The following is a 57671-nucleotide window of genomic DNA, read 5'->3' as shown; positions in this document are numbered from 1 at the left end:
AGGCGATTATCTATTTAACATAATTATATTTATTGTGTTACTTTTCATTTTTCTTACTTATAGTAAGATACCTTCGTGCCTATATTCCAACTTTCATAGTAGTACAATAGGGGATAATGCTTATATTAGTGCAGATTGATTATCATAACAGTAAGGATTATGAATATAAAAATACTGACAATGTTTATTTTAGCCGTAGCACCCATTTTTGTTATTGCTCAATCTCCCCGCAAGAAACCTAATATAGTTTATATTATGAGCGATGACCACGGCTATCAGGCAGTAAGTGCGTACGGCTATGGGCTCAATCATACGCCACATATTGATAGATTAGCTGACGAGGGAGCATTGTTTACACGGGCTACAGTTACCAATTCATTATGTGCTCCCAGTCGAGCAGTATTATTGACCGGAAAACACAGTTATATAAATGGCAAAATTGACAACGAAGCCACCTTCAATTGGAATCAGGATAATTTTGCTAAGATATTGAAAAAGAATGGTTACCAAACAGCACTTATAGGAAAGATTCATATGGATGGACTACCGCAGGGGTTTGATTATTCCGCTGTACTTATCGATCAGGGCGAGTACTACAATCCTAATTTCATCGTCAACGGGAAGAAGCAACAGATTACAGGGTATGTTACGGATCTAACCACGGATATGACCTTAGATTGGATCGCTAAGAGGGATACAGCTAAACCATTTTGTGTATTATATCATCAAAAGGCACCCCATCGCGAATGGCTGCCCGCCTTGCGGCACATCCAAGAATATACATCTCGAACCTATAAAGAGCCTGCCACATTGTTTGACAATTACGAAGGGAGAGGAACTGCGGCCAAAACTGCAGAGATGAATATCCTTAAACATATGAATTGGGCTGGCGACAATAAGATTCCACCTGCAATGATGGATGAATTGGGGATCAGTGAGTACCTTTCTTGGGACAAAGCTGCATTTAACAATAATCTGGGACGTATGACACCCGACGAACGTGCGAAATGGGATGCCGTATACAACCCGATTATGGCCGAATTCAGAACGAATTACAGACAGATGTCGGATAGCAGCCTAATGCGTTGGCGTTATCAGCGTTATATGCAGGACTATTTGGGTACAGTAGCTGCAGTCGATGATGGGGTAGGACGTCTTTTAGATTTCTTAAAGGAAAACGGCTTGGACGAGAATACTATTGTGGTCTATACTTCAGATCAGGGATTCTATTTGGGAGAGCACGGTTGGTACGACAAGCGTTTTATGTATGAAGAATCCTTACGCACACCGCTGATCATTCGCTATCCAGCCGAAATCAAAGCTGGACAATCTTCAGATGCATTGGTGCAAAATCTAGACTTTGCACCAACGTTGTTAGATTATGCTGGTGTACAGGCGCCTGACGATATGCAAGGAGAGTCATTTCGCGGCCTCCTTAATGGCAACACCGAGAGCTGGCGCGATGTCATTTATTACACCTATTACGAGTATCCCTCCATACACACCGTAAAGCGGCATTACGGTATACGCACGCAGCAATACAAATTGATACATTTTTATTATGATGTAGACGAATGGGAACTTTATGATTTAGAAAAAGATCCTCAGGAATTAAACAATGTATACGATCACCCGGATTATGTCCAAATACGTCAAAGAATGCATCAGAAGCTAGAAGAAACTCGATTGAAGTATAAAGATTCAACCACAAACGACAAACAGTTTTTACCAGTTTCTAAACCATAAAATTAACGGTCGTTTTAGGTATATTTAAGATCGGTATCCAATTGACGTCCATCCTTTAATGCCTGTTTGTCCATTTGTGTGCCTACTATCGCTCCGATAGCCAATCCTATGGGCAAACCAACCCCCAATAACCCCATATTATCAACAACTAGGCCCAATGCGACACCAAAAGGTAGCCCAAAAGCTGACATACCCAAGGGTATCCATAAATTTCGATAGTAATTTTTAGGTACGAGTTTGTGTTCCTTTTCTAGAAATTTCGTCATCTGAGCTTGCCTTTTTAGCAGTTGCTTTTTTAAACTCTTATCCGAAGAAGGAATAGTGTTAAGCTCTTCAACACGTTGATTAATAAATTCAACGGTTGTTTCAGGCAGATTTTTCTTATTTAGTTCGTAGATTAATTTCTCGAATAGACCAAATGCTTCGTGGAGCTTAGGTGTAATCTGTAGATCGTCTCTTTTCTTTGGTTCGATAATTTTCATTGTAATTTAGGATTTATCAAACCTACGTAAATTCAGTATTATACACAATACAATTGCGTTGAGATAATAAACAATTTTTTTAAACTCCTATTGCCCATTCGTCCCGTTTTATAGATTAGACCTCCATTCATAAAAATTCCAGTCTCACATAATCTAAAAACATATGGAGACTGGAGTTTGATTTGTGGTTAAGGACTGCGCCAGATTACTTGTGAACAGGCATTTTACTGTTCAAAAATTCCCACTCTCGGATATGTGCATTCTGATGTTCGTTACGTACGATTTCATCAAGTTTTCTCAGCACTTCAGGATGTTCAAGTGCTACGTCATTTTGTTCTTTCGGATCCAGCTTAAGGTCAAACAATGACCAATTAGCCTTCGGGTTGGCTTTTACGTCAGTTTTGACCCCTTTCCAATCGCCCAATCTAATAGCCAGTTGACCTCCTTTTTCAGGGTATTCAAAAAAGATAAATTCTCGGACAGACTGGTTCTTCGATTGCCCCATCAGCGTCGGCAAGAACGAAATACCATCCGTAGTTGGTACTTTTGCTCCCGTTAATTCTGCAAGAGTAGCCATAAGATCATACTGTGCACTAGGAAGGTCAGATTTAGTATCCGAAGGAATATGCTTAGGCCAGCGGGCGATAAACGGCACGCGGATTCCTCCTTCGTATACATCCATTTTTAACCCTCTCAGACCACCAGTACTATTAAACAGTTCCGCATTTACACCACCGTTAAAAGTAGGCCCATTATCGCTGGAAAACATGATGATGGTATTGTCATCTAGCCCCAGTTCTTTGATGTTAGATAGTATTATTCCCACCTGCTCATCCAGATAACTGATCATAGCAGCATACGTTGCTAAGGGGTACTTTTGTGGGTTGTAGCCCTGCCCACCCAGATACGGCTTCTCGTTTTCAAAATACGAATTATAATAAGCTATCCACCGATCAGGAGCCTGCAATGCCACATGAGGTAAGGTGTAAGGTAGGTATAGAAAGAATGGCTCGCTGTTATTAGATTTTATAAATGACACCGCTTTTTCTGTCATTTTATCGACTGCATTCTCGTTGCCCTCAAAACGCTTAAAATTCGCATCAGTAGCTTCAGCTTCTGATAATTGGACATGAATAAAAGTCTCTTTATTTTTCAGAATATCCCTTTTACCATTTTCCCACAAATGCGTAGGGTAGTAGTTGTGTGCCTGCTTTTGATCCAAATATCCGTAAGCATAGTCAAAACCCTGTTTATTAGGATCTCCACTCGTAAAGTGCATCCCAAGACCCCATTTTCCGATGACACCAGTCCTATAACCTTTATCCTTTAGCATACGGGCTATTGTGAATGTACCTTCCGGTAGTGGCATTTGACCTCCTTCATCGCGGTCACTGAATCCCCCCATTTCATAGTTCCCACGAATATAGCTATGCCCACCATGCCTTCCGGTGAGCAACATTGCTCTAGCAGGTGCACAGACAGGAGTAGAGGTATAGTGCTGTGTAAACAGCATACCCTCTTTTGCCATCCGGTCGAGATTTGGCGTTTTTATTATCTTTTGGCCATATGCTCCCAGCTCACCGTATCCAAGATCATCCGCATAGATATAAATAATATTAGGCCGATTTTGACCAAAAACATCAGCTAAAGAAAGTAAGGATATTCCGAGTACTAGCGTAATTTTACTTATCATGATTATTTTTCTTTGATACCGATTGGACGTCTTTTATTTCCTTCACGGCCAGTTAAGTAATCACCAAGATCCATTCTGGTTTTTTCCGCGATTTACAAGAGTTGTGTTCCACTTTCGGGGTAAGTTCTTCTATCTTAAGTGACCCGCACCAATAGTTAATTCAACCGCTTCTCTTGACACAAGTAAGAATAAACGATTCGGTTTATCCTTTATTTCGAAAGCTGATTAATTGGAGTTAGTAAAACCTTACGAAACTCAACTTCAGCTCCCTCAGCTTGAAGGGCAATCTGTCCACTATTTGCAGTACAGTCGTAACCTTCGTTCACGAGGTCACCATTTAACCACACTTTTATGATCCGGTCCAAGCATTCAATCTTCATGTTGTTCCATTCTCCGAGCGGCTTCTCCGAGTGATCGGTAAGATTCAATATTCTACGTTTTTTCCCTTCTGTAATCCCCCATGTAGCTTCCTCACCGCGTCGTTCCACCATATTGGGGACATTAACATCCTCTACAATACACCAAAAATCTCCCGCATTTTCATACATCATCTGTATCTCCATGGATTTTGGAAACATTCCGTAGAGCGCGCGCGGAGTAGAAGCGTGTACCAATACCCCACAGTTTCCAGGCTCGCCCGCAAAGCGATACTCTACAGTCAGGCTATAATTCTTATACGAGTTATCTGTTATGATATGACCATTTGGGGTACCCATACTTACCAACTTACCATCCCTGACAAGGAAAGGACTTTTCAAGGCCGTATTTTTGTCCATGTCCGGAACATCGATGTGCCACCCCGTTAAGTCTTTGCCATTGAACAGACTTTTTGTTTGGGCAAAAGAAGAAAATGAAACCGTTAAGCTGATTGCAAGGAAAAAAGATGAAGAACAAAAGTTCATAGATAAACTAGGTTTAAGTTATTATCGTTGCAGCAAACATACATAATAATTTTCTTTTACCTAAATTTGCTTGGTTCAGAATCTTATTTAATATTGTTCGTCTTCTACAAGGAAACCCATACCTTGGTTAGATGGGTTTAAAATAAAGAAAGCTACCGATGACAGGTAGCTTTCTAAATACACGCACTAACTAATAATTTAGTAATTCATATTTATTTCTAGCAAAGCTAGGTAAACTATTCAAGAGTGTATTACGGGTTCCCGTAATAGGCAATTTATTTTCCAGTTATTGATGAGTTTCTGGTACAGCAGGGCGACGTATCTCGATCGAATCATCCATTACTATCACTACATTTCCTTTTTTCCTCCCGTCATCGACATATCTGTGTGCAGATACGATTTCTTTGAACGCGTACATTTTGTCAATAACAGCCTTGCATTTTCTTTTCTCAAATAGTTCTTTTATAAGCTGGAGATGACCAACCGTTTCAGTTGCGATATCAAAACCATTTACGCTTAGAAAAGTCCCATTAGGGTTTAGTAATTTTTTGCACTCCCCAAAGCTCACTTTACCTACGGCATCAAAAATGAAATCGAACCTTTTTTGGCATGTAGAAAAATCCTCACGGTCGTATAAAATAACGCTTTTAACATGTAAACTTTCCATTAGCGCCTTTCCAGCACTACCGCATACTACTGTAAGGTCCGCATCCAGATGTTGCGCCAATTGTACAGCAGCGACACCTACCGAACCCGTCGATCCATAAACAAGAATAGCAGGTTTTTTACACTTTTTGATCCGTGACTTTTCAAAGAAGTATAGCGCTGTATGCCATCCAAAAGGCAGGGCAGCCGCTTCTTCAAAAGTGGCATTGGCAGGCATTATATCAACAACACTTTTATCTTTTACGCTGACATACTCCGCGTAAGTACCAAACTTAAAACCAGTGATTCCGAAAACACGATCCCCTTTTTTAAAACGATTCGTATTTTTTCCCGTTTGTTCAATTACCCCCGCGTATACGGTTCCCAATATAGGTTTCCGAGGTTTGGAAAAGCCTAAAGCCAATCTCATGATCAATTGGAGCAAGACGTTTCCTACCAGTCCGCGAATCTTAACATCACCCGAATTGACAGAGGTTGCCATAACTCTGACTAGAACCTCATTATCTCTACAAAGAGGTTTATCTACCTGCACAATCTGCAACACCTCCGGAGGGCCATATTGCCGGCATACTACGGCTTTCATCTTTTGCATATATAAATAATATAAAATTGCTCACCGAAAAGAGTCCTGCTTCTTGAAAAAAGAATCAAATACTATTTAAGGTTTTTTACAATATTACGAATCGGGCAATGGGCAATGCGTTCACTAAAGTTAAGAAATGACAGAAGTATCATTTTTTCTAGCTTCATAGCGATCTACTTAGATATGCTGATACAATTCATAGGCAGCTTCTTGGCCCGTGTTGAGCTCCCGGTATCAAAAGGTCAAGACTATTTTTGATCAAAGAATATATCGTCCTTTAAAAGTAAGATTTTGAAGTTATCCAATTCAATCCCGGTTTTGTTTGTTAATCCCTCTGAAAAAAACGATAAGCATCTGTTTGTTAGATTTTTGATAAAATATCACAACCTTTCAGCAAGTCAGCCCTGCTAGGAGTAACACATAACGAGTTAAAAAATAACCTATCTCATTTTTTATATGGTTTTTGCTTTTTTTAATAACTTTATATGCACTAAATAATAGCATATGAACTTCTTGAAAGTAAAAACCACCTGGTCAAACAGCGAGTTTATCCCTTTTAAACTCTGTATCGCAAGTATCTATATTATTTTGGGAAGCTACTTCCATTATTTTTTTTTAAACTATTACATCCCACTTTTTATTATCTTCGGTATTACCGTCATATGGACAGTGGTTTTATGGCTCAAGAAAATGAGAGCAGGAGCACAGAAGAGCTAAAGCCCCGAAAAAGAAATTCTTTTCAGGGCTTCTTTTCCCATTAAACATTTACGCCAAAAAAATAACCTACCAAAGCGGTAAGTACCATCGCGATCGTCCCCCAAAGGGTAATTCTAATCGTCGCTTTTACAATACTTGAACCGCCTACACGGGCAGCAAATGCACCTAATATGGCTAGAAATACAATAGCGAAAACATAGAGTATATACTCCATATTATTTACCGGAACCAATAAGGTTATAGCAAGTGGCAGAACACCACCGGCTGTAAATGCTGCTCCAGAGGCCAAGGCAGCCTGTATGGGGTTCGCCTGGGTGATTTCATTCATACCAAGTTCATCCCTAAGATGCGCTTCAAGCGCATTATGTTCAGTCAATTCTATTGCGACAAGTTGGGCTGTTTCCTTTTTAAGGCCACGCTTTTCATAGATCTCTGCCAATCTCTGCAACTCAACTTCCGGCATTTCATCCAGCTCCTGTTGTTCTCTTGCTATATCAGCTTTCTCTAAGTCAGTCTGAGAGCTTACCGATACATATTCGCCTGCCGCCATAGACAAAGCTCCAGCAACAAGGCCCGCAAGTGCGGCAAGGATAATTGGCTCTCTGCTGTTGCTGGCCGTTGCCACGCCGATTGCAATACTAGCGACAGACAGTATGCCGTCATTAGCTCCCAATACGGCTGCGCGCAGCCAGTTGCTTTTGTGCATATAATGGTTGTCCAAATAATTGTCTAGCGAGCTTGATTGTTTATTCGTTGCCATTTGAGTTTGATTTAATTTCTTGCTTGACCAGGTTCACCCAAGCTTCGATTTCCTTTCTATCGTTGTTGGACAATTTAGCATTTCCGTGAATCAGTGTATAGGAATTTAGAGGCATTTCCCCCTTGCTAACAGTTTCCGCGACTTCATCCAGTTTATGTAACATTTTGTCTGAAGAATAAGCGTTAAACTCGTCAAAATTAAGGTGTTTTTTACCGTCGTTGATGTGGCTGGCCAACCACCATTTTACCGGCTGTATATTATTATACCAAGGATAGACAGTGTTATTTGAATGACAGTCATAACAACTCGTTTTTAAAAGACCCAGGACTTTAGGGGGCACAGTGTAATGCTTTTCAATCGCATTTTCTGAAGGAACAGAACTGCTGTTTTTTTTCGTTCCCCAAAATTGGATAACGATAAGTAGAGCTATTGTGGCTAACGCGATTTTTTTAAAAAGTGATTTTCTCATAATGGTTTGTCAAAGATTTATTTAAAGTTAATATTTATGGAGAAAATATCGGATACCATACCGACCGATTTTGTATAATGACCATATCGCAGCTCTAGCATACTTATCCGCCTAACCCCAAAAAGCCCGTTTTGCAAGTTGTATCGGATACCTGCACCAAAAAAATCACTCTTGAATTCCGAGAGATCATAATTATTGGTATAAAATACATTCGAAGCGGTATGCTGCTGGTAAGGAGCAAAATATTTTGCTGCCGTCTGCCGGTAAAAGCGGTAGAAAGGGCTTACCGAGACAAATGGGGATAGTTTGATAGGCGTTTCGAGGCTAATGGTATGCGATTTTATCCCCCAATCATCCGTATAGTAGCGGTAGTAGCTCCGTAAAATAAATTTATCCCCTAGAAAATAGTTAGCGCGAATTCCCAAAGGGATTTTAAAACGTTTGTCCGGCAGGGCTTCCTGATGTACAGTTCCGTCCGTGAAGTATACCCGGTGAAAGGGAAGGCTCAGATAGCCATTCTGCTGAACCAGATCTGCTAGCAATTCCATCTGAAAGTTGTGATTGATGATCTGCGAGTACGCCAATGAAAGCGCAAACGTATTTCTTCCACTACTGCCATACCGATCGTGCTCGCTTTCCGTATCCCCAGGTATATAATTCGGCCGCAGTTCGATCGGTGCGATCAATAAAACTCGATCGATGTACGTCTGAAACTTTGCTGTAAATTCTCCCATCCTGTTGGCCGTTTTTTGCGCCAGGCCCACATTGGCCCCTATGGACTGATAATCAAATTCGCCGGAATAGGAGAGCCCCCCCATCAAGGTGCTGCCTTTTTTTTCATTTTCGCGTGTCCAACCGATAGACGGATAAAATCGAGTATCAGCATAAGAAGCCGAAGAATTAGCCTTCAGGTCGATCCTGTCTGAAGAGGCAGAAGTATAGTGGTCGACCCCTATATCTACCATAAATCTATTTTTTCTATTTTTCTTATCGTATTTAACGAGTGTAATGTCAATAACATTAGAGATATCCATCAATCTTTCCGAACCGATACCACCCGTTACAGCAGAGTTGTTGCCGTTCTGTTGGTAGTAACTGGATACCAGATTGATCTCATCAACCTTTAATTTCCTGGATACATGGCTTGTATCAGTAGGAGCTGTCTGTGCGTATGTGTGCAGCAGAGTGACAATGCCCGCTGCTGTTAAAAATATCCTTTTCATTACGTTTCCGGTTTAGTTAATTACAGCCACAGCCACCACCCGATTTTCCGGCATTTGCTCCCGAAGCTCCTTCGCGGTAAGACTGGAAATTTAGTTCCGTTTTTTCAATCGTTCTATTGTGTAGCACCATTTCCCCGTCGTTCAGTTTATTCTTCTGGTATTCCTTTACCGATGTACAAGAGGAAACAAAGAAAATTGCTGCAAAAGCAAGTACTATTCCCCATATTCTATCTACTGCAGTTTTCATTTCAAATTAATTTTTTTTGATGTATATATGCTGTTATTATCATCAATGATGATACATTCTACCTGAGCGATCTGGTTAATAAGATCCATCGCTGCATCAATGCCCATAATGGCTACCGGAGTAGTCATTGCATCAGCAATTTCCGCATTCGGGCAAATAATGGTGACACTTTTGATGCCGGATACCGGCACCCCGGTTTTGGGGTCGATCGTGTGCGAATAGCGTTTTCCACCGATCAGGACATACTTTTCATAATTGCCCGAAGTGGCAATCGCCATATCGCTCATGCTGAGGTACGAAAAAGGCAGATTTGCACAGTCTGGATTAGCGATACCGATCGTCCATGGTTTGCCATCTGCCTGGCACCCCCATACAGTAAGGTCGCCTGAAGCATTCACAACACCAGATCGTACTCCACGTTGTTGCAATAGTCTTTTCCCCATTTCGGCAGCATAGCCTTTTCCGATTCCTCCAAAGCCAATACGCATTCCTTTTTCCTTCAGAAATACGGTCTTTTTTTTCGGATCCAACACGATGTTTCTGTAATTGACGAGTTTTAGGTTTTCTTTGATAACCGCGGGATCAGGAAGCGCATTCATTTCTTTGTCAAAGTTCCATAGTCGTTTGTCTATCCCCCCATAAGAAATATCAAAATAACCATCTGTAATCTGGCTGATACGTAGGCTACGATCAATAAGGTTGTATACCTCCGCATCCACGACGACAGGCCGTAAGCCGGCATCACGATTTATCATACTGGTTTGGCTGTCCTCCTTATACGTGGACAGCAATTGTTCGATCCGCTGGATTTCGGCAATCGTGGCATCAATATGTTCAGATGCACACTTTTCACTTGTATCGACAACGGTGATCTCAAAGCTATTGCCCATCAGCTTTTGCGATCTGCGAAATTCCGTTAACATCGTCATTGTCCTTTATTGTACAAACGCTGTATCTGACTGGCGAAGGCTTCCGCATTTTCAGCCGGCAGGCCTTCCCAGGTCTTTATGATTTTGCCATCGGCATCCAACACGAGCGTATACGGAAATATACCTTTAGGGTTATAAAGGTCTGCCAGTTCGGCATTTTCCTTTTTAATGGCCTCTAGGGGTTGGTTTTTCTTACTCCGGGGGAAATCAACATTGAGATAAATAGCCGTATTTCCCGAGATCAATTTTTGGAATACGTCCGTTTCAATAATATTCTTATGGAATTTAATGCAGGGTATGCACCAGTCAGAGCCTGAAAAATTGAGAACGATCAATTCCCTTTTTTCAGCAGCTTCTTTTTTTGCCTTTTCAAAGCGTGTCTGTGAGTAGGCCAGGTTTGACAATATCGCCAAAACAGTAGCTACAAAAATAGTTTTCATATGTTTTAATTCTTTAAGTCCTCATTTTATTTATCACAGCAGTTATTCCTCATCTGCTGCATTTTTCAATTTCATCAATAAGGTATAGGCATTCTTTACCACGATAGCTTTACCTGCCAGCTCACTACTGTTCAGTATCTGTATATAACCGTTTTCCTGTGTACCCGTAGTTACCGGCAATAGGGTATATTGTTGTCTTCCAGTTTGCGCAAATACATAACTTTGACCTTCAAAATCCACAATACTTTCTTCGGGCAAAGCCTGCGAGAAGAGGGACTCAAGTTCTATGATTGCATTCATGTACATGCCGGGCAACAATCCTTTTACATCCTGACCAAAGCGGCAGCGTACTTCAGTTGTACCATCCGTCCCGATATCCTTGCCGATCAGACTGATTTCTGCTGGCACTTTTTTATCAGGATCGTTATTCGTGAAGGCTGTCACCTGTAGTCCGTTCATCAAAAAAGTAATATCTTTTTCATATACCTTCAAGCTCAGGTATATAGCGTTAGGGTCGATCAGTTCAAACAATACTTCCGAAGGAGATACATACCTTCCCTTATTAACGTTTACCTTGCTTACGAAACCCGTGATCGCACTGTATATATAGATCCCCTTGGCTATGGAACCCGTTGTCAGCCTATCGGGGTCGATATTAACGAGATGCAGCTGCTGAGCCAATGCATCGAGCTTTATCTGCTGATCGCTCATTTCGGCCTGAGCCTCCTGCATCACTTTATCACTCGCAGCCCTGTTCAGGTTCAGTTCCTTCTGACGGTCATAATCCAACCGGGCAAAGTGTAGTTTTGATTTTGCCTGAAGATAATCCTGTTGCAGTCGAATATATTGCGGGTCTTCCAGTTCGGCAATTACTTCGCCTTTTTTTACCTGCATTCCCGGTAGCAACTTTGTGTTTTTTAGATAGCCGCCCAGCGGCACGCTTACCGAAATCAAACTTTGCGGCGGTATGTCAACCTTGCCGTTCAGCTTTAATTGAGAAGCGATCTTCCTGTCGGATAGCATGGTGGTGGTTATCGGCGCATTTTTTAACTGTGCATCGGTAAGAATTACCACATTATTTTCATCTGCGGTAGTGGTTTTCTCTGTATCTGCAGTTTTATTTTTGCATTGGGAAAATACCAGAACACTTAGCAGCAATAGCTGCCTTATCGTGGTTAGTGTTTTAATATTTAGTGCTGATAAAAACATAATTATAGATTTGAAGTGAGGTAATTGATAGATATAATACATTGGCTGAGCATATGTACTGCATCAGCATAGTTGCTCCTTATGGCTATGGCCTGGTTCATGAGTACCACCCAATCCAGGTAATTCACTTCACCGGCCAGGAACTGCTGTTGCGCCGTGGCTACGATTGCATCTGCATTTTTCAGCTCTGCCTGTTCGTACTGTTTAACAATATCGAGGTTGGTTCTATACGTGATCCACAGTTCTTCATTCCTGCTATTTAGTGCAGCATTTTCGGCTTCTAAACGACCTTTTGCAATATTTTCCGCAACACGCGAAGCCTTTATGCGCGCTTTTTGCGCCTGCGCAAAGACAGGAATATTTATTCCCACCTGCACAGAATGGAACCTTTTAGATCGGTCATAATATTTATCATCGGGACCGACACCATAAAAACTGTTATTACTATATCCCAGCATGAGATCTGGCAGAAGTTTTGACTTTTCCGCTTTGGTCTGGGCACGCGCAATCACCTCCTGTTGTTTCAATACCTGCAGTGATGGATTTTCCGTTATGGAATCCGTAAAGAGGACAGGAGTAGCCATGACTTCTACCGGTTGAAAGTGCTTGTCTGTATTCAATAAAAATCTGAAACGGACACCCATCACATGAAGTTCCTGATGCACCTGTTGCAACTGCATTGCTATGGCTGCTTTTTGACTTTCCGCCATTGCCTTTTCCAGTACATTGCTCTCGCCCTTCTGTAAACGTAGTTTTGTCTTTTCGTAGAATCCACTGTACAGACTGTCTGCTTCGATCAATAATGCAGCTTTCTTTTTCCAATAAAGGATAGAATAGAAAGTCTGCGAGACCGCTTTTTTCAGCTCATATAACTTAAGTGACACCTGCAACAGACTCTGTCTGTATTCTTCTGTCAGCACCCTGTTCTGGCTCTTGTAAACAGACGGAAAAGCAAAGCTTTGCGAAAGACCGAAGCGCATATCATTATAAACACTGTTTATCTGACCAAAATCAGCAGCAACGGCTGTCAGTGGTATTGCTGTGCCCGATTTTACCAACGCCTTGTTATATTCAGATACCGTTTTTTCATTTTTTATCTGATGATTATTCGCTACAGCAATATGGATAGCCTCATCCAATGTGATCGGCACCTGGGCCTGTGCCGTCATGATAAATAGCAAGCCGACAAATACTACAGCGAGCGGTCTTTTTTTTACTTTAAAGCCTTTTTCAAAAAGTATATATAACAAAGGCAGGACAAACAGCGTAAGCAGCGTCGCTATCAATAATCCACCGATTACAACGGTCGCCAATGGACGTTGTACTTCAGCCCCTGCTCCATTGCTCAACGCCATCGGCAAAAAGCCCAATGATGCGACACTTGCTGTCATCAGGATGGGGCGCAGCCGAACCCTGGTTCCATGAACTACGATGCTGCAAATATTATTTGCCCCCGTACTTTTAAGCCGCTTGAACTCCGAAATGAGTACAATTCCATTCAATACTGCCACGCCGAATAGCGCAATAAAGCCGACACCTGCGCTGATACTAAAAGGCATACCACGGGCAGCCAATAGCAGTACGCCACCGATAATAGACAAGGGGATGGCCGTATAAATCAGGAGGCTTTCCTTGACCGATCCGAAAGCAAAGAAAAGCAGTATAAATATCAGGGCCAATGCTAAAGGTACGGCGATCATCAATCGTGCCTTAGCCTGGTTCAGGTTCTCAAAAGAGCCTCCATAGGTAATGTAATAACCTGCTGGAAGCGCTATCTGGGTATTTATTTTTTGCTGCAGTTCTTCCACAATACCCTGTACATCCCGTCCCTTTACATTAAATCCGACGATAGTGCGCCGTTGTGCATTCTCACGCTGTATCTGGTTCGGACCATCTTTGATCTGCACGTCAGCTAGCTGCGATAGCGGTAACTGGGTTCCCTTAGGAGTGGCTATTAGCAAGCGCTTTATATCTTCCAAGCGGTCGCGGTTCTCTGCATCCAGACGGACCACAAGGTCAAAGCGCTTTTCCCCTTCATACACCACTCCGCTACTTTGTCCCGCAAATGCAGTGTTCACGATATTGTTTATATCGGCAATAGACAAGTGATATTGAGCGATAAGCGGCCTATTATACGTTATGACCACCTGCGGCATACCTGTAGTGGGTTCAATGTAGAGGTTTTCTGCTCCCTGCACCGTATTTACCACTTTCCCTACCAGTGTTGCTGTCTTCGCCAGAGTATCAAGGTTTTCGCCATATATTTTCAAGACCACATCCTGTCTGGCGCCCGTCATCAGTTCATTAAACCGCATTTGTACGGGGTATTGAAAACCTGCAGTAATACCGGGAATCTCTTGCAAAGCCAAACTCATTTTTTCCGCTAGTTCGGGAAATGTCTTTGCGGATATCCATTCCTTTTTGTCTTTAAGAATGACCATCATATCGCTGGCCTCCATAGGCATAGGATCGGTAGGTACTTCGCCACTACCGATTTTGGTAACCACCTTGATGACCTCTGGAAATCTTGTTTTCAAAAGGTGTGCTGCTTTCTGTGTATGTTCGATGGTTGTGTTCAGGTTACTTCCGGTAAGCACACGAGTATCGACTGCAAAATCCCCTTCTTCCAGAGACGGGATAAATTCACCACCAAGACGAGAAAGCGTAAAAATTGCTATAACGAAAAGTACTACAACCGATGATAGGATAAGTTTTGGCCACCGCAATGCGCGTATCAACGTTTTTTGATAAACGGCTTCCAGGACCGCCATCATCTGGTCCGAATAATTCCTTTTTGTGCTACCTTTTCTGTTCAATATCCACGCACTCATCATCGGAATATAGGTAAGTGACAATAAAAAGGCGCCTAGTAGAGCGAAAGCAACGGTTTGTGCCATGGGCTTGAACATCTTGCCCTCTATACCTTGGAGAGACAGAATAGGTAGATACACGATCAGGATGATGATCTGTCCGAAAACTGCGCTATTCATCATTTTGCCAGCCGCAGTCGTGACAGTTCCATTCATTTGTTCCTTAGAGATGCCGTTGAGTTGTCTGAACTGTCTATTATGCATCATTTGGTGCATCACAGCTTCTACAATAATTACTGCACCGTCTATGATCAGCCCAAAATCCAGTGCCCCCAGACTCATCAGATTGCCGCTTACCCCGAATAAGTTCATCATACAAATAGCGAACAGCATAGCTAGCGGAATAACCGAAGCCACTAACAGACCTGCCCGTATATTGCCCAGAAATATGACCAGGACAAATACGACAATAAGTGCACCCTCCAAAAGGTTTTTCTCTACGGTTCCGATCGCATTGTTTACCATCTTCGTGCGGTCGAGGAACGGCTCGATTACCACCCCCTCTGGCAAGGTTTTCTGTATCTGCGCGATACGCTCTTTTACATTTTTTATAACCTGACTGCTGTTTTCACCTTTTAGCATCATGACTACAGCACCAGCTACTTCACCTTCATCATTGTAGCAGACTGCGCCATATCGGGTGGCAAATCCCATTTTCACATCCGCGACATCGCGCAGAAAAAGGGGAGGTTGGTCCGGCTTGTTGATGATGGCAATGTTCTGGATATCTTCGATAGTGCCGATGAGCCCTTCACTTCGGATGTACAGAACTGTAGGGCCTTTCTCGATATAAGCACCTCCAGTGTTCTGATTGTTGGCCTCCAGGGAGTTAAAGACATCTTTGATGCTGATGCTCTGCGCATGCAGTTTATCGGCATTTACCGCTATTTCATATTGTTTCAATTTGCCGCCGAAACTGCTTACTTCAGCGACGCCCTTCACGCCCAACAGTTGGCGTCGTACGATCCAGTCCTGAATGGTACGCAATTCGGTGATGTCATATTTTTTTTCAAAGCCTTTTTCCGGACGTACCACATATTGATATATTTCGCCTAGTCCCGTTGAGATAGGGCCCAATACCGGGGTACCTATTCCTTTTGGAATTTCTCCCTGTACCTGTTGCAGTCGCTCCGCTACTTGTTGTCTTGCCCAATATATATCTATACCATCATCAAATACAATAGTTACCAGCGAAAGTCCGAAACGTGAAAAGCTACGGATCTCCTTAAGACCGGAGATATTACTGGTCGCCTGCTCAATAGGAAAAGTCACCAGTCTTTCAATATCTGTGGCTCCAAATGAAGGGGCGATAGTGATGACCTGAACCTGATTATTCGTGATATCAGGGACAGCGTCGATCGGTAGTCGGGTAGTTTGATAAACCCCTACGACGATCAGGGCTAGTACCATTAACCCTACCACGAGCTTATTCCTCACGGAAAACTCAATTATTCTGTTCAACATAAATTTTTCTGAAACTCGTTAACAATAAAACTTTACGCACAGCAGGACATCAGTGTAAGAAATTAACTACGGAACCATAAGAAACATCCGGGTACCCTTAAATAAGATTACGCTAGCGTATAGTACAGTAATGCCGTTAGTTCAAGACGAAATCGATATGTCCTGCAAAAAGGAAATATTAACAGCTTTTTGGGGGTTGCCAGATTGAACGGTGAAAATTGAAAGAATAAGCTGCTACGTCGTATAGAATAGGTTTCTCCTCTTGATTATATAAAGGAGGAGCAGCTTGGAAAAAAATATACGAAGGGGGGATCGCAACGGAGATTACTGCAGCATGCGAAATCACCTTAAAAGGCAATTGCATGTCCCGCTCATAATCGGCATCACGCGGATTGCCCTGCATGTAGTGCATATCCAAAAAAGCCGAAATTGAAATCGAGGGATCTTCTGCGCGGTGCTCCATAAAATGCTCGATCAGTATAGGGAGCTTCCACACCTCCTTGAAAGGAGTGAAAGTGGTCAGATATACTGATAAAAACAATATGGTTACCATTTTTCTCACTATGTAAATATAGTGAGAAATTTAATTATGTTTAATTGAATGTGTAATTTGAAATTGTTAAAAATAAACTTAATAACTACTTTCTGAGCCAAAGAGATATAGGGACCACAATGGAGTCATAAAAAGCCGTATATTAACATCCTATACCTTTCAAATTATATCTCGGCACAGTGTTATGAAACGTAAAAAGAATACCGTATTAGAGCCGTTAGCAATTGTGCTTGTCAAGTCCAAGTCCAAATACACAGCCATTTATAGTTTTGTAACAAAAACGGCTACTTCATATAAAGATCAGAAGCAGCCGTTTATATTTTCTAAAAAAGTTTTAACCTTGATTTTTAACCCGACTAGTCTGGTAGACTAACCTTACCTATAAACGCATAGTCATCAATAGTTTTTAGCGCTTCCGAAATTGAGTAGCCAAGCTGATATGTGGCATTGAGCTTCTTTGAAAGGTGTTTTAACTCAGCTTCCTTTACTTTTTCAAAGATCCAAATAGGATCCAAGGGGTTGGAGTCTTGTTTTGTAATAATTGCAGTATACCCATGGTTCTGAGCATCCAAAAGCCTTTGCTTTGTAATGTTTTCTAATCCCATATAGCCTAATGTACAAAAAATACCCTTAATGGGCAACTTGTTAACCGATTTTATCCCGATTCCGATTAACTTCTATATCTGACATCTACAAATCCGATGCTATTCCAATTCGTTTTTATTATTCAATACACTTTTCATTATATTTATAAATTTTAATGCATTACAGTCATTATTGGGTAAGACAAATTACATGTACAGGTTCGAAACATAAGATCGTATGGTTTGTTGTTCATTCTAAAGCAGCATATGAAATACCCATTTGGCATAAAACCGCACATACCTATTGAGACAGTAGCAGAGAAATCATGAAATAAAAGCAAAGCATTCATGAGTTCTGTGGAGAAGTTAATAAATACACGAATAAATATCATCGTATGAAAGAGGTTATTGTTGAACTACGGAACGTTAATAAAATATACAAGACAGGTGATACAAAGATTACGGCTCTGGCTTCTACCGATATTCGGTTTGAGACCAACAGCTTGACCCTAATAATGGGCCCTTCCGGAAGTGGAAAAACCACCTTACTTTCAATATTAGGTTGTGTTATTTATCCTACTGAGGGCGAGGTGTATTACAAAAATCAAAATATTACAAACTTTAAAGAAAGAGAACTTGCCAAAATCAGGCTTCAAGAAATAGGATTTGTGTTTCAACACTTCAATTTGATAGAGCCACTTACCGCCTTGGAGAATGTTATGCAACCCTTACTCTTACAAGGATTGGCACTACCTGTAGTTAGACAAAAGGCCAAAGAAGCATTGGTAAACATCGGTCTCGGAGATCGTTTAGAGAACCTACCTAAGAAACTTAGCGGAGGCCAGAAACAACGAGTAGCCATAACGAGAGCGTTGGTAACAAACCCTTCTATGATCCTTTGCGACGAGCCCACGGCATCACTAGACGCCAAAAGTGCCGAAGTCATTATGCGTAAACTACAGGAATTAGCCACTGCTGGCAAAGCAGTAGTCATTGTGACCCATGATCTGCGGTTACGGAAATTTGCCGACAGAGTTGTATACGTCGAAGAAGGGGTGGTATCTAATACACTTAAAAATGAAGAAGATTATAAATAACTCTGCCCTGGTATGCTTATACCTGGGATTTTCCATTTTACAGTCCTGTAGTTCATCAAAAAAAGAATCACAGGATGATAAACGAGCGCAAACCATACTCAATGAAGTTACCGAGACCAGAGCTATTGGAAAGGTCACCTCAGTTCAAGGAGATGTACTGATATCAAGTCCATCCGCAGGAATTATTAAAGAAATATTTGTTCAAGAGGGCGACTCCGTGCATGCAGGTCAAACACTGATCACTTTGAAGTACGATAATACGGATCTCGAGCTCGAGCAAACCAGAGCACAGTTACAGCAACTACAATCTAACGAAAAAGTGACTCTTGAAAACATAAAGAATGCGGAGATCAAGCTTCGTGAACTGGAGGGAAAATACCAGACTTCCAAAAGACTGTTTTCCCAAAACGCGGAAACACGAGAGAATCTAGAAGGTGACTTATCCAATTGGCAACAACAAAGGTCCAATCTGCAGGGCCTTTATCAACAGTTAGAAGTCCATCGCGCCCAAGAAAAAGAACAACGCATAAAAATTGAAAAGGCAGATAGGCGCTTACATGATCTGCAAATCAAAGCCGCCGTTTCGGGCACCATCAGTGATTTTCCGGCACGTATCGGGCAAAGTATCAGCAGTACCGAAAAATTAGGTACCATTATTCAAATCGAAAATCCGATAATACAAGCCGAAGTCGATGAGTTGTTCGCTAATGATATTCGAGTCGGACAACACGTAGAAATATTCCCTGTAGGTAGATTAGATAAAGTTTCTAGCGGTAAAATATTTTACATCAGTCCGATACTATCCAACAAGTCCATATTGTACGAAACGGCTAACGAAGCCGTGGACCGCAGGGTACGTCAGGTTAAAATAGAGATTACCGGACCCAACAATCTGGTTATCAACAGCAAGGTAGACTGCATAATAAAGATTAAGTAATGTTAAGAATAGCCTTCAAATTCATCAAATTTGACAAAGCCAAAAGCATTGGTGTGATTACAGCTATTGTGATCAGCATTTTCTTGATTGGTCAACAGCTTAGTTTACTGATTTTTTTAATGGGGTTAATGGGCAACCTTATCGGCAACGCTCCTGTAAAAGACAATCAGCTTTGGATCATCGAAGGACAGAGTAAGAATATTAATATCGTAAATAGCATAGACCAAAGGTTGGTATACCAGATCGGCAGTCTTCCTGATGTCAAAGCCGCTTACCCGGTTGTACTCGCTTCCGCTCGTGTTTCCTTCTTAGACGGCAAGACTGCTACCGTTACCTTGGTAGGCGCCGACGCAACTCAGTTTATCATGGGACCCGTTCCCGAAAAAATAGTCGAAGGCAACCTCAGTTCGTTGACAAATCCGAATACACTTTCGGCAGAGATTTATAGTGCAAAAAGCTGGGATACCCAACTGTCTCTTGACAAAGCCGTAGAAATCAACGGAAAGGCCGCTCGTATTGGACTATTGACAAAAAATGCCCAGGCATTTGGCGCCAGTCTGATGTATACCAGTCTAGAAAATGTCCGGACACTTGGCAACGTATCGCCCTACGAGGTGAGTGTGATAATCGTTGATCTAAAGCCCACCACTGACAAGGAGCAGGCTATATCCGCTATACACAGATTGTTTCCGCACTTGAGAGCCTGGGATGCACGTGCACTCCAGAAGTCCACCGTAAAAGAGATTTTGATCACATCCAACATGGGCATGAGTTTTGGTACCCTTGTGATCTTTGCCATCGTAAGCGGATTTTTTATTATAGGGCTCACATTGTACTCCTCCGCATTGGACCGTCTCAAAGATTACGGCACATTAAAAGCCATTGGAGCAACAAGCAGCTACGTTAACAAGTTAATCATTATGCAAGCATTTCTTTATGCACTCTTCGGATACGCTATCGCTATGCTATTTCTATTTGGATTTAAGCTGGGCGTTAAAAATGCAGGGTTAATCATAGATTTGTCCATTACCTTCTGCCTATTTTTATTAGCTGTTACTTTATTCATCTCTATCGGTGGCTCTCTATTTGCGGTGCGTAAAATTTCCAAACTTGAACCTGCTTCAGTATTTTAACATGACTCGACTATTACACCTATATTTATTACTGGCGCCATTCTTAACTTTTGGTCAAAGTTTAACGATCCAAGATCTTTGGAACCAATCGGATAAGGACTTAGTTGTGCAGCAGCGCAACCTACAGAAAAAAGTAAAGCAAGAGGAGTTGAACGAACTGAAGACCAATCGGATTCCAGTATTTTATATAGATGCCAACTTGCAGCGTAACCTTATTATTCCCACTACACCTGTGCCGGCAATAGCCTTTGATCCATCCGCAAAGGACGGCGCAGTCGTCCCTCTAAAATTTGCAACAAAATGGTCTTCCAAAGCCGGAGTACAGTTGGAATGGGTTATATTTGATCCTAAGCAAAACCTTGAATATCAACAGAAAGATCTCGCCATACAAAAGGCAAACTTAAATATAGAAGCTTACAAGCAAGAATGGAAGGAGAAAGCTACCTTGGCCTATGCCGCTGTTGTATTAGCGACCAAACAGTATATCGTTGCCCAACAGGATTCTATTCAGTACGATAATATACTCAAGATTTCCAAAATACGTTACGAGGAAGGGCGGGAAACCGACATCAATTACCGGGGTGCACAACAGGAGTTCGAACGTAAACGCATACAACTGGGCGAAGCATGGGCTGTCTTGCTCGACGCCGATCTTGAACTCAGGAAATACATTGACCTAGACAGCATCCCTTATCTGAGCTCCAGCATAGCCGATATGATAGCACTTCTTGAGGCTTATCAAAGCCAAAATTACAACCTATCCACCTTGCAGGTTGATTTAAAAGATTATACATTACAACAGAAAGCGATAAAGAGGCAACTATACCCCGCATTAAAAATAAATGCATACTTTGGCGAACAGTATTTCAGCAATGAGTTTCGTTTGGATAGAGGCTCAGAGTGGTATGGCAACAGCTACGTGAATCTGACGATGCGGATCCCTTTATCTTCTTTTTTTACGGCCAAACCCACATTAAACAAGATTTTGTGGCAAGCAAATGCCACAGGGCTAAATATTCAGCAGGAGCAAAAAGTTGATCATATTCGATTACAGCAAAAACAGGCCAAAATTAATGCAGCTAAACAAAAGCTCGATCGCTTAAATGTCATCGTAGACCTGACGCAATCATCTAAGCAGTCCCAACAGGCGTTGTACAACGAAGGCCGTGCCTTATTATCCGACCTGAATCAATCGATTATTCAAGTACACCAAGCGCAGCGCGCAGTATGGCAGCAATCTTTTGAGCTTATCAAATTAATGATGGAGTAAGTTGCCGTTACTCCATCATGCTTACCAATAGGTCGTTTTTTTTTCTACTTCTTAGAAGGGGGCATTTTCATTTCTTTTGGTTTCATCATCTGATGGATTGCACCGGTATGGTCGAGATACTGGTCCGCTTTCAGCTGCACGACTTTCTTATCTTTCATCACCACCTCCCCGTTGGGGCGTATCCAAACATCGCCAACTTTGGTTTCTTTGGTCAATTGCATCGATTTACCATCTTTCATCTCCATTATTTTTCCATCTTTCCAGCACCAATGTTGCATACTGTGTTCCTTTTGCATGTGGTGTTTCTCCTTGTTGTGTTCCTTTTTTTGTTCTTGAGCCGAAGCACTAAATCCGATCCAGGAAATCAATGCTACTGATAAAACTAACTTTTTCATGTTTTAAAACACTATTAAACCCTAAGGATGAATTCCTTAGGACTGTAATAACAAGCCGTGAACCATAAAGTTTTCATAATAGAACGCTTTTTTCTAGCATCTGTTAGTACTTGCCGTGGCATAGGTCACGGGGCAGTCCGGCCATTTGTTTTGTCTTCCTAATACGTCTTATCGATTCAGTAAAAGCGATTCCAAGACCAGAGAGCTCGAAATTCAGCCTTATAGAGTCAAAGAGGAAGGATAAAGTAATCTTTCTATTAAGGAGAAACCTTAGTTTTTATAGTTTAAATGAGAAATTCACCGTGATCGAAACCGTACTTTCGAGCTTAAGATAGTTCCAAAAAGCCAGTTGGTTATTGCTATGAGACTTTAATATAAGCTTATTGGGAGGGGAGGCAGGATCTCGAGTGCAGGGTACGTTTCATTTTTAATCGAAAAATCATCATTCCTGCTGTAGGAAATCTATTATTTTAATGTTTATATTTGACCCTCCACAAACTTTGGGTTTTAAGTCGTGTTTTTTTACCCCAGGTTTTGTACGGTGAATACAATTATGAAACCCAATGATCATCAAGAACGGTTGTTACTTTTAGCGTTGAATGCTGGAAGTGAGAGTGCTTTAGATTATTTTTTTTATAAATTTTATCCATTATTGTTTCTTTTTGCCAAAAGACTGATGAACGATGAAGCTGCTTCTGATGAAATAGTTCAAGATGTATTTGTAAAGCTGTGGCAGGGCAAACATAGTTTCCAAACTGTCGCATCTTTAAAAGCATTCCTATATATATCGACAAAAAATGGTTGTTTAAATTATATAAAGAAAAGCCAGAATAGAGAAAAATATGAAGAGTACTATGTCAAATTAAGTGAGGGTGACGAACAGCCCGTTCTGAACCAGATTATTCGCTCCGAAGTCTGGTCAAACCTTTCATGCGCCATAGATAAACTACCAGATCAATGCGGCAAAATTATTAGAATGTTGTTTGAGGAAGACCTGAAGCCTAAAGAAATCGCCGAGAAGTTAAATCTAAACATCAGCACCGTAAATAGTCAAAAAGCGAGAGGGCTTAGCTTGTTAAAAAAGAGCTTATCGAAAAACGACTTTGACCTTTTGCTTATCATCCTTATTGCAAATCAAGCCGTAAATTTATAAGTCTCCATATTATTATTTCGAATCTATCATCCTATAGCACCAAATTTTTAAAAAAAAAGTGATTTTGGTTTGGACAAAAGTCCGATCATAGTTGTTTTTAGAGTAAAAGCCCCGATCTGCAACCGTAAATGAACTTGTATCGGGCTAGACCTAAATGTTAAAAATGGAAAGAAAAGATATTAAACAAGCATATTTTGTAAGCGAGTTGATTGTCGGCTACTTATGTGAAAGTTTAAGCGAAGAGCAATCTCAATCACTTGATGCTTGGTTAAATGAATCCCCAAGTAACAGACGGGTTTTTGAAGAATTAACCAATCCTGAGTTTTTTCAATCGTATAGAGAAGCGTTTAAGTCGGTAGATACACTTGTTGCACATCAAAAGTTTAAAGAAAAGTTAATATTAGAGGCCAATGTCGTAAACACAGAAGAAAATAAAAAAGAAGATGTAACGGTGTTAATGGCGATTAGGTATAAATTCCAAGCTTGGTTACAATTACCGCAAATGCGTTTGGCAGCAATACTGTGCGTTCTTTTTATTGGGTTAGGATTCTATTTTATAAGTAAACACAGCATACCTAGTGTCGATAATTTGTTGGTTAATTCTACTCCGGTAAAATCTGTATCGGATTTAAATTCGGGCGTACCGTTACTAACTCTAGAAGATGGAAGTGTGGTTGAATTGAGTCGTGATCACGAAGGTTTAGCAATTGATTCTGGAATGATCACTTATAGTGATGGAACAGCTATTGCAATGTCTTCACAGGGGACAGAAAGGAAGCTTGTGTTGTCGATTCCCCGAGGTGCAAAGTATCAAGTGTTGCTCGCTGACGGAACCAAAGTCTGGCTAAATTCAGAATCAACGCTGACGTATCCAAGTTCGTTCAAAGGGTATGAAAGGCGGGTAATGTTGGAAGGAGAAGCCTATTTTGAAGTCGCACCTTTAGCCCTTACCAAAGATGGACAGGCAAAAGGTCGCAAGCAATTTATCGTTGAAACGAAGGGACAAGAGACTGTCGTATTGGGAACACATTTTAATATTAAAGCCTATCCTAGCTATAATAGTACGCAGACTACATTACTAGAGGGATCAGTACGCTTAAAGGTTATTGAAGAAGGAAAAGGGACACCGGAAAATCCTGTTGAAATAAGACCTGGACAGCAAGCGACATTGCTTTGTGGGCGTATAACAGTGAAAGAAGTAGAAGTAGCTACCGCCGTATCATGGCGGGATGGTATCTTACATTTTGATAACGAAAGCGTGGAGCAGGTGCTAGATCAGATAAAACGACGTTACGACGTCGAGATAGAATATCAAGGGGAGAGACCGACAAAACGGATCAGTGGTTTTACGTCTAAAGACGGGGGACTAGATGAAACACTATCTGTAATTGAAAAAGCTAGTGCGGTCAAATTTAAAGTCGAGGGAAGGAGGGTCATCGTGATGAAGTAAGAAAGAAAAAAGCCACCCCTAAAAAGAGATGGCTAAGTCTATCAAAAAGCTAACTAATTAACTTTGATGTGCTTTCTCACGGCAAATGGTCGGCACATCATACATTTCAAGACCTAACAAAAATAAGGAAATTGCTGGTAATTCAAATGCACTGGCAGTCTGTTTATTTCTGTTGCAATACTAATTTATGAATATTCTTTATACACAAAGACGGGGTGTCCCAAATTCGTATATAAAAAAACTATGGCTCATTATGAGGTTGACTACCGTTATCCTATTGTGTTCACTTATGTATGTGAGTGCGGAGACATTTGCACAAAAAATCAATATTTCAAAGAAAAAAACGACATTAGAGTCACTGTTTTTAGAAATTGGAAAGCAAACCGGTTATGGTTTTATTTATTCAGCAGACGCGTTAAAGAATACACATCTGGTTGATATTGACATTAAAAACGCTTCATTAGCTGAAGCATTAAAGCTTATCTGCAATGACCAACCAATTTTATTAGAGATTCAAAACAAAACTGTTTTTGTTAAAGATAAGCCTATACATTCGATTATAAGTTCGAACAAATCAGAAGAAGATGGAGAGTTGTCGGAAAATATAGCGATAGATATCAAAGGCATCGTTATCGATGCAAATAACAAGTCCATAAAAGGAGTGACCGTAAGACTGAAGGGGACACGGAGCTTTATATTAACCAAAGACGATGGAAGCTTTCTATTTCGAAATGTAAGCGAGGGACAGATTTTGGTCATATCCTGTGTTGGCTATGTACCTCGAGAAATAAAAGCAAAAGCTAACATCGGAAAAATAGTGCTTGAGCGTAAAAATAATCAAATTGAGCAGGCCGAGGTTAGGGCGAGAAGGTCGGCAGGAACCCAATTGGATTTGAAAGATAAATTACACCAAAACTTAGGACAGATATTAGAGGGGGGGGTACCAGGGTTAACTATGCAGCCATTGGTTACTTCTACCCCAGGTGAAATTATTACAGGAAGTAAAGGTTTGACAATTAAGCAATTATACGAGGGTGCTATAAGTAATTCTAACAATGGTGCCGAAAATCTCCAAAGGTTTCCCACATATGAAGATTTTCTTCGTGGTTATAACTGGTTTAGTAACGCCTCGACTAAGCAATTGATGCAGACAAACAGTAACGCTGGATTAATTCCTCAAATGTTAGGTGCTAGTAGCTTTGGAGCAGAAACCTCGGGTATGTTGGTCGTAATTGATGGTTTTCCACAAGAAGGTTTTCCTAGTGATTTTCCAATGAATAATGTAGAGTCTATAGAGATCGTTACTGATCCCGAAGAGTGCTTGAAATGGGGCCCCAAGGCTTCGGGAGGTATTATTTTCATCACAACTAAAAGAGGAGAACCTGGTAAAGTCAGGATTAATTATCGTTCAAATATTTATTTTTCTCGTCCTTCTGACAATAGTTTGGAAGCGATGCAACTGGCAAGTTCGGTAGATGTATTGGATTACTATAAGGAGGCTTTTGATCGTAAGTTAGTAGCATATTACCCGAAGAATGCTTCGGCCGTTAATCCAGGGACTTTGAGTCCTGCTGAAACTTTCCTTTTTGAATTAGGTAAAGGCACCTTAAGTCAAGAACAATTTCAAGTAAAATGGGATTCTTTAAGCTTATTGAATAACAGAGATCAATTGCGGTCACTGGAACAAAATATTTTTAATCAAAATCATTCTCTTCAATTATCAGGAGGGAGCAAGATATATCAGTACGCATTTAACGGTTTATATCGTAAAAATATATCCCGAAGTATTGGTTCACATGACGAAGGCTATGGTTTGGGAATGCATAACAACTTAAGATTACTAAATGGAAAATTGACTGCCTCCTTGTTGGTGAACTTGAACAATACAAATGGACGTATCACTGGAAGTCAGTATGTTGATTATGACCCTTATCAGATGCTGTTCGATGAACGGGGAAATTATGCATACTATCAGGTAGATGCTCAGCTAAATGACAGAATGATGGCCGCTGGATATTTTAATAGTGGGGTTAACTTATACGAAGATGCTTTATCCAATTATACCAAAACTAGTCGTAATACCCTGAATTCAGACCTCAAAATCAATTATTCAATTTTCAAGGGATTGAATTGGGTTAATTCTTTCCGGATCTCTCGCTCTACAGGTACCAATAATAGTATTGTAGGTGCAAATTCTAGTGAGGCAAGGCTATTATTTAATGACTATGGGGTCATTGTGCCTAATACGACGACAAATAATGATAAGCCATCAGAAGTAATATATTATGTGCCTGTCGGCGATATGCTTAGGAAAACAAATACTTCGGGTTTTGAATATCGGTTAAATTCTGGATTATCTTTTAGTCAAACAATCAATCAATCTCATCAGATTACCTCAAGTATTAATTTTGGACTGGCTAGTAATAGCAGGAAAAATAATCCTTTTAAAACGCTGTATGGATATAATGATCAGCTGGAGGCAGGGTATCCATTCTTAGAAGCCGAAAATGACCTTTTGACAAATTTTCAAGGAGATCAACTGGATTTTGCCAAGTTAAATAGGCCAGCAGCGGTAACGGATAATATTACACGTAACATTAATTTTAACGGTGATTTCCGATATAGTTTCAATAATAGGTATGAGTTTAATCTCCAATATCTTTCTAATTATCAACCTAACTTTGGACGTATTCCAGTATACTCGGGCACGGTGAGTAAGCGGGGTGGAGTTGCATGGAATTTGGGTAATGAACAGTTTTTTGTGGATAATATTAAATTTATGAATAAACTTAAGCTTCATTCATCCATAAGTTCAATGTCTGTTCCAGACTTACCTCGCAGTTCAATTTCTGCAAATCGTTTTGATCAGACAAGTTGGGGAAATTCAGCTATAATTATCAACAGTTTTAACTATGCCGAACAAAGTGGGCAATCGAATAATTCAATAACTGCAGGTATAGATGCCGGATTTTTTAAAAATTCTCTTTTAATAAATTGGAAGTATGATAAAAATTCCAAAGGGAATAATGCATGGAATGGAAGGCTTAAATACGATATTGCTAGTTCAAAGTATTTTAACTCATCTCTAATTAGTCAATTGAACGTTGGATTGACAGTTCAGAACATAAATCCTTTTGCTGGAATGCAGATCATGATGGAGTCAAATTCTGTGACTGGAGGAGGGGGGACAAGCACACCTATTGAGAGTACATCGGGTTTATTGCCCCCTAGCAAGTTGAATAAGGAAGTTGTAGTAAATTTAGGAATCTTAAGCAATCGATATACTTTTTCAGGAAGATTGTATGACAATAACACCTCTGGGTTGGCGCAAGGCAGTATTCCAGCAGACCCTTCTTCGGGGCTATCTTCTAAGGTAAATTACAGTAGAATCACAAATAGAGGTATAGCGTTTTCATTTTCCGCAAATTTTATTCGTAAACCGGAAATACAATGGCGGGTTATATTAAATGCAGCTTATAATGAAAATCGAGTATTAGAAATTCCCGAACAGTCATTTTCTCTAAGGGCGAACTATTTGAGTGCTTTACGAACCGGTTATACGACGGACAACTTATGGAGTTATAACTGGGCTGGTTTAGACACTTTGGGGAATCCACAGTTTTTTAATGGTCAAGGGGATGTTATTAGTTTGCCAGACGGAACATCGGTTATCTATAGCGGTCGAAAGCGAGCACCTTATTCAGGAGGATTATCAACTAATTTAGACTATAAAGGTCTTTTTGTGTCTGTTCGTTCTGTGTTTAATTGGGGGCATGTGATGAGAAGATATATACCACAGATGACTGCGAGTTTAGACAGGAGTAATGTTATTAAAGATCGTTGGCGAAAACCAGGTGATGAAAATATCACCGATGTGCCGGCTATGGCAATGTATGACAGCGATCGTATACTTTCTATCCAAAATGCGAGCAATACGGTGTTGACAGCGGATCATATACGTATTACAGAGATACAACTTGGCTATCGAGTTCCGCGTAACCTTTTAAAAGGCCTGTTTGTAAAAGGGATAACTATTTCCGGACAGGTGGAAAATCCCTTTTTATGGGTTCGTAATGATCTAGGTGTCGATCCAGAGGCAGTAAGTACGAATGGAACAATTGGTTTATCACGACCTAAAAACTATGTAATGAGTATCAGTTTAGAAATGTAAACTAGAATTATGAGAACAAAATTAAAAAATGCGATTTATTGCATATCACTATTATTAACATTCGGCAGCTGCAATTCATTTTTAGATGTTCGACCTAGCAACAATGGTAAGATAGAGCCTAGGACAGTAGAGGACTTTGAAGAAATATTGAACAATGTTTTCTTCTCAGAACAGACATATCTGGTAGCTGATTTAATCTCGGATGACTTCCATGTAAAGGATCAAATTTTGGAGAGTAGCGGGACAGGCTCAGCCTATATAAATACCTACTTGTGGAATGATAATGTATTTGGCAATTCTGAAGAAGATGTAATGTACAACGATACTTATAAAGCTATATTACAGTTAAATATAATCTTGGATAATATTGATCTGGCACCTGGGGGCAATGCTGAAAGAAAGTCTATAGTTCGAGCTCAGGCAAAACTGCATCGGGCATTCTATTATACGCAATTAGTTGGTATTTATGGATGGGACTATCAGTCAACGACAGCTAACTCAGATTTAGCAGTTCCGCTAGTATTGAAACCTAGTACAAATGATGCCCCTCCACGTGCTACTGTTAAAGAGGTTTATGATTTTATCTTACAGGACTTGCAAGATGTTATTAATGAAGATAAATTACCCCCATTCGGAAGTGATGTACTTCATCCAGGTAAGGCTGCGGCAAATGCATTATTGGCAAGGGTAAATTTGATGTTAACAAAGTATGACGATGCATTGAAATATGCAGAAGCCGCTCTTTCCTTTAAAAGTACATTGCTTGACTATCGAAAGATGTCTTATAAAAATCCAAGTTTGCCTTTTATGGGTGTTAATGGTAAGTTAATTTCGATAGTTGATCAGAAAGGAAATCCTGAAATTTATTTAGCTAAGGTAGGATATGAAACTGGATTTTATTATAAATATAAAGCCATTTTAGAACCTAGCCATAGTTTAGTTGAGCTCTTTAATAAGCAGCCTAAAGATTTGCGCTTAGCTTACAACTTTATCTATTTGCCTAACTCAACAAAACCTCTCTTAACTTCATATACTGTCGGAGGACTTTCATCTATGCCTTTTAACTATAGTTTGGGAGTTCCTGAGATGATGTTGATTAAAGCAGAGTGTCTTGCTAGGTCGGGCAAAAATCAGGAAGCAATTGACGCATTAAATATGTTGCGCTCCTATCGGTTTAAAGTAACTGATTATGTAGCGGAAATTGTTGAAGGGGATGTACTGGCCCGTATATTGGAGGAACGTAGACGAGAGTTATATGGTAAAGGTGGTTTACGTCTTTTTGATTTGAAGCGATTAAATAGAGAGGGAGTTTATGTAACAAATGTAGAGAGGTATAATGATGCAAAAACTGAAGTTATTGGCACATTGCCGCCCAAATCTCCAAGATACCTCATGCCGTTTTCACCTGTTGTAATTGCTAATAATGAATTAATTATTCAAAATGAACGTTAAAATGAAAAGATTCTTGTCAAATATTATTGTTATATATTTCTTGATAGGTATATACAGCTGTGAAAAGGATCAAGTTGATAATGAATTATTGGCTTATGTGACTAAGAATTTAGCAGGTTACGAATCTGTTCCTGTTAATGGTACTGATTACGTAGTTGTTAATATGGGGAATATTCAAGCTAGTAATAAGCGTGCTCAGTTTCAGGTTATGTTAGAAGATTCGTTATCTCAAGATGTTGCTGTTGAAGCAAAGATTGTTCCTGACGCTAATTGGATTAAGACTTTTGATCAAATTTATAACTTGAATTCTCCTGAATTGGCTGGAGATCTATTTGAGATAGAGGAATCGGAAATTATTATTAAAGCCGGTGAATTGGCCTCATCAGATAAAATTAAGTTACGTCTGAATAATATTTCTAAATTATCCGAAGGGAAGTTTAAGTTTGTCATACCTATTCAGATGAAGGTTAAAACGCCGGGGGCAAAATTAAAAAGTGAGTTGATGTTTGTTCGATATAATGTCGATGCAACAAATCTAAAACTTTCTATTGAGGGGGCTCCTTCGATTAAGGATGTACAGGCAGTTTTTACTCCTGGTTATAAAAATGCAGATATTCCCTACCGTGTTTTATTAAATCAACGGTACGGGTTACCCGTTAGTGTTTTTGTTGACCAAGGGCAGAATGTCGATTTAGTAACACGATATAACCAAGAACATGATACAGATTACTTACCATTTCCAATCGGTTCATACAAAATTTTAGGTGCAGCAACAATTAATCCCTATCAGCTCCTAAATACCACAGGAATTAAAGTACAATTTCCAGACAATTCGTTTTTTTCCACAGACCGCTCCTATCTTCTCCCTGTACGGGTCAGTTCATCAGAACCAAAAGAAGTATTGGCTATTGAATCAGAGTCTATCTCCTATGTCTTTTTGAAACTTAACAATATCGAAGTAGGTAGCAGTCATGAACTAGAAGGGAATGTGATCGATCGTAGTAATTGGCTGGTGAAGCGTGGCTCTTCTAATATAAATGGAGCAATCGAAAACATAATTGATGGTAAAAATACTACGCATTGGGTAACATATGCCGTAAAAGGGGATGGCTGGTTCTCTTTAGATATAGCGAAGGAAACTTCTATAAAAGGATTTAAGGTTACACCTGCGGATGTATCATCTTTAAAATTAAACCCTTTGCAAACAGAAGTTTTTTCCAGTGACGACGGTGTTAGTTGGCATCTTGAGGGAGTATATTATGGCAGTGCTACACAGGCAGGCTCGGGTGTAGAATCACCTAACATTGAAGTGTACAAATTTATTACGCCAGTCACAGCTCGGTATTTCAAGTTTATTTTCAGGACTTCTCAAGCTGCACCTTTTGCCGGTCTTGCCGAAATAAATGCTATTCAATAAATAATACTTAAAGATGAAAACAATAAAAAAGTTATTTGTAGTCACTATAGTGACATTTTTAGCTAGTCATGCCATCGCTCAGACTAGCATCATAAAAGGTATAGTTGATCCTGAAGGTGCAAGTATAAAAGGGAGTGTGTCTTTAATGAAAATCGAAAATGGCGAACCTAGAGTATTAACTAGTGCAAAACTCAAAGAAGGAGGACGATTTGAGTTTTCTTATGAGCCAGGATATGAAGGGCTTTATATGGTAGGCTCTCCTAAAAGTCAAGACGGTCAATTTCCGGTTTATATAAAACCTGGTGATAAAGCAGAATTGATTATAGAGGGCGTACACGCGCGGTTTATCGGCGATAATACCGCTGAAAATAAGAAGCTAGGCAGTTGGATGGATTTGACGCAATCGCTGAAGAGAAAATCCGTACATTTTATGTATTCATATACAGTAGATGGCATTACTAATTATGAAGACTTCTTTCCAGATCTTGATGAGACAGCAAAAAAAGCAGTGAATTTTAGAAAAGGTATAAAGACAGGCAATCCAAAGTTTGATGAGTTACTGAACAAGTTAACAGCATTTGATATGGAGTTTTACGCACTGCAGTATTTGTCAACGCCACGGAACAAGCATCCTAAAAAGGAAGATTATCCGGCTCTTTACAAGGCAATGATAATTGAAAATAAATTTCCGGACGACTCGGTATTTGACCTACCTTACGGAAAGCAGTTTTTGAGATTATATCTTAATTTTGCTACAAATCATAGTCAGGATGTTGAAAGTAAAATTGCTCTCCTTAGCACTAACCGTCAGAAAGGTGAATATCTGTTAGGAGTCTTTACGCCAAAAATACAGCTCTATGATCAATTAAAAACGATGTTAGATTCTTACGGGCAATATTTTGCGACCAAAGATCAAAAGGAACAAGTAGAACGCCTAAAGAAAAAATTTCCAGAGAACAAATCCCGTATTCAGGCGGCAGATTTTGAATTTCCCAATATAGATGGTGATATGGTGTCACTATATCAACAAAAAGGCAAAGTCGTTTATGTTGATGTATGGGCAACCTGGTGCGGTCCTTGCCGTCAGCAAATTCCTCATCTTAAGGAACTGGAGAAGGCAATGCATGGCAAGGATATCGTTTTTATCAGTATTTCGACCGACAGTCAGCAGGACATAGAAAAATGGAAAAAGATGGTTAGAGAGGAAGAAATGGGAGGTATCCATCTATTTGCAGGACCGAATTCAAAAATAAAAAGAGATTATAATATTACAGGCATTCCACGCTTTATACTTTTTGACAAGGAGGGCCGTATCATTTTGGATGATGCGCCACGTCCATCTGACCCCAGCTTAAAGCAAATATTGGAAAATGAATTGTTACGATAACAAAATTAGAAAGAAAACTGTTTAAAAACCGTCTAACGGAAAATAAATAATTATGAAAGCTTTACGAATAGTAACAATAGTGTTTAGCATATTGTTTTTGTTAAAAACTACACAGGCTGGACACGATCCTCAAATGGCAATGATTCAAGGCAAAGTATCCGATTTCGATTTTAAAATTGATAAGATCACGCTCTATCAGGTTTATAACGGATCATTAAAGGAACATTCAACAACCGTGCTTAATAAAAATAGAGAATTTGGTTTTAATGTCCCTATAGCCGAATCTGGATTTTACTTTATAGACTACGGACAGTTTAACAATCGGCTAAGAGGGCAGAATATCAGATTATATTTGGAGCCGGAAATATCGCTTGATTTAACGATTAATGAAAATGACTATACTTTAGGGGGCAAAAATCTTGGCCACAATACTTTAGTACACCAAGCCAATGAAATAAACAATAAGTTTCGCGCATATAACCGTTTAGATGCCAGAAAGACATACGTTGATTTTTTTCCTTTTTTGGAGAATCAGGGAATAAAAATGGTCGACCAATTTAAGAAGTCAATCAATACAAAAGACAATACATTTAATGATTTGTTGCGTTTAGCTGTTCAGGCTGATTTTGAAAATGAAGCCTACTTTTTCTTCAGGTTACCTCGCACTGCCCATCCGGACAAATTTGATAGACCCACATTATACAGTCAATTAAAGGCTGAGGAAATTAAATTTAATGAGCCTAATATTCTTAAGCTGGATAATGGGGTAAGTTGGATGACGAGTTATTTCTCTTATTATAGAGGGAGAGATGGGGCTACGGTTAATAATGTTGATATAATAGCAAACGATACAAAGCAAATTTCTGACATAAAACTGAAGGAAGTTTATAGTTTAGCGGTTTTGAAGGAATTGAAGCTTAAGCCTGAACAATATAAAGTAGTGATACAACCCTTATATTCATATTTAACTTCTGATGAAAGTAAGACGTATATTTTGGAATACGAAAAGCAGATGCATAAGGATAAGGGACAACCGGGATTTGAATTTAGTTATCCAGATATAAACGGTAAAACGGTTTCCTTTTCTGATTTTAAAGGCAAATTCTTATATATCGATGTTTGGGCGACCTGGTGTGGGCCATGTAAGAAGGAAATTCCACATTTACAAGAATTAGAACATGATTATAAAGATAAAGATATTGTGTTTATGAGTATTTCTGTCGATAAAATGAAGGATCAGCAAAAGTGGAAAGATTTTGTAAAAAGTCAACAATTGGGAGGAGTCCAGTTGATGGCCGATAAAGATTTTAGTTCAGGAATAGTGAAGAACTACGATATTACGGGTATACCTCGTTTCTTGTTGTTTGATAAAGAAGGTAAAATTATCACGGCAAATGCCGATCGACCCTCAAATAGTATGTTACGAATACAGTTAGACAGACTCTTATCCGGATCTAATTGATTTTGATTAACTGAATACATTTAAACAAATTTTTGTATATAAAACAATATTAAGATTATGAAATTGATTTATTTTCACCTTGTAGTATCGATATTTTTAAGCTGCCAACTAGCGCGTGCAAATTCTTACGACTCAAAATCTCAAAACAAAGTTAAGGTCAATGAGAGTTCAATCGGTCATGCAGAAGTACAAAGAGATACTTCCTCCTTAAGATTATTTTTGAAAAGCATTAAGGACAACAATCTGACCGATGCTATTAAATACCAAAATCAAATTGATGACACAGATAAGCTGCGTTATTCACTGGTTGACATGGTGTTGGGTTTGGTAAACAAGCAAGAAGCTAGTTTTCGGGTTTCCTATTTGAGAGACGAAATTAAAGTGATGGAAAAGGCCCCTGCCGCAATGAAGAGATTTGCTGATCCATCCATCTTAACACTAAAAGGTGAATTAGCAAAAGCCCTTCAAGAGTTGGGGCAATGCGAAGAAGCTGTTCAGCTTGCAGGCGAGGTCTATAAAGCACAGGTGAAACCGCATGTAGCATACAATAGAATTTATGGCGAACTATTAGCCAAATGTGGGAAATACGAAAAAGCATTACCACTTCTTTCCAGTGCTGTTGCAGCTGGATTATCATCCGATGAAGTTAACAATCTTTTAGAAAAATCATATCATGCGCTCGGTAATAAAGATTTTAACGCGTATCTAAGAGGTTTGAATAAAAAATTTACGGATAGTTTGAAACAACATTTTGCAAGCACTATGATGAATAATGCAGCTCCAGATTTCTTCATCACTGACCTTAAGGGAAGAAAAGTGACAAAAGAGGACTTAAAGGGAAAAGTTCTGGTGCTTGATTTCTGGGCCACTTGGTGTGGACCTTGTAAAGGTTCTTTTCCAGCTATGCAGGCTGCCGTTAACAAATTTAAAGACGACAAGGATGTGAGGTTTTTATTCATTCACACTTTCGAGAGGGCAGCAAATGCAACCACTGCAGCAAAGAAATATCTAGACGATAATAATTACAACTTCGAGTTGTTTATGGATCTAAAAAATACAAGTACGCGCAAAAACACCGCAGCAAGCGCATTCGGGATTACCGGTATCCCGACAAAGTTCATTATCGATAAAAAAGGAAATGTTAGGTTCAAATCAGTAGGTGGAGGCGCAAGTATAGATAAAGTAGTTGCAGAGCTATCCACTATGATCGAGCTAGCAAAAAGCTAAATCCATCAGTTGGATGATATTAAATAAAACAGTACAAAAGGGTAATGTTTAGTGCTTCGGGACTAAATATTACCCTTTGCTGTTAATTCATATTTAAAAGTATTTATCCTGCAAGCCAAATGGCCATTTTGGGGTAGACAGTGAATGTTAGGGCTTAAATAGATTTAATTCAGGACACATGTTTTCATAGCAAGGCAAATTATTCGAAATTAGCAAATGCTTTCTCCAAAACTAGTCCGATATTTTAAAAAAAAATGGAAATTATTTAAAAAATATAATTATATTTGAAATGAGGTCTTTTGATTTGTGCATGTTAAAAAGGATAAACATATTGTTGATTATATGCTTGTTGGACTTTTTTCTAATCCCAACTCAATCCTGTACCTGTAAATTTCATTCCAAAGAAATTGTCACTTCCGAGAGTTTATGCTGTAGCGTCAATAAGCAGCATGATTCAGAAGATGAACGAGAGAAAGACTGTTGCAAGTCGAACGATCGCACAAGCAATGAATGTTCTGGAAAATGTGGCTCTGCGTCCTGCCACAGTTCTCTTAATAGTTTTTCTGCAACACTCCCGGTTTCCAAATACGTTCAAAATAATCTAATTTTTGAAAGTAAAAAATCTTATTCCCTATACCAGCAACACGCTTATACTTCACAAGGATCTTCCATTTGGCAGCCGCCTAAAATAGGTTAATTTAAGCCTGTATAGCCATAGGTGTGCAAAATCTGTTGATTTAGTACCTATCCGCAATACATTTCTGTTTGAAAAACCAGAGTTGGTTTTTCATTATTTCTCATTATTAATACTTAAAAAATTTCCAAATGAAATCACTATCAAAAATTCTGATGGTAATCGTTGTATTACTATCCGTAACAAAGAGTTTTGCTCAAAACCAAAACGAACAACATCACAAAGGGCAAATGCCCGCCGTTACTTCACAAAATTTAACACAATTACAGGCCATATTTGATAAGTATTTTTCAATTAAAGATGCATTGGTAAGCGCCGATACCAAGAAAGCATCTTCAAATGCTACAGCGTTGGCTGCAGCTATTAAAGCATTGGATATGGGCAAGCTTTCCGCCGAGGAACATACCGTATGGATGAAGGTAAGGAAAGAACTTTCTTTAAATACTGAAAGCATTGTAAAATCAAAAGAGCTTGTGAAGCAACGTACAGCATTAAATTCGCTTTCTAAGAATATCTATGAATTAGCAAAAGTATCAAATCTAGAAGCGACAATTTACTACCAGCAATGCTCGATGTATAATAATGGCAAAGGTGGAACTTGGTTGAGTAAAAGTCCGGCTATCAAAAATCCGTATTACGGTTCAAAAATGCTTAGCTGCGGCAGAACTATAGAAAAATTAAACTAGTCTGCCGTTATGAGGTATTTCTGGATAAGGTTTGCCCGGATAATACATCTGCTTTAGAAAGCTCGATTATGCGTACAAATGTGCAAAAAAGTATTCCAAAAGATACATCTACACGCATTGCAACAGATCCCTTTTCCAAGAAGCAAATAGATGAATCGACTGCTATAATAGTAATAAAGGCAGTCACAGCGGAGCATCATATTTTGATAACAATAAACACATATGCAAATTACATAAATCAATTCTAATCATTAAAACAAGAACCATGACAATGAAAAATTTATTTTTAGGCTTCATTGCCTTATTCGTATTCACGCTAGGAGCATGCAACGCTACTTCTGAAAAGAAAGCTGAAGACGACGTTAATGTCTCCCAAGAAGCAACTGCATCCAAAGAAAACAATGCTGTAAACGGTCAAGGAAATTTCTCAGAATTGTTTTCCCATTACCGGCACCTGACCTTCGCACTGTCTTCCGACAATGATGAGGAAGCGACAAATGCCGCCAAAGGTATGCTTGAGGCACTTTCCAAAATTAAAACCGAAGGCTTTACCACAGAACAAAAGACCAGCTTTGATCATATAGCTGCTGATATCCAGGAGCAATCCGAACACATAGCAGATAACAAAGGCGATATAGCCCATCAAAGAGCACATTTGGTCACATTAAGTAAGCGCTTTTACGATATTGCCAAAGAATTCGGTACCGAAAAGCCTATGTACAAAGTTTTCTGCTCGATGTACGATAATAACAAAGGAGCATTTTGGTTGAGCGACAGTAAAGAAATTAAAAATCCGTATTACGGTGAAGAGATGCTTTCCTGTGGAGAGGTCCAAGAAGAACTAAAGTAAAAGATGGATTAACGCTTAGAATTCCATTATCAGGTACAGGTCGGCTTCTGTTGGCTTGTGTCTGATATTTAAATGTAAACTATGTATATGTTATGCTTAATAAAGTCATCAAATATTTTCTGGAGAACAGGTTAATAACACTGTTATTACTTCTCATTGTCCTTACCTGGGGGATGATAACAGCACCATTTAATTGGCATCAAAATGCATTGCCAAGCGATCCGGTACCCGTCGATGCTATTCCAAACATTGGAGAGAACCAGCAAATCGTCGCAACAGAATGGATGGGGAGATCCCCCAAAGATATCCAAGATCAAATTACCTATCCCCTTACTACCTCTTTACTAGGAATCCCCGGCGTAAAAACTATCCGGAGCAGTTCGATGTTCGGAATGTCCTTTCTCTATGTTATTTTTGAGGAGGATGTCGAGTTTTATTGGAGCCGTTCCCGTATACTGGAAAAATTGAACTCATTGCCTGCTGGCACACTTCCATCCGGTGTAACGCCTACATTAGGACCCGATGCCACGGCTTTGGGGCAGGTCTTTTGGTACACTCTGGAAGGGCGCAACCCCGAAACGGGAGAACCCGCCGGAGGTTGGGGACCGGATGAACTGCGTACGATTCAGGATTTTTACGCAAAATATAATTTGGCAGCATCAGAAGGGGTATCCGAAGTAGCTTCTGTTGGCGGATTTGTGAAAGAATATCAGGTCGATATTAATCCTGACGCGATGCGCGCCTACAACGTATCCGTTATGGATATCATGTCGGCTATTCAAAACAGTAATCTCGATATTGGTGCAGAGACTATCGAAATAAATAAAGCGGAATATTTAGTGCGAGGCCTTGGCTATTTGAAAAGCGTCGAGGATCTAGAAAATGCGGTTGTAACAGTCCGGAACAATATTCCGGTGAAAATAAAAGATATCGCCTTTGTCAATTTAGGGCCATCTACCCGGCGTGGAGGCCTAGATAAGGAAGGCGTTGAAGCAGTTGGCGGTGTGGTAGTGGCTCGGCATGGCACAAACCCCATGGAGGTCATCAACAACGTCAAGGCAAAAATTAAAGAAATGGAAGCAGGCTTTCCTCAAAAAACATTAGCGGACGGAACCATCTCCAAAGTAACTGTTGTTCCATTTTACGACCGGTCGGGTCTAATTCAGGAAACCATCGGGACGCTGGAAAGTGCCCTTGCTCACGAAGTCCTGATTTCTATTATCGTGGTCATTGTGCTGGTGATTAATCTTCGTGCTTCCATACTCATCTCCAGCATTCTGCCTATCGGAGTACTGGCAACCTTTATCATCATGAAGCAAATGGGAGTCGAAGCGAATATCGTGGCCCTTTCCGGTATCGCCATTGCCATTGGGGTCATGGTCGATGTCGGGATTGTCTTTATAGAAAGTATCCTTCGTCATATGGACGAAGAAAAAGAAAGGGGAGGGCAGAGGAGTCGCGGGAAAGCATTTGCAAATTTGATTTCTCTAGCCGTTTCAGAAGTTTCCGGAGCTTTGTCAACAGCTATGCTTACGACCATCATAAGTTTTCTTCCAGTCTTTATGATGGAAGCACAGGAGGGAAAGCTGTTCATTCCTTTAGCTTATACCAAGACATTTGCCCTCGTATCAGCCTTTGTGCTGGGAATTATCGCGCTACCCACATTGGCCTATTATATTTTTTCGGTCCGGCTCAACGGGAATAGATTCCGAAGAATAGCCAACTATGTGCTGATAATTGCAGGCGTCGCTCTTTGGATCTACACCGGTTTTTTTGTCACATTCGCCTTAACGCTGATCGGTGTTAACAACCTTTTTGTACACCGATGGAAAGGGGCAAAAGTCGTCAATTACATCAATGTCGGTATCACACTTTTCGTTGCGATATATTACCTAACAGTCGAGTGGCTGCCATTAGGAACCCAGGCAGGCACTATACTCAACTTTGTGTTCGTGCTGCTGGCCATTGGATCTATCCTTTCCATGTTGTGGGTATTGGTGATTTATTATGAAAGAATCCTCCGATGGGCACTTTCAAATAGATGGAAATTCATGGCTATACCGATGATCACCCTGTTAATAGGATTATTGGCTTGGATTGGCATGGAGAGAAGCTTAGGTACCGTGGCAAACGGCCTAGAAAAGATAGGTTGGAAATCATTTCGCCAGACCGCTTTTTGGCAAAAATCGACAGAAACATTTCCAGGCATGGGAGAAGAGTTTATGCCCAGTCTCCATGAAGGCTCTTTCCTTTTGATGCCCACCAGTATGCCGCATACAGGAATTGAGCAAAATTTACAGCTTATCAAAACCTTGGACAAGCGCATCCAAAATATACCGGAAGTCGAGCTTATCGTGGGGAAATGGGGACGTGTAAATTCAGCATTGGATCCTGCTCCGACGCAGATGTTTGAAAACACGATCAATTATATTCCGGAATTTTATCTGGACGAAGATGGTCGCCGTGAAAGATTTAAAGTCAATAGATCTGGGCAGTTTGTATTGAAAGGTGGCCGGACTTATGCTGTTTCTGATGGATTTCGAGCTATACCCCGAGATAGTCTGATCGTAGATAAAGAAGGTGAATTTTTCCGCAGGTGGCGTCCTAAAATAAAAAAAGCTGACGACATATGGCAAGAGATTGTTAATGTGTCGCATATGCCGGGTCTGACCTCAGCTCCAAAGCTCCAACCTATTGAAGCAAGGATGGTGATGCTTTCTACCGGAATGAGAGCCCCCATGGGATTGAAAGTTTCGGGTCCCGATCTCGAGTCTATTGAAGCAGGAGGTAAGGCACTTGAAGCGGCTTTAAAAGGTATCCCATCCGTTATGCCATCGACCGTTTTCTACGATCGGGCTGTTGGTGCGCCTTATATTGAAATGCATCTAAACCGGGACAAAATGGCCAGGTACGGCATTACTGTTGCTGAGCTTCAGGAAGTGATCAGTGCGGCAGTGGGCGGCATGACGTTAACGACAACGGTCGAAGGCCGGGAACGATTCCCTGTACGGTTACGATATCCTCGTGAATTACGGGACGATCCAGATGCGCTGCGAAAAATAATCGTTCCTACAGCTACAGGAGCTCAGATCCCATTGGGAGATGTCGTAGACATCGAATATGCCAAGGGAGCACAGATGATTCAAAGTGAAAATACATTTTTGTTGGGCTATGTAATTTTTGATAAAAAAACCGGCATAGCAGAAGTCGACGTAGTACACGAAGCAGATCAAATTCTAAAGGAAAAAATAGCGTCTGGAGAACTTGATTTACCCAATGGGGTGACCTATAAGTTTGCAGGAAATTATGAACAGCAAGAACGGGCGGCAAAGAGATTGATGCTTATTATACCCTTGAGTTTATTAGCCATTTTAATCATTCTCTACTTTCAGTTCCGAACAGTCACGGCCTCGTTGATTCACTTCTCGGGTGTCTTTGTGGCATTGGCAGGAGGTTTCATCTTGTTATGGCTATACGGGCAGACCTGGTTTATGGATTTTTCCGTCGCAGGTACAAATATGAGAGACTTGTTTCAGATGCACAGCATCAACCTCAGTATTGCTGTTTGGGTAGGATTTATCGCCCTGTTTGGACTGGCTACCAGCGATGGTGTATTGATGGGAACGTACATACACGACACATTTGAAGCCCGAAGTCCAAAAAACAAAGATGAAATACGAGAAGCCGTCATTTACGCAGGTTTAAAGCGTGTCAGACCAGCAGCGATGACCACAGCTACAGCCCTCATCGCGTTACTCCCTGTTCTGACCTCTACCGGTAAAGGTGCGGAGATCATGGTTCCGATGGCTATCCCCACTTTTGGCGGTATGCTCATCCAGTCTATGACCATGTTTGTCGTTCCGGTATTCCAATGTTGGTGGAGAGAATCGGCAATAAAAAAAGAAAATAGAAAAAATAGTAAAATAATAGCGAATGAAGACGAATAAGATAAAACGTTATATAACCGTGGCTGTATTGACATGCGCGAGCATGTTTTCACATGCTGCGGACCAAAATCAGACAATTGATTCGCTGTCTTATTATATACAAGTCGCAATCGACAACAATCCAGGAGTAAAATCACAAAGATATGCATATGAGGCTTACCTGGAAAAAATTCCACAAGCCGGAGCATATCAAGATCCGGAATTGTCTCTTGAAGCCTATACGATGCCTATGGAAATCATAGGAGGGCGTTCTATTGGAAATGTAAGCGTGATGCAAATGTTCCCATGGTTTGGCGCGAGAAAAGCTGCGCGTACAGAGGCTGCACATATGGCCAATATGCAGGAACAGCAGTATCGGGAAGCAGTAAATACCCTAATTCTTCAGGTGAGTACACAGTGGTATACGATGCAAAAGTTAAACGAGCAACTCCGTAATAATCAGGAAAACATAGTGTTTCTAAAACAATTAGAACAATTGGCATTACGGAAATTCTCTGCATCCCCAAACAACTCACCAACAAGCGGAGCACCCGTCGTAAGCAGTATTACACCACCCGCGACAACCCAGCAAAGCGCTTCATCGACTATGGGAGGGATGAATAATATGGGAAGCAGTCCGGCTCCTGCTAGTAATAAGAGTATGCCTTCTGGCGATGGCATGGGGACAATGCAAAGTGGCGCTGGATCGGGTATGTCAGAAGTGCTTCGTGTTCAAATGGAAATCGCTGAAATTGAAAATAACATTGAAAGCTTATACGCTCAGATCAATGCCGAAAAAGCAAAATTCAATGCCTTTCTGAATCGGGAACCAGCTGAAAAAGTAATGTTAGGCCAGGAAATCCATAAGCTGACTTTTTTATACAGCGAGGAAGAAGCGTTGAGAGCTATGGAGACAAACAACCCTATGCTTGAAATGATTACCGAACAAGGATTAGCGTATAAAGCAAAAGCGGAGATGGATCGAAAAATGAGCTACCCGATGATCGGTATCGGTGCACAATACATGGTTGTAGGAAAAACGAACAATTCACTCACAATGGACGGGATGAACGGTAAGGATATGATTATGCCTATGGTTTCAGTGAGCCTGCCTATCTTCCGTAAAAAGTATAATGCCCAGCAAAACGAAAGCAGAATGTGGCGGAAATCGAGCGAGGAGAATTTTAAAAACACGTTCAACACCCTGATAAGCGATTTTTATACCTTCAAAAGCCAACTCGATGATGCGGAACGCGTGATGACCCTGTACGAAAAACAAACGACACTCGCCCAAACGACATATAATCTGATCGTAAAAGAGTTTGTCACAGGAAAAAGTGACTTGACTAACGTTATTCAGGTACAGCGGCAGCTATTGGATTATCAGCTTAAGAAAGCCGAATCTCTTGCCGACTATAATACCATGGTCGTGTCAATAAAAAAATTATTAGCAGACCCTAAATAATGAAATTATTTTAAAATTCTTAGCAATGAATAAACTGAAAAATATTTTTAGAAAAAAGGCCGCAGTTTATGGACTTATACTCTTGACTGGAGTACTCCTAGGCTGGGTGATATTTGGAAGAGATTCGTCCCATGATCACAATCAGGATCCTGAAAAGGAAGTGTCCGCAGAGCAAGCTACTATATGGACTTGCTCCATGCACCCACAGATCCGAATGGATAAACCCGGAAAATGCCCGATATGCGCAATGGATCTGATTCCCCTAAAATCAGCAGGGGGCGGCGATGATGTGATAGACGATGATGCCATTCAAATGTCACAAGAAGCCGTAGCCCTGGCAAACATCCAGACTTCGATTGTCGGCCATCAAGGCGTTGTTAAAGAGGTACGGTTATATGGAACTATTCAGGTGGACGAACGTTTACAACAATCCCAAACTTCGCATGTCAATGGCCGTATTGAAAATCTTTACGTAACCTTTACCGGCGAGTCTGTGAGCGAAGGCCAATTGATTGCCAGGATTTATTCCCCAGACCTGCTGACAGCACAACAGGAACTGTTGGAAGCAGCAAAGTTACAAGACCTCCAACCCTTATTGCTTGATGCGGCAAAAGAAAAGTTGCGCCTATGGAAAGTGTCAGAGGATCAGATAAACACTATACTTGTTTCCAACAGCGTTTCACCTTACGTAAATATATATGCAAATACAAGCGGTATTGTTATGTCGAAAAATGTCAACACCGGTGATTATATTACCCAAGGAAGCGTGCTCTATACCATTTCAAACCTTTCCAAATTATGGGCTGTTTTTGATGCATATGAAACAGATTTGCCATTTCTAAAAGTGGGAGATCAACTGGAATATACATTACAGAGTTTGCCTGGAAAGGTTTATAAAGGAAGGATTACTTTTATTAACCCTATTATTGATGCCAATTCAAGAACGGCAAAAATAAGGGTTGAAGCCGATAACCACGATCGCAATCTCAAACCTGAAATGTATGCGACAGCAGGAATCACTGCTCCTTTAAAAGGTTACAACAAAGAAATGGTTATCCCCAAGTCGGCCGTTTTATGGACAGGTAAGCGCTCTATAGTTTACGTAAAACAGCCCACTACCTCCACACCTGCTTTTAAACTTCGGGAGATTGTGCTGGGTCCCTCATTGGGCGACCAGTATGTGGTTATGTCAGGCCTTAGAATTGGCGAAGAAATCGTGACCAATGGGGCTTTCACTGTGGATGCAAGTGCACAGTTGGAAGGTAAAAGCAGTATGATGAATAACGATGCTGTATCATCGGCCGCCGGAGATGAACATAACGACGTACAAACCAATGTCCATATAAAGCATGATAAGTTGAAAGTATCAGGAAATTGTGAAATGTGTCAAAGTCGTATCGAGAAAGCAGCGAAAAGTATAAAGGGAGTGGTTTCTGCAAACTGGGATGTGAAAGCAAAAGTTATCCATCTGGAATTCGATTCCAAACTAACTTCAAAAAAAGACATTAGCAAAGCTATTGCCAATGTCGGACATGATACAGCGTTGGACAAGGCTCCCAAAGCAGTATATGACAAGTTACCGAGTTGTTGTCTTTACAAAAGATAGCGGTAATCGATAGGATACTTAAAGCATTAATCTTGGTGGGCGCCCCCAGATTATTATAAAGTCAAGTTAAACAAAAAAAATGTGAAGTCCAGTTGAACTTCACATTTCTATAATTTATACACTCATTATGAAACAGTATATTTGTCAATGCCATCTATCAAAATGTAGCGGGCTATTCAAGAGCGTATTAATGATGAAGATGTAACGCTACTTCATCCATATGCTGTACCAGAATTTTCATCTTCTCCATTTCGGAGTTTTTTTCGAAAATAGTTTTATCCATCTCAAACTTTCGGATAGTCTCCTGGTTTACCTTGTCTGCTATTTGTTGCAACAAGGCAGAAGCCTCATCCTTACAGGCAGCTCTAGGATCAATATATTGCAGAATAGCTAGCGCACTGCCATACTCTTCTTGGGAAGCCTTTATTTGTGCTATATGAAGCTGTTTGCTACAGTATTCATCCTTATAATGCTGATATATCCCTGTAATGGTATTTTCGATTTCCTTTGAGCAGTCCAATTGTTCAGGCACATAACGCAAAAGCGAAAATGCAGCATTATACTCTTTGCGATCGATCTTCACTTGGGCCGCCTGCATAATCTTGGGACAATTGTCGTTATAAAACTTTTTGATCAACTGTTCTCCATTCTGCAAGAAGGCAACCAAGTTTTTATCATTAGGTCTTATTTCCTTTATCGCCTTTTGTACAGCCAGATCCGTATCGTCCGCAGTCACTATAACCTTCTTGCTAAAAGTATGAAAAGTTACGTTTAGATCGGGGTTTTGGAGACTAAAGACAAACTCCAATTTCAATACTTTTGTATCTTGCACCTCCCCAGCAGTCATATCGCTGAGTAGGTGTATCTCCGGTACGATACAAAACGAGGATTGATTGGAAAAGCTAACTGTATTCTTTAAATGAAGCTTGATGCGATCCGCAAGCGCCTGATAGTGTTTGGATTGAAAATCGGCATTACCTTTTGGTACCAACACCTGATAAGCAATAGCATTGATTTTTATCTCTTGAGCTGCTACAGAAGCCGAAAAAAGCAATAGACTCCCCAACAGGGCATACAAAGTCTTAAACATCTAATACTATTTAATCGTTACAAATAAATTCTGTCCCTTAATATTACGAGTCGCCGTAATGTTTTTAGTCTTCAAGAAGCGAATAATTTCGTTAGCAAATCTATTCGGGTTATACGGTTTATCCGTCTCCTGATCGAACAAAGGGATGCGTACTTCGTCAAATATCATTTTATTTTCGATGATGCCTGCAAGATTAGCTCTTCCTTGAAAGGCATTTTCAGCAATCCACTCTTCAATTACCTCGTTTAAAAAACTACCATCTCCGACTTCAGCATCGAAATCCAAAGAACAGTTTTCATCCAAATTGAAATGTATGACCAATGCTCTTCCGATATCCCGAATTTCATCGGTCTTGACCATCAGGTTATTTAAGAACTCTTCTTGAATCTTTTCAAAAGCTTTGCTTATAAGCTTTTCCACGTCGCTGGTTGCAAATCGTCCACTTGACGCAGTCTGGTTGGAAAAACTCGCTCCCGTATGGGTTTCGAAAGCAGTAAGATTCAATGTGATATTCGTTCCATTGTCGTCCGTATTGTTCTGCACATCTACCTGAACATAAAAATCAGATCCCGAACCAGTTAACAGCTCTGTTTTAAAGTTCGACTGTCGATCAGCCGTAAACGCAGAATTGGCCTGTGCTGCACGGAGATTGGCGACAAAATCTACCGTAGACCATCCGCGCTGGTCAAAAGCCTCTTTGACTTTAATCACCGCCGTACGCACAGCGGGATTATCATCCAAGACAGTTTGTATATTCTCGCCCTGTTTACTGTAAGGGACCACCATGATTTTGGCTGCTGCACGCGCTCGCTCGCTGCTCTGTGTTGCTGCCAGCTGCGCCTTTACCCCTTGAAAGGAAAAGACGGATAGCAAAGAAAGAAGACAGCCAAGGATAACCTTCTTCATGTTAAAAGCCTATTTTGTTCAATACCTTATTCTTTTCCAATTCTGTGCGAAGTGCATTGTAATTTACTGTAAACTCAGAAACTGCAGATACACATTTTTTATTATCTGCACAGCCGTAGAATTTCGCATTGGATTGAGTAACAAATTGCTGATAGCCACCAGCCCAGAATTTATCAAAAAACGCTTTATGCTGCGTCTCTACCGATATACCCTTACGAATTATACCATTCTTGAAGTCGGTACCCGGAAAACCCATGTAGAAAAGTTGCTGCAAGGCTTTCTTATGTGCATTTTTAAGCGCTACCTGTTGCCCTTCATTTTTCTTGTTATTTGGAAAATCATCACTTACACCTCTCAAGGTAACCAGGCCCTGGGTATCGTGTTTCAGCACTGCCGAGTCAGCGTACGGATTGGTGTATAATTTTTTGGAACAACCAGTGGCACAAAGCAGGCCGATGGCCATTAAAACGATTAGTTTGTTTTTTTTCATATCTATTTTTTTTAAAAAGCTTTAACTAACTATTATTTACAGACGACAGCAAAATTTTCACCCTTTTGAACAGCATTCTTTATTTCCTTTTCACCACTTAGCAATCTAGCTGTAGAAAAATTGGCACCATCCACCTTCGTAATTATCGCAGTCCCGATTTTCTGTTGCCTAGCGATAGTTTTGTCACCAACCGAGACGCTGCTAAAGGTGACCAAGTCCAACAATTGTTCTTCTTGAATACCGATGTCGCTACCTCCCGTAACTAAAAAAAACTTATAAGCTCCTTTATCAGCGGTCAATTTATTTCCTTTACTGTCCAGCCATTCCACAAATTGAAGTCGCAACGGAAAATTGGAACCGACAAAATCCTTTACATTTTCATGCAGACCCGCTATGGCCTGCGCCAGGGCAGCATCTGTCGTCTCCTGGGTTTCCGACAGTTTCTTGGCAAGGATCTTTCGTGCCTTTAAGGTGCTAGGTGAGCGTTGCGTATTTTTGTCGTCTTCCTCAAGCGTACTGTTGATGCTCTCTGTATTTACAATTTCTCCAGTTGAGACATCAATAACTTTAAGTTGCAGGTTTACATCACTTTTCCATTTATCTTTCTTTCCGTAATTTTTAACCGACAGAATATTTCCTTCCACCAGATAGCTTGCACCTTTGCTCACGCCATCTTTGAACGTCTCTTTGCTATCCATAAAAGCTTCCGTACGCTGTAGTTTTTTCTCTTTTTCGAGCGCCTCCAGATTACTACGGTCTACCACGGTAAATCTTTTGGTAGAAACAAAGGAGTTTACAATTCCCTCTTGAATAATCTTCGAATGAGCGGGCGAAACACTTGTTTCATCATAAGTTATAGGGATGAATGCTACATTGATTTTTTCTTGTGCCTGCAATTGGATACCTGCCCACATAAGTGACAAAAAGCATAGAGACTGTTTAAACATAGTTGGGTGTCGTTTTTTTTATTAATGTATTTTATTGTAGCGATGAATTAACTTCATTGTACAGCAATTCGTCGTTGCCATCTACTACTATTTGGCGCCGCAAAGTTTTAGCTTTTTTAACAGCTGCACAAGGATATCTAGGGTAGTCTGGCGGTAGTTTAAAGGTAGTTTGCGAAGACAGTGATAGGTAGTAGGCCGGTCTTATCGAGTAGTAAAGGGGTAGTGCCGGGTATTTCTTTAGGCTATGCGCAAAGCAATCCGGTTCAAATCCAATTCTTTAGGCTTTAGCCCCTCCTGAAGTACATTTTTTGGCTACAAAATTTCTTTTGAGAAGGTCAATATTCGCTGGTTTTGCGAATAGCCCCTGTCTTCCTTTCCTGCGCAGGCAGTATGGCTGAAAATTTCCTGTTTGAACGAGAAAAGTCTGTAACTAACGGAGGTGTTATATAGATTGGAAAAAGTGGTGCCGTAATAGACATTTTTAGCGGTGCTATCCACCGACATAAGCAATCTACCTCCTCCAGGATAGCTGCGATTAATGTTAGTGCCCTTTTGTGCGTATACTGCGGACAATATTAATAGGAAACTGAGAAATGCAAATAAGGTTTTGTTCATGGCCTCTAGTTTAATTTACATCAAACTTGTCACAATAATAGCAAAATCAAAACCTTAAAATAGCAAAAGCCGTGTTTAAAATAGTAAATGTAACGTTTCGCGCTGTATTTGGATACTGCCAAAGCGGATCTTTCCGGTAGTAGACCATTGTACTATTCGTTCTGCGCCATTATTGATCAATTTTTATCAATGACCTTAGATTATGGCATGGATTTTACTATATCTTACACTTACAAGTTAGTGGATTAATTCTGATTCTTGGCAAAATTTCCCTATCATTAGTATGACCAGGCTCAGAAAAGGATTTTAAAAGCTGAGAAAAGAAACTTTCAGGATCTGTCGGCAGGTAGATTATCAACAAACATGAGCCGATCCCGATGTTACCGGAAAAGCCCCTGAAAGCCAACAGTAAAGAATAACATCTTGAAAGTGCTTGATGGCTTTTGGCAACAAACACTTTCATAAAAAAGGAAAAACAATGAGACTCAAACAAAGCATAGACTATAGTTATCGAAAACATATACTTAGTGGGATCTTCTCCGTTCTGCTGCTTACCGGTTATGCGCAGGACCAGGAAAAAAAGCAGGACGAAAAGCGACAGGTTGGCGAGCAAAAGGCCGCTACACGATCAACAGTTTTAGATTCCATTGAGGTCGTACGTGATTACCGTCCGATACTTGCCGATGCGGTCAAGGTCCGTCGGAGTCCTGACATGAAGATAGAGCGGAAAGACCTGGAGGCCGAATTGCGGCAAACGGTTGCCCGCATGTATTTTGATATGAATGATTTTAAGAGGCCTTTTCATAGTCCCTTGCAGGACAGGTACCCCAACGCCTTACGTGACAATATCGATAATAACAGGATTGGTATATTGGCCTATCACGCAGGCGAGTACGATAGAGCGACCACCATTCTGAAAAAAGTAGAGCCTTCCGATGCTTTCTATCAGAGTTCGATTATTGCTTTAGGTAAAATTGCACAAGAGACAGGAGATAAGCAAAGTGCGAGAGCTGCCTTTTCCAAAGCATCGAAAATGGATTTCGATCAGGAGCTGAAGGCAGATGCCCTTTATAACTACGCCAAGATCTTAGGAGACTTGGATTCGGTTCAGGCAGCCCTGACACCCCTTCAGGAATACCTCGCGCTGAAATACGTAAATATCAATCCACAAACAGAAAAAAATCAGAATACCGAAACCCGGACAGCCGAAATCCTGTCTGGAGGCAGTAATTTTGAGACAGCTGTACATCTGTTCGAATCATTCAGCCCTCGAAAGCAGAAAGCCGATGCCGTCTATCAAAAAATAACCTATTATCGGGGATTAGAGTTTTACAACGAACGCGCCTTTGAGAACAGTATATCCATGTTAATGCGGGCCGAAAAACTACCTATCGATATGGAAATGGCCGCGTTGGCCACTTATTGGAAAGCAGAGGCCATGTACGAAGTACGTAAGTACAAAGAGGCTGTGGACAATTTCTCCCGATTCCTGAGCCTTCCTGCTGCACGAAACACCGATGTATACAACTATGCAAACTATGCCCTGGCCTATGCAGCCTTCCGAATCGACAGATACAGTGCGGCGGCGCAGTATTTTGAACGCTTCTTAGCCACGGCCGAAAGTTCACTGGACAAAAACATATATTATGATGTCATCGCCCGATTAGGAGACTCCTATTTGGCCATGCGAAATTATGAACGGGCCAAAGGATATTATGACCAGCTCATCCACCGTAAAGCTCCCAATCAGGATTACGCCCTGTTCCAGCACGGTATTATTCAGGGATTACAGGGAGACAATGCCGCCAAACTCAACACCCTACGGGCTGTCGTTGAAAAATTTCCGACCTCAAACTACGCCGACGACGTTGCCTTTGAGATTCCCTATGTATATTTCCTGACAGGCGATTACGAAGGGGCTATCCAAGGACTGAAAAAGATGATCGAAAAATACCCGCGCAGCAGCTACGTGCCCAGAGCATTACTGACTATCGGACTGGTCCAATACAATCAGGATGATTCCGAATCCGCGATGGCCACTTTCCAGAAGGTGATCCAGGAATATAGCACCAGCAGAGAAGCAGCTCAAGCGATGCGATCCATTGAAAACATCTATCTCGATCAAGGGGATGCTTCCAGTTATATTCAGTATGCCATGAGCAATAATATTACCGAGCTGAGTCCCGCAGAATTGGACAATCTGGCGTTTCAGGCAGGTCTTACCTTGTTTTCAAGAGGGCAGTACGGCCCGGCCGTAGAGGCGATCAATGCGTATTTCGATAAATTCCCTAAACCCAGACAAGAAAAGTATGCCCGCTACATTAGAGGCGTGAGCTTATACCATACTGGTCGGCCTAGAGAGGCATTGAAAGACCTGAACATTATCCTGAACGACTGGACAAGCCCTTATACCGAGAAGACACTCCTGACGGCCGCGGCCTTATACCTGAGCCTAAAGGAATACAACGAAGCTATCGTGCACCTCAAAAAACTCGAGCTCAATACCGATTATAAAGCTAACTACGGTTACGCCGTCACCAATCTGATGATTTGCTATTTCGAGATCGGTGACTTAAAGCAGATGGACAAGTACATAAAATTGATCCAAAGTTACGATCGGGCATCTGATGAAGAAATTGCGACAGCACACCTATATACCGCCAAGGCAATGTTACAGCAAGGAAATAAGGAATCTGCATTAAAGGAATTGAACTTGGCCGCCCTAAAAAGCCAGGCAGCAGTCAGTGCAGAGGCGAGATATCGCATAGGGCTATTGCAGTATGAGAACAAGGAATACAACAGCGCCCAAAAGTCGGCTTTTGATGTGATCGAGAATATGGATTCACATGACTATTGGGTGGCCAAGAGTTTCATCCTGCTTGCCGACACCTATGCACGCAAAGGAGATACGTTTCAGGCCAAGAGTACGTTGGAGAGTATCATTGAAAATTATGATGGAGATGATGATGTCATTCCTTTAGCAAAAGAGCGTTTACAGCAATTGAAAAAAAAGTAAGAGACTAGGGGCGGAGCTACATGAATTTTTGTGCGGTACAGACAGTCAGTGTCCAATTTTCAAAACCGTTTTACCACAACACGTGATATGGGTTTGACAGAGCTTGGCAGACATAAACTTATGGAGCATGTTTTTGATACCGCCTTCACCTCGATGTTGATGAGAGCTAAAGAGCGTCTAAATAGGATGGATAGAACGTTTTAGCGCTTGTTGGTCATAGCGATATACATTACGCTATCGAAATGGTATTGTCCAGGTAAATATCTTGAATGGCTCTAAGTAGCTCCACACCTTCGGTAAACGGGCGTTGGAAAGCCTTTCTTCCCAGTATTAGACCTGTACCTCCAGCTCGTTTGTTTATTATTGCCGTTCTAATGGCTTCAGTAAGATCACTGGCTCCTTTTGACTCACCTCCCGAATTAATCAGGCCAATTCTACCCATAAAACAATTTGCAACCTGATAACGACACAGATCAATAGGGTGCATAGAACAGAGATCAGAGTACATCTTTGGATCATTTTTTGCAAAATTGATCGCAGTAAATCCACCATTGTTTACCGGAAGTTTTTGCTTAATAATATCTGCCTGTATATTAACGCCTAAATAGTTGGCCTGGCCTGTAATATCTGCAGCAACTTCATAGTTAATAGCATCCTTTATAAAACTATTATTACGGGCATAACACCATAAAATACAAGGCATTCCTAACTCATGAGCTCTTTCAAATGCTTCTGCCACTTCCATAATCTGCCTGTCCGAATTTTTTGAACCAAAGTAAATGGTGGCACCTATAGCTGTAGCCCCCAGATTCCAGGCTTCTTTAATACTCCCAAACATGATTTGGTCATATTTTGTTGGGTAAGTAAGTAGCTCGTTATGATTTATTTTTACGATAAATGGAATTTTATGTGCATATTTTCGAGACATGACCGCAAGGTTACCAAACGTTGTAGCGATAGCATTACACCCTCCTTCAATAGCCAGTTTTATGATATTTTCGGGATCAAAATAGAGCGGATTTTGAGCAAATGAAGCACCTGCAGTATGCTCTATTCCCTGGTCTATAGGTAATATTGATAAATACCCTGTATTTTTTAGACGGCCATGTTGATAGAGCGCAGCAAAGTTTTTAAGCACCTGCGCACTTCGGTTACTTTGCTGAAATATATCATCTATAAATTTTGGAGAGGGCAGGTGCAGTTGCTCCTTGTCAATTTTGGGGTTGCTAAAGTTGAGAAGATTTTCCCCTTCCGAACCCAAATCTAATAAAATGCTCTTGTAGTTCATGTGGTGATGGTATATTAGCTATAAAATACATATTGATGATCGGTAGTTACATGTTTTTTACGTTATCTAAAGTTAGTTATATATTTTGACAGCATCATGTTTTTAACACATTAGTTTTAAAGCCAATAGGCAGTCAGGATATCAGCAAACACATCACCGCCCTGCATTCCCCAATTCAGTGCAAGAAGCACATTGTCTCCGGTAATGACCTGTATTCAAATATTTCGTAAAGCAGGAAAGGAAAACAATTATGGTAAAATTCAAACCGATGTAGACAATTAAAGCACTTTGTGTTTCTCGCCCCACTTTTTAAGTTCTTTGATAATTGGTTTCAATTCGTAGCCTATTTGAGTAAGTTCATATTCTACCCGGGCAGGCACTTCTGCGTAAACCGTTCGTTGTACTATCTTGTTTTCTTCCAGCTTTCGAAGTTGCATTGTGAGCATACGTTCTGTAATATTAGGCAGACATTTTTTTAGTTCCCCAAAACGGAGTTTACCGTCTATTAGGTAACAGCAGATAGCTAAAGTCCATTGTCCACCGATTATGTTGGAAGCGTACACTTCTAAACAATCCTTAGTTAAAGCCTGTTTGTTCATGAAGTTTGTAGAAGTTTCTTTTATTTTGGTCATTGCTTACATTTTTTATAGTACCGTACAATTGGAGCCATACAGTTAGAATTATTTTTTGACAGTTACCTTTGTACAGTGATTTTAGTATAAATGATATATGCGAACATTAATAGTTGTTATTCATCCGAATATAGAGAGTTCCGTCGTTAATAAAAAATGGATAGAAGAGATAAAAAGTCATCCCGACAAATACCAACTTCATGAGCTGCACAAGGTTTATTCCGAAGAAAAAATTGATGTACAGGCAGAACAAAAACTCATAGAACAGTACGATAAGATTGTATTTCAGTTTCCTTTTTATTGGTTTAATTGTCCGCCGTTATTCAAAAAATGGCTGGATGAAGTCTTAACCTATGGTTGGGCCTACGGTAGCAAAAGCGGTTATAAGATTAAGGGAAAGAAAATAGCGTTAGCCGTTTCAGTAGGAATTGATGAGCACGAATATAATTCAAATAAAAAATATAAATATACTTTGAGTGAATTACTCCGTCCTTTTGAGCTAACTTTTGAATATGTAAAAGCGGATTATAGACCCTTCTTTGCTTACTATGGAATAGAGTTGGACAGTACTGAAGAATGGATTGAAAGCAGTATATCCTCTTATTTGGACTTTTTAAAAAAATTCTGAGTTTTCAACAAGATAAGAGCTATTCCCCTATTCTTTTACACGGTAGGGGGGGGCGCGAAATTACTACTCAGCTGTCACGGCGGCTGTATTTTATTGTTATGTGGGGTGTTATAAAATTTTCCTAATCAATGAAATCTGTCCTAAGTGATAGTAACTATGTTCAATAACGCCCTCAATATTACGCCATAACGTTCCATACTTTGCGTCAATAAAAGGCTTGTCGAAAACACCATCTTCCAATAGTTCGATGTTGTTGGCAAAATTTTCAGCGTTGTCTAAAAACTTAGCCACTAATTTATTCCAATCCATTTCAGAAGTGATCGGCGGAAGATCAAAACTGTATTTATCACTAATTTCCAGTTTTCCACTTTCAAGGGCAGTTAAAAGACCCTCCAAGTAATAGTTTGCGTGGTAGGTCAAAGCAGCAATAGTATTCAGATCTCCAATTTTTCGAATGGCCTGTTGCCAATTTAATCCCTCTATTTGTTCTCTATAGTTTGTATTAGCGATCCAATGGCCGTTTAGCAAGACTTCTCTCAGTCGGTTTGCCATAAATAGATTTCTTGTCATCATAATCTTATTATTGATTTATAGTTATTTAACATCTGGAATATAATGGTAAATATAGCCATCTTACAGCAATTCAACAACAAGAAGCCATCTCGCAAGCATCATTAGGAAAAATAATTGTAACGGCAATACCCTTTCCTATCTTGTTCTCAAAATGTATAATACCACCTATCCTTTTGAATAGATCTTTACAAAGAGAAATTCCAAGACCGGTCCCCTCACTGTTAGCCATTTTCCTTCGTTCCCAACTTTTTCCATAGTTAAGATTTTTAATAGTATGCTCTGCCAGCTCTTCACTTTCATTCGATATGATAACACAGCATTCTCCACTTTCTTTCTTGATGTAATCCACAGAAATAACACCTTCAGGCCGACCATATTTGATTGCGTTACTGATCACATTTCTAATAACAAAAGTAAAAATAGGTTTGTTTATATTTAAATTGGAGTTTTGATCAATATTATTGAAGACCTTTTTTCCTTGCTTTTCAATATCGTAGCTGAACTGATTCAAGAGCTTGCCTATTTCAACGTTCAAGTTTAAAACAGCTTTGTTTTCAATAGTATCCCGAAGCTGAGATTCCGTCCAAAGTAAAACTTCATCGAGCATAACTCTGGATTTCCCAACCTCTTGTCTTAAGGTTTCAAAAAATGCTTCCAACTCCCTTCTGCCCATCAACAATAAGTCTTCAAATTTTAATAATGATTCAATTGACGCAAAAGGAGCTCTTAGATCATGAGAAGCTATAGACAGTACTTTAGTTTTGAAATTTTCCGCGGCTTTAAGTTCCTCAACATATTTTCTGATAGCTAAAGACTGTTTAACAAGTTCAGCATTTGCTTTTTCCAGCTTTATTTTTTCAGCTTTCAATACGCTGTTTTTTTTCACCAATAAATAGGCTAAAATGACGATTATTGTTTTACTTACGACAATTCCAGCAAGCAAAATATTGATTATTGTTTCGGATTCCAAGGTAATTAATTACTAAAATAAAATAGTCTGATATAATTTGAGTCCCAAATTTAGGTAAAAAGTGTGACTGAAAAGACAGTTAGCATCACAAAAACAAACAACCATAAGTTACTTAAAGCTCAATAGGATTTATGCTTTAAAAACTCGTTTTCGAGGATGGGTAGTTTTTCATTTCAACCCATTTCTAGTGTATATCTTGAAGAAGATATGTAAACTTGTTATTGAGAGCTCTACTTCCTCCGGATATTAGCCTAATCACCAAAAATGTGCTAAGATTTACCCGAATTAAAAGAGTGCCTAAACTCCAATGGAGAAACCGAAGTGCGGTTTTTGAACAGGCGATGAAACGACTGTGAATGCTCAAAACCCAACTGATAGGCTATTTCAGATACCGACATTGAGGTAGCGGATAAGAGTTCTTTCGCTTTTTCTATCAACCTGTTTTGAATATGTTGCTGTGTGGTTTGTCCTGTATGAACACGGAGCAGATCACTCAAATAATTGGGGCTTAAATGCAGTTCACCGGCCACGAACTGAACGGTAGGAATGCCTTTTTCAGCCAATCTTTCAGTTCTAAAATACGCATCCAGCAAGTCTTCCAACTTCGTGAGCAAATCGTTATTGGCTTTCTTCCTTGTCAGAAACTGGCGGTTGTAAAAACGGTCACAATATTTTAAGAGCAAATCCATATTGGAGATCAGCAAGTCCTGTGTAAAGCCATCCATATTACCGGTTATCTCCCTGTCCATATTTTCTATAATCTGCATTATAGCTTTTTCTTCTTTAACAGCAAGGTGAAGAGCTTCATTGGTGGCATAAGAAAAGTACCCATAGTCCTTAATTTCCGAAGCTAAGGGATAACCGTGAAGAAAATCGGGATGTACAACCAAAACAAAGCCCTTTACTCCATTGAGCAGCACATCTTCAAATTGCAATACCTGGTGCGGAGCAATAAAATACATAATACCATCATCGAAATCATAATATTGCTGACCATATTTGCATTTACCGCCTGCACAATCCTTTTTTAAGGCAACCACATAAAAATCTGTGGTAACTGCACTTAAAATGGTTTTCGGCGCCAGTTTTACATCATCGAAATCAAATACACTAATCAGGGGATTGGACGGTTTCGTCAATCCCAAAAACTGATGTAATGCACTTATCGACGAAACTTTTGCCGGGGCTTTCATTTGTTGAT

At 40.2% G+C, this 57671-nt stretch carries 45 protein-coding genes (1 of these 45 cut by a window edge); 20 read left to right on the top strand and 25 right to left on the bottom strand.

All coding sequences use genetic code 11. The features are described 5' to 3' along the window. The first annotated feature begins 159 nt into the window (after positions 1 to 159). Positions 160 to 1746: a sulfatase gene (locus G7B18_RS12675; protein ID WP_164122855.1), complete on the top strand. Its 1587-nt coding sequence runs from the start codon at positions 160 to 162 to the stop codon at positions 1744 to 1746. 14 nt (positions 1747 to 1760) lie between these two features. Here the strand turns inward: G7B18_RS12675 and G7B18_RS12670 are convergent, their stop codons facing one another. The 14 genes from G7B18_RS12670 to G7B18_RS12605 form a co-directional block, all read right to left on the bottom strand. Beyond that, a complete protein-coding gene (locus G7B18_RS12670) occupies positions 1761 to 2228 on the bottom strand; it encodes a hypothetical protein (protein WP_205600238.1) in 468 nt (155 codons plus the stop codon). A 205-nt stretch (positions 2229 to 2433) separates the two neighbouring features. After that, the gene (locus G7B18_RS12665; RefSeq protein WP_164122853.1) at positions 2434 to 3921 is read right to left on the bottom strand and encodes an arylsulfatase; all 1488 of its coding nucleotides are present in this window, start codon (positions 3919 to 3921) and stop codon (positions 2434 to 2436) included. Between the two features lie 209 nt (positions 3922 to 4130). Further along, entirely contained in the window at positions 4131 to 4823 is a 693-nt protein-coding gene (locus G7B18_RS12660; RefSeq protein WP_164122851.1) for a DUF1080 domain-containing protein, read from the bottom strand. A 286-nt stretch (positions 4824 to 5109) separates the two neighbouring features. Next, the gene (locus G7B18_RS12655) at positions 5110 to 6081 is read right to left on the bottom strand and encodes an NAD(P)-dependent alcohol dehydrogenase (protein ID WP_205600343.1); all 972 of its coding nucleotides are present in this window, start codon (positions 6079 to 6081) and stop codon (positions 5110 to 5112) included. Between the two features lie 748 nt (positions 6082 to 6829). Next, complete coding sequence (locus G7B18_RS12650) at positions 6830 to 7549, bottom strand: VIT family protein (RefSeq protein ID WP_164112154.1); 720 nt, start codon at positions 7547 to 7549, stop codon at positions 6830 to 6832. Further along, positions 7536 to 8018, bottom strand: coding sequence for a heme-binding domain-containing protein (locus tag G7B18_RS12645; protein WP_164112155.1), 483 nt, complete (start codon positions 8016 to 8018; stop codon positions 7536 to 7538). Before G7B18_RS12645 ends, G7B18_RS12650 begins: the two co-directional genes overlap by 14 nt. Before the next feature lie 17 nt (positions 8019 to 8035). After that, positions 8036 to 9241, bottom strand: coding sequence for a DUF3570 domain-containing protein (locus G7B18_RS12640; RefSeq protein WP_164122849.1), 1206 nt, complete (start codon positions 9239 to 9241; stop codon positions 8036 to 8038). Between the two features lie 16 nt (positions 9242 to 9257). After that, a complete protein-coding gene (locus G7B18_RS12635) occupies positions 9258 to 9488 on the bottom strand; it encodes a DUF4266 domain-containing protein (protein ID WP_164112157.1) in 231 nt (76 codons plus the stop codon). Then, positions 9485 to 10411 (bottom strand): FAD:protein FMN transferase, encoded by a 927-nt coding sequence (locus G7B18_RS12630; RefSeq protein ID WP_164112158.1) that lies wholly within the window; start codon positions 10409 to 10411, stop codon positions 9485 to 9487. The genes G7B18_RS12635 and G7B18_RS12630 overlap by 4 nt, the downstream gene beginning before the upstream one ends. Positions 10412 to 10413: 2 nt before the next feature. Further along, positions 10414 to 10857, bottom strand: coding sequence for a thioredoxin family protein (locus tag G7B18_RS12625; RefSeq protein ID WP_164112159.1), 444 nt, complete (start codon positions 10855 to 10857; stop codon positions 10414 to 10416). Between the two features lie 42 nt (positions 10858 to 10899). Further along, entirely contained in the window at positions 10900 to 12066 is a 1167-nt protein-coding gene (locus tag G7B18_RS12620) for an efflux RND transporter periplasmic adaptor subunit (RefSeq protein WP_164122847.1), read from the bottom strand. A 2-nt stretch (positions 12067 to 12068) separates the two neighbouring features. Further along, complete coding sequence (locus G7B18_RS12615; RefSeq protein ID WP_164122845.1) at positions 12069 to 16400, bottom strand: CusA/CzcA family heavy metal efflux RND transporter; 4332 nt, start codon at positions 16398 to 16400, stop codon at positions 12069 to 12071. Positions 16401 to 16578: 178 nt separating this feature from the next. Then, complete coding sequence (locus tag G7B18_RS12610; RefSeq protein WP_164126475.1) at positions 16579 to 16941, bottom strand: hypothetical protein; 363 nt, start codon at positions 16939 to 16941, stop codon at positions 16579 to 16581. A gap of 368 nt (positions 16942 to 17309) precedes the next feature. Continuing rightward, a complete protein-coding gene (locus G7B18_RS12605) occupies positions 17310 to 17558 on the bottom strand; it encodes a hypothetical protein (protein ID WP_164112163.1) in 249 nt (82 codons plus the stop codon). A gap of 374 nt (positions 17559 to 17932) precedes the next feature. Between G7B18_RS12605 and G7B18_RS12600 the strand changes: the two genes are divergently transcribed. From G7B18_RS12600 to G7B18_RS12585, 4 genes are read left to right on the top strand one after another with little or no spacing between them, the layout of a single operon-like run. Beyond that, positions 17933 to 18634: an ABC transporter ATP-binding protein gene (locus tag G7B18_RS12600; RefSeq protein ID WP_164112164.1), complete on the top strand. Its 702-nt coding sequence runs from the start codon at positions 17933 to 17935 to the stop codon at positions 18632 to 18634. Continuing rightward, positions 18615 to 19571, top strand: a complete 957-nt coding sequence (locus G7B18_RS12595) for an HlyD family secretion protein (protein ID WP_164122841.1) — start codon at positions 18615 to 18617, stop codon at positions 19569 to 19571. The genes G7B18_RS12600 and G7B18_RS12595 overlap by 20 nt, the downstream gene beginning before the upstream one ends. Continuing rightward, on the top strand, positions 19571 to 20704 hold the full coding sequence (locus G7B18_RS12590) for an ABC transporter permease (RefSeq protein WP_164112166.1): 1134 nt from the start codon (positions 19571 to 19573) through the stop codon (positions 20702 to 20704). Before G7B18_RS12595 ends, G7B18_RS12590 begins: the two co-directional genes overlap by 1 nt. 1 nt (position 20705) lies before the next feature. After that, positions 20706 to 21974, top strand: coding sequence for a TolC family protein (locus G7B18_RS12585; RefSeq protein ID WP_164122839.1), 1269 nt, complete (start codon positions 20706 to 20708; stop codon positions 21972 to 21974). A 44-nt stretch (positions 21975 to 22018) separates the two neighbouring features. Here G7B18_RS12585 and G7B18_RS12580 read toward each other — a convergent pair whose 3' ends face one another. Further along, positions 22019 to 22369, bottom strand: a complete 351-nt coding sequence (locus G7B18_RS12580) for a DUF6799 domain-containing protein (RefSeq protein ID WP_164112168.1) — start codon at positions 22367 to 22369, stop codon at positions 22019 to 22021. A gap of 553 nt (positions 22370 to 22922) precedes the next feature. On the opposite strand from G7B18_RS12580, the gene G7B18_RS12575 reads away from it, so the two are divergent. The 13 genes from G7B18_RS12575 (at position 22923) to G7B18_RS12515 (ending at position 45315) form a co-directional block, all read left to right on the top strand. Continuing rightward, positions 22923 to 23522 carry an RNA polymerase sigma-70 factor gene (locus G7B18_RS12575; RefSeq protein WP_164122837.1) on the top strand — a complete coding sequence of 200 codons (600 nt, stop codon included), beginning with the start codon at positions 22923 to 22925 and terminating at the stop codon, positions 23520 to 23522. Between the two features lie 163 nt (positions 23523 to 23685). After that, positions 23686 to 24972: a FecR family protein gene (locus G7B18_RS12570; protein WP_164122835.1), complete on the top strand. Its 1287-nt coding sequence runs from the start codon at positions 23686 to 23688 to the stop codon at positions 24970 to 24972. Positions 24973 to 25225: 253 nt separating this feature from the next. Next, complete coding sequence (locus G7B18_RS12565; RefSeq protein WP_164122833.1) at positions 25226 to 29143, top strand: SusC/RagA family TonB-linked outer membrane protein; 3918 nt, start codon at positions 25226 to 25228, stop codon at positions 29141 to 29143. Between the two features lie 9 nt (positions 29144 to 29152). Further along, complete coding sequence (locus G7B18_RS12560) at positions 29153 to 30595, top strand: RagB/SusD family nutrient uptake outer membrane protein (protein WP_164122831.1); 1443 nt, start codon at positions 29153 to 29155, stop codon at positions 30593 to 30595. A gap of 1 nt (position 30596) precedes the next feature. Continuing rightward, complete coding sequence (locus G7B18_RS12555) at positions 30597 to 32012, top strand: BT_3987 domain-containing protein (RefSeq protein WP_164122829.1); 1416 nt, start codon at positions 30597 to 30599, stop codon at positions 32010 to 32012. Positions 32013 to 32025: 13 nt separating this feature from the next. Continuing rightward, on the top strand, positions 32026 to 33399 hold the full coding sequence (locus G7B18_RS12550) for a TlpA family protein disulfide reductase (RefSeq protein ID WP_164122827.1): 1374 nt from the start codon (positions 32026 to 32028) through the stop codon (positions 33397 to 33399). A gap of 52 nt (positions 33400 to 33451) precedes the next feature. Next, on the top strand, positions 33452 to 34861 hold the full coding sequence (locus G7B18_RS12545; protein ID WP_164122825.1) for a TlpA family protein disulfide reductase: 1410 nt from the start codon (positions 33452 to 33454) through the stop codon (positions 34859 to 34861). A 57-nt stretch (positions 34862 to 34918) separates the two neighbouring features. Continuing rightward, a complete protein-coding gene (locus G7B18_RS12540) occupies positions 34919 to 36088 on the top strand; it encodes a redoxin domain-containing protein (RefSeq protein ID WP_164122823.1) in 1170 nt (389 codons plus the stop codon). 825 nt (positions 36089 to 36913) lie between these two features. Next, positions 36914 to 37468 (top strand): DUF3347 domain-containing protein, encoded by a 555-nt coding sequence (locus tag G7B18_RS12535; RefSeq protein ID WP_240452854.1) that lies wholly within the window; start codon positions 36914 to 36916, stop codon positions 37466 to 37468. 271 nt (positions 37469 to 37739) lie between these two features. After that, positions 37740 to 38318 (top strand): DUF3347 domain-containing protein, encoded by a 579-nt coding sequence (locus tag G7B18_RS12530; RefSeq protein ID WP_240452853.1) that lies wholly within the window; start codon positions 37740 to 37742, stop codon positions 38316 to 38318. 92 nt (positions 38319 to 38410) lie between these two features. Next, entirely contained in the window at positions 38411 to 42265 is a 3855-nt protein-coding gene (locus G7B18_RS12525; RefSeq protein WP_164122821.1) for an efflux RND transporter permease subunit, read from the top strand. Continuing rightward, positions 42252 to 43709 carry a TolC family protein gene (locus G7B18_RS12520; RefSeq protein WP_164122818.1) on the top strand — a complete coding sequence of 486 codons (1458 nt, stop codon included), beginning with the start codon at positions 42252 to 42254 and terminating at the stop codon, positions 43707 to 43709. The genes G7B18_RS12525 and G7B18_RS12520 overlap by 14 nt, the downstream gene beginning before the upstream one ends. 25 nt (positions 43710 to 43734) lie before the next feature. Further along, positions 43735 to 45315 carry an efflux RND transporter periplasmic adaptor subunit gene (locus G7B18_RS12515; RefSeq protein ID WP_164112180.1) on the top strand — a complete coding sequence of 527 codons (1581 nt, stop codon included), beginning with the start codon at positions 43735 to 43737 and terminating at the stop codon, positions 45313 to 45315. Between the two features lie 187 nt (positions 45316 to 45502). Here G7B18_RS12515 and G7B18_RS12510 read toward each other — a convergent pair whose 3' ends face one another. The 5 genes from G7B18_RS12510 to G7B18_RS12490 all read right to left on the bottom strand — a co-directional run bounded on the left by G7B18_RS12510 (position 45503) and on the right by G7B18_RS12490 (position 49363). Then, on the bottom strand, positions 45503 to 46405 hold the full coding sequence (locus G7B18_RS12510; protein WP_164122816.1) for a hypothetical protein: 903 nt from the start codon (positions 46403 to 46405) through the stop codon (positions 45503 to 45505). A gap of 6 nt (positions 46406 to 46411) precedes the next feature. Further along, on the bottom strand, positions 46412 to 47311 hold the full coding sequence (locus G7B18_RS12505) for a DUF6175 family protein (RefSeq protein ID WP_164122813.1): 900 nt from the start codon (positions 47309 to 47311) through the stop codon (positions 46412 to 46414). A 1-nt stretch (position 47312) separates the two neighbouring features. Beyond that, positions 47313 to 47801, bottom strand: a complete 489-nt coding sequence (locus G7B18_RS12500) for a hypothetical protein (RefSeq protein WP_164112183.1) — start codon at positions 47799 to 47801, stop codon at positions 47313 to 47315. A gap of 32 nt (positions 47802 to 47833) precedes the next feature. Beyond that, a complete protein-coding gene (locus G7B18_RS12495; RefSeq protein ID WP_164122811.1) occupies positions 47834 to 48748 on the bottom strand; it encodes a CsgG/HfaB family protein in 915 nt (304 codons plus the stop codon). A gap of 312 nt (positions 48749 to 49060) precedes the next feature. Next, positions 49061 to 49363 carry a hypothetical protein gene (locus tag G7B18_RS12490; RefSeq protein ID WP_164122809.1) on the bottom strand — a complete coding sequence of 101 codons (303 nt, stop codon included), beginning with the start codon at positions 49361 to 49363 and terminating at the stop codon, positions 49061 to 49063. Positions 49364 to 49841: 478 nt separating this feature from the next. On the opposite strand from G7B18_RS12490, the gene G7B18_RS12485 reads away from it, so the two are divergent. Next, positions 49842 to 52379, top strand: a complete 2538-nt coding sequence (locus G7B18_RS12485) for a tetratricopeptide repeat protein (protein ID WP_164122807.1) — start codon at positions 49842 to 49844, stop codon at positions 52377 to 52379. Positions 52380 to 52608: 229 nt separating this feature from the next. Here the strand turns inward: G7B18_RS12485 and G7B18_RS12480 are convergent, their stop codons facing one another. Both G7B18_RS12480 and G7B18_RS12475 read right to left on the bottom strand, forming a co-directional pair. Continuing rightward, positions 52609 to 53667 carry a class I fructose-bisphosphate aldolase gene (locus G7B18_RS12480; protein WP_164122804.1) on the bottom strand — a complete coding sequence of 353 codons (1059 nt, stop codon included), beginning with the start codon at positions 53665 to 53667 and terminating at the stop codon, positions 52609 to 52611. Positions 53668 to 53945: 278 nt separating this feature from the next. Continuing rightward, positions 53946 to 54299, bottom strand: a complete 354-nt coding sequence (locus tag G7B18_RS12475) for a winged helix-turn-helix transcriptional regulator (protein ID WP_164122803.1) — start codon at positions 54297 to 54299, stop codon at positions 53946 to 53948. Positions 54300 to 54396: 97 nt separating this feature from the next. On the opposite strand from G7B18_RS12475, the gene G7B18_RS12470 reads away from it, so the two are divergent. Continuing rightward, complete coding sequence (locus G7B18_RS12470) at positions 54397 to 54927, top strand: NAD(P)H-dependent oxidoreductase (protein WP_164122801.1); 531 nt, start codon at positions 54397 to 54399, stop codon at positions 54925 to 54927. 108 nt (positions 54928 to 55035) lie between these two features. Here G7B18_RS12470 and G7B18_RS12465 read toward each other — a convergent pair whose 3' ends face one another. The 3 genes from G7B18_RS12465 to G7B18_RS12455 form a co-directional block, all read right to left on the bottom strand. Then, entirely contained in the window at positions 55036 to 55500 is a 465-nt protein-coding gene (locus G7B18_RS12465) for a DinB family protein (RefSeq protein ID WP_240452852.1), read from the bottom strand. A 70-nt stretch (positions 55501 to 55570) separates the two neighbouring features. Next, positions 55571 to 56470, bottom strand: a complete 900-nt coding sequence (locus tag G7B18_RS12460) for a sensor histidine kinase (protein WP_164122799.1) — start codon at positions 56468 to 56470, stop codon at positions 55571 to 55573. Between the two features lie 269 nt (positions 56471 to 56739). Then, on the bottom strand, positions 56740 to 57671 hold the 3' portion of the coding sequence (locus tag G7B18_RS12455; RefSeq protein ID WP_164112191.1) for a helix-turn-helix domain-containing protein. It continues 16 nt past the right edge of the window; the window shows 932 of its 948 coding nt (coding positions 17–948); the start codon falls outside the window, past its right edge — the gene reads right to left on this strand; it ends in the stop codon at positions 56740 to 56742.

It is taken from the genome of Sphingobacterium sp. xlx-130 (genome assembly GCF_011007405.1).
In the GTDB taxonomy this organism is placed as follows: Bacteria; Bacteroidota; Bacteroidia; order Sphingobacteriales; family Sphingobacteriaceae; genus Sphingobacterium; species Sphingobacterium luzhongxinii.
Note: the sequence above shows the minus strand (reverse complement) of the source record. Positions and strands in the feature narration are given on the sequence as shown.

Coding starts and splice junctions, on each gene's coding strand:
- G7B18_RS12600 (WP_164112164.1), top strand. CDS start 17,933: ATGAAAGAGGTTATTGTTGAACTACGGAACGTTAATAAAATATACAAG.
- G7B18_RS12665 (WP_164122853.1), bottom strand. CDS start 3,921: ATGATAAGTAAAATTACGCTAGTACTCGGAATATCCTTACTTTCTTTA.
- G7B18_RS12650 (WP_164112154.1), bottom strand. CDS start 7,549: ATGGCAACGAATAAACAATCAAGCTCGCTAGACAATTATTTGGACAAC.
- G7B18_RS12565 (WP_164122833.1), top strand. CDS start 25,226: ATGAGGTTGACTACCGTTATCCTATTGTGTTCACTTATGTATGTGAGT.
- G7B18_RS12550 (WP_164122827.1), top strand. CDS start 32,026: ATGAAAACAATAAAAAAGTTATTTGTAGTCACTATAGTGACATTTTTA.
- G7B18_RS12540 (WP_164122823.1), top strand. CDS start 34,919: ATGAAATTGATTTATTTTCACCTTGTAGTATCGATATTTTTAAGCTGC.
- G7B18_RS12495 (WP_164122811.1), bottom strand. CDS start 48,748: ATGTTTAAACAGTCTCTATGCTTTTTGTCACTTATGTGGGCAGGTATC.
- G7B18_RS12470 (WP_164122801.1), top strand. CDS start 54,397: ATGCGAACATTAATAGTTGTTATTCATCCGAATATAGAGAGTTCCGTC.
- G7B18_RS12655 (WP_205600343.1), bottom strand. CDS start 6,081: ATGCAAAAGATGAAAGCCGTAGTATGCCGGCAATATGGCCCTCCGGAG.
- G7B18_RS12620 (WP_164122847.1), bottom strand. CDS start 12,066: ATGTTTTTATCAGCACTAAATATTAAAACACTAACCACGATAAGGCAG.
- G7B18_RS12485 (WP_164122807.1), top strand. CDS start 49,842: ATGAGACTCAAACAAAGCATAGACTATAGTTATCGAAAACATATACTT.
- G7B18_RS12530 (WP_240452853.1), top strand. CDS start 37,740: ATGAAAAATTTATTTTTAGGCTTCATTGCCTTATTCGTATTCACGCTA.
- G7B18_RS12525 (WP_164122821.1), top strand. CDS start 38,411: ATGCTTAATAAAGTCATCAAATATTTTCTGGAGAACAGGTTAATAACA.
- G7B18_RS12630 (WP_164112158.1), bottom strand. CDS start 10,411: ATGTTAACGGAATTTCGCAGATCGCAAAAGCTGATGGGCAATAGCTTT.
- G7B18_RS12605 (WP_164112163.1), bottom strand. CDS start 17,558: ATGGGATTAGAAAACATTACAAAGCAAAGGCTTTTGGATGCTCAGAAC.
- G7B18_RS12500 (WP_164112183.1), bottom strand. CDS start 47,801: ATGAAAAAAAACAAACTAATCGTTTTAATGGCCATCGGCCTGCTTTGT.
- G7B18_RS12585 (WP_164122839.1), top strand. CDS start 20,706: ATGACTCGACTATTACACCTATATTTATTACTGGCGCCATTCTTAACT.
- G7B18_RS12545 (WP_164122825.1), top strand. CDS start 33,452: ATGAAAGCTTTACGAATAGTAACAATAGTGTTTAGCATATTGTTTTTG.
- G7B18_RS12555 (WP_164122829.1), top strand. CDS start 30,597: ATGAAAAGATTCTTGTCAAATATTATTGTTATATATTTCTTGATAGGT.
- G7B18_RS12535 (WP_240452854.1), top strand. CDS start 36,914: ATGAAATCACTATCAAAAATTCTGATGGTAATCGTTGTATTACTATCC.
- G7B18_RS12595 (WP_164122841.1), top strand. CDS start 18,615: ATGAAGAAGATTATAAATAACTCTGCCCTGGTATGCTTATACCTGGGA.
- G7B18_RS12670 (WP_205600238.1), bottom strand. CDS start 2,228: ATGAAAATTATCGAACCAAAGAAAAGAGACGATCTACAGATTACACCT.
- G7B18_RS12635 (WP_164112157.1), bottom strand. CDS start 9,488: ATGAAAACTGCAGTAGATAGAATATGGGGAATAGTACTTGCTTTTGCA.
- G7B18_RS12615 (WP_164122845.1), bottom strand. CDS start 16,400: ATGTTGAACAGAATAATTGAGTTTTCCGTGAGGAATAAGCTCGTGGTA.
- G7B18_RS12505 (WP_164122813.1), bottom strand. CDS start 47,311: ATGAAGAAGGTTATCCTTGGCTGTCTTCTTTCTTTGCTATCCGTCTTT.
- G7B18_RS12590 (WP_164112166.1), top strand. CDS start 19,571: ATGTTAAGAATAGCCTTCAAATTCATCAAATTTGACAAAGCCAAAAGC.
- G7B18_RS12575 (WP_164122837.1), top strand. CDS start 22,923: ATGAAACCCAATGATCATCAAGAACGGTTGTTACTTTTAGCGTTGAAT.
- G7B18_RS12625 (WP_164112159.1), bottom strand. CDS start 10,857: ATGAAAACTATTTTTGTAGCTACTGTTTTGGCGATATTGTCAAACCTG.
- G7B18_RS12490 (WP_164122809.1), bottom strand. CDS start 49,363: ATGAACAAAACCTTATTTGCATTTCTCAGTTTCCTATTAATATTGTCC.
- G7B18_RS12640 (WP_164122849.1), bottom strand. CDS start 9,241: ATGAAAAGGATATTTTTAACAGCAGCGGGCATTGTCACTCTGCTGCAC.
- G7B18_RS12645 (WP_164112155.1), bottom strand. CDS start 8,018: ATGAGAAAATCACTTTTTAAAAAAATCGCGTTAGCCACAATAGCTCTA.
- G7B18_RS12570 (WP_164122835.1), top strand. CDS start 23,686: ATGGAAAGAAAAGATATTAAACAAGCATATTTTGTAAGCGAGTTGATT.
- G7B18_RS12510 (WP_164122816.1), bottom strand. CDS start 46,405: ATGTTTAAGACTTTGTATGCCCTGTTGGGGAGTCTATTGCTTTTTTCG.
- G7B18_RS12465 (WP_240452852.1), bottom strand. CDS start 55,500: ATGATGACAAGAAATCTATTTATGGCAAACCGACTGAGAGAAGTCTTG.
- G7B18_RS12660 (WP_164122851.1), bottom strand. CDS start 4,823: ATGAACTTTTGTTCTTCATCTTTTTTCCTTGCAATCAGCTTAACGGTT.
- G7B18_RS12480 (WP_164122804.1), bottom strand. CDS start 53,667: ATGAACTACAAGAGCATTTTATTAGATTTGGGTTCGGAAGGGGAAAAT.
- G7B18_RS12580 (WP_164112168.1), bottom strand. CDS start 22,369: ATGAAAAAGTTAGTTTTATCAGTAGCATTGATTTCCTGGATCGGATTT.
- G7B18_RS12560 (WP_164122831.1), top strand. CDS start 29,153: ATGAGAACAAAATTAAAAAATGCGATTTATTGCATATCACTATTATTA.
- G7B18_RS12515 (WP_164112180.1), top strand. CDS start 43,735: ATGAATAAACTGAAAAATATTTTTAGAAAAAAGGCCGCAGTTTATGGA.
- G7B18_RS12675 (WP_164122855.1), top strand. CDS start 160: ATGAATATAAAAATACTGACAATGTTTATTTTAGCCGTAGCACCCATT.
- G7B18_RS12520 (WP_164122818.1), top strand. CDS start 42,252: ATGAAGACGAATAAGATAAAACGTTATATAACCGTGGCTGTATTGACA.
- G7B18_RS12475 (WP_164122803.1), bottom strand. CDS start 54,299: ATGACCAAAATAAAAGAAACTTCTACAAACTTCATGAACAAACAGGCT.